General features: G+C 71.5%; 53 protein-coding genes (1 of these 53 cut by a window edge). 21 read left to right on the top strand and 32 right to left on the bottom strand.

Going from position 1 to position 56206, the window contains the following annotated elements:
- Positions 1-1155, bottom strand: partial view of a rifamycin-inactivating phosphotransferase gene (gene rph / locus ACGFW5_RS27440; RefSeq protein ID WP_393836962.1) — the 5' end (the start) only. It extends 1443 nt beyond the left edge of the window; the window shows 1155 of its 2598 coding nt (coding positions 1-1155); the start codon lies at positions 1153-1155; its stop codon lies beyond the left edge, outside the window.
- Positions 1156-1648: 493 nt separating this feature from the next.
- On the opposite strand from rph, the gene ACGFW5_RS27435 reads away from it, so the two are divergent.
- Positions 1649-2803, top strand: coding sequence for a hypothetical protein (locus ACGFW5_RS27435; RefSeq protein WP_393836961.1), 1155 nt, complete (start codon positions 1649-1651; stop codon positions 2801-2803).
- A 192-nt stretch (positions 2804-2995) separates the two neighbouring features.
- Here ACGFW5_RS27435 and ACGFW5_RS27430 read toward each other — a convergent pair whose 3' ends face one another.
- Positions 2996-3907: a LysR substrate-binding domain-containing protein gene (locus ACGFW5_RS27430; RefSeq protein ID WP_393836960.1), complete on the bottom strand. Its 912-nt coding sequence runs from the start codon at positions 3905-3907 to the stop codon at positions 2996-2998.
- 149 nt (positions 3908-4056) lie between these two features.
- Here ACGFW5_RS27430 and ACGFW5_RS27425 point away from each other — a divergent pair, with 149 nt between their 5' ends.
- On the top strand, positions 4057-4821 hold the full coding sequence (locus tag ACGFW5_RS27425; protein WP_393836959.1) for an alpha/beta fold hydrolase: 765 nt from the start codon (positions 4057-4059) through the stop codon (positions 4819-4821).
- Between the two features lie 62 nt (positions 4822-4883).
- On the top strand, positions 4884-5768 hold the full coding sequence (locus ACGFW5_RS27420) for an NmrA/HSCARG family protein (RefSeq protein ID WP_393836958.1): 885 nt from the start codon (positions 4884-4886) through the stop codon (positions 5766-5768).
- Between the two features lie 113 nt (positions 5769-5881).
- On the opposite strand, the gene ACGFW5_RS27415 is transcribed toward ACGFW5_RS27420, so the two are convergent.
- Positions 5882-7342: a SulP family inorganic anion transporter gene (locus ACGFW5_RS27415; protein WP_393836998.1), complete on the bottom strand. Its 1461-nt coding sequence runs from the start codon at positions 7340-7342 to the stop codon at positions 5882-5884.
- Between the two features lie 494 nt (positions 7343-7836).
- On the opposite strand from ACGFW5_RS27415, the gene ACGFW5_RS27410 reads away from it, so the two are divergent.
- Positions 7837-8226, top strand: coding sequence for a MerR family transcriptional regulator (locus ACGFW5_RS27410; protein WP_393836997.1), 390 nt, complete (start codon positions 7837-7839; stop codon positions 8224-8226).
- Between the two features lie 119 nt (positions 8227-8345).
- On the opposite strand, the gene ACGFW5_RS27405 is transcribed toward ACGFW5_RS27410, so the two are convergent.
- The gene (locus ACGFW5_RS27405) at positions 8346-8978 is read right to left on the bottom strand and encodes an SRPBCC family protein (protein WP_393836996.1); all 633 of its coding nucleotides are present in this window, start codon (positions 8976-8978) and stop codon (positions 8346-8348) included.
- Between the two features lie 425 nt (positions 8979-9403).
- Between ACGFW5_RS27405 and ACGFW5_RS27400 the strand changes: the two genes are divergently transcribed.
- A complete protein-coding gene (locus ACGFW5_RS27400; RefSeq protein ID WP_393836995.1) occupies positions 9404-10435 on the top strand; it encodes a diaminopropionate ammonia-lyase in 1032 nt (343 codons plus the stop codon).
- 264 nt (positions 10436-10699) lie between these two features.
- Here ACGFW5_RS27400 and ACGFW5_RS27395 read toward each other — a convergent pair whose 3' ends face one another.
- Positions 10700-11797, bottom strand: coding sequence for an FAD-dependent monooxygenase (locus ACGFW5_RS27395; protein WP_393836957.1), 1098 nt, complete (start codon positions 11795-11797; stop codon positions 10700-10702).
- 253 nt (positions 11798-12050) lie between these two features.
- Here ACGFW5_RS27395 and ACGFW5_RS27390 point away from each other — a divergent pair, with 253 nt between their 5' ends.
- From ACGFW5_RS27390 to ACGFW5_RS27375, 4 genes are all read left to right on the top strand, one after another.
- Positions 12051-12593, top strand: a complete 543-nt coding sequence (locus tag ACGFW5_RS27390; RefSeq protein ID WP_393836956.1) for an FABP family protein — start codon at positions 12051-12053, stop codon at positions 12591-12593.
- Between the two features lie 437 nt (positions 12594-13030).
- The gene (locus ACGFW5_RS27385) at positions 13031-13696 is read left to right on the top strand and encodes a DNA primase (RefSeq protein WP_393836955.1); all 666 of its coding nucleotides are present in this window, start codon (positions 13031-13033) and stop codon (positions 13694-13696) included.
- Entirely contained in the window at positions 13689-14915 is a 1227-nt protein-coding gene (locus ACGFW5_RS27380; protein WP_393836954.1) for an SRPBCC family protein, read from the top strand. Before ACGFW5_RS27385 ends, ACGFW5_RS27380 begins: the two co-directional genes overlap by 8 nt.
- Positions 14916-15011: 96 nt before the next feature.
- Positions 15012-15956, top strand: a complete 945-nt coding sequence (locus tag ACGFW5_RS27375) for a cation diffusion facilitator family transporter (protein ID WP_393836953.1) — start codon at positions 15012-15014, stop codon at positions 15954-15956.
- 77 nt (positions 15957-16033) lie between these two features.
- Here the strand turns inward: ACGFW5_RS27375 and ACGFW5_RS27370 are convergent, their stop codons facing one another.
- Positions 16034-16384: a PRC-barrel domain-containing protein gene (locus tag ACGFW5_RS27370; protein WP_393836994.1), complete on the bottom strand. Its 351-nt coding sequence runs from the start codon at positions 16382-16384 to the stop codon at positions 16034-16036.
- Between the two features lie 233 nt (positions 16385-16617).
- Here ACGFW5_RS27370 and ACGFW5_RS27365 point away from each other — a divergent pair, with 233 nt between their 5' ends.
- Positions 16618-17118, top strand: coding sequence for a flavin reductase family protein (locus ACGFW5_RS27365; protein WP_393836952.1), 501 nt, complete (start codon positions 16618-16620; stop codon positions 17116-17118).
- 166 nt (positions 17119-17284) lie between these two features.
- On the opposite strand, the gene ACGFW5_RS27360 is transcribed toward ACGFW5_RS27365, so the two are convergent.
- From ACGFW5_RS27360 to ACGFW5_RS27340, 5 genes are all read right to left on the bottom strand, one after another.
- A complete protein-coding gene (locus tag ACGFW5_RS27360) occupies positions 17285-17875 on the bottom strand; it encodes a hydrolase (protein WP_393836951.1) in 591 nt (196 codons plus the stop codon).
- A 183-nt stretch (positions 17876-18058) separates the two neighbouring features.
- Positions 18059-18511: a MarR family winged helix-turn-helix transcriptional regulator gene (locus tag ACGFW5_RS27355; protein WP_393836950.1), complete on the bottom strand. Its 453-nt coding sequence runs from the start codon at positions 18509-18511 to the stop codon at positions 18059-18061.
- 112 nt (positions 18512-18623) lie between these two features.
- Positions 18624-19118: a hypothetical protein gene (locus ACGFW5_RS27350; protein WP_393836949.1), complete on the bottom strand. Its 495-nt coding sequence runs from the start codon at positions 19116-19118 to the stop codon at positions 18624-18626.
- Between the two features lie 86 nt (positions 19119-19204).
- On the bottom strand, positions 19205-19717 hold the full coding sequence (locus ACGFW5_RS27345) for a hypothetical protein (protein WP_393836948.1): 513 nt from the start codon (positions 19715-19717) through the stop codon (positions 19205-19207).
- 209 nt (positions 19718-19926) lie between these two features.
- Entirely contained in the window at positions 19927-20343 is a 417-nt protein-coding gene (locus ACGFW5_RS27340) for a DUF5997 family protein (protein WP_393836947.1), read from the bottom strand.
- 58 nt (positions 20344-20401) lie between these two features.
- Here ACGFW5_RS27340 and ACGFW5_RS27335 point away from each other — a divergent pair, with 58 nt between their 5' ends.
- Entirely contained in the window at positions 20402-21202 is an 801-nt protein-coding gene (locus ACGFW5_RS27335) for a LysR substrate-binding domain-containing protein (protein ID WP_393836946.1), read from the top strand.
- 64 nt (positions 21203-21266) lie between these two features.
- On the opposite strand, the gene ACGFW5_RS27330 is transcribed toward ACGFW5_RS27335, so the two are convergent.
- Positions 21267-21860: a helix-turn-helix domain-containing protein gene (locus ACGFW5_RS27330; protein ID WP_393836945.1), complete on the bottom strand. Its 594-nt coding sequence runs from the start codon at positions 21858-21860 to the stop codon at positions 21267-21269.
- Positions 21861-21942: 82 nt separating this feature from the next.
- Between ACGFW5_RS27330 and ACGFW5_RS27325 the strand changes: the two genes are divergently transcribed.
- Both ACGFW5_RS27325 and ACGFW5_RS27320 read left to right on the top strand, forming a co-directional pair.
- Positions 21943-23007 (top strand): NAD(P)/FAD-dependent oxidoreductase, encoded by a 1065-nt coding sequence (locus ACGFW5_RS27325; RefSeq protein ID WP_393836944.1) that lies wholly within the window; start codon positions 21943-21945, stop codon positions 23005-23007.
- Positions 23008-23188: 181 nt separating this feature from the next.
- The gene (locus ACGFW5_RS27320; protein ID WP_393836943.1) at positions 23189-24835 is read left to right on the top strand and encodes a GMC oxidoreductase; all 1647 of its coding nucleotides are present in this window, start codon (positions 23189-23191) and stop codon (positions 24833-24835) included.
- A gap of 43 nt (positions 24836-24878) precedes the next feature.
- Here ACGFW5_RS27320 and ACGFW5_RS27315 read toward each other — a convergent pair whose 3' ends face one another.
- The 5 genes from ACGFW5_RS27315 to ACGFW5_RS27295 form a co-directional block, all read right to left on the bottom strand.
- A complete protein-coding gene (locus ACGFW5_RS27315; RefSeq protein ID WP_393836942.1) occupies positions 24879-25358 on the bottom strand; it encodes a carboxymuconolactone decarboxylase family protein in 480 nt (159 codons plus the stop codon).
- Positions 25355-26437, bottom strand: a complete 1083-nt coding sequence (locus ACGFW5_RS27310; protein WP_393836941.1) for a dihydrodipicolinate reductase — start codon at positions 26435-26437, stop codon at positions 25355-25357. Before ACGFW5_RS27310 ends, ACGFW5_RS27315 begins: the two co-directional genes overlap by 4 nt.
- A gap of 75 nt (positions 26438-26512) precedes the next feature.
- Positions 26513-27439 (bottom strand): carbohydrate-binding protein, encoded by a 927-nt coding sequence (locus ACGFW5_RS27305; RefSeq protein ID WP_393836940.1) that lies wholly within the window; start codon positions 27437-27439, stop codon positions 26513-26515.
- 229 nt (positions 27440-27668) lie between these two features.
- Entirely contained in the window at positions 27669-28604 is a 936-nt protein-coding gene (locus ACGFW5_RS27300; RefSeq protein ID WP_393836939.1) for a class F sortase, read from the bottom strand.
- Positions 28591-29226, bottom strand: a complete 636-nt coding sequence (locus tag ACGFW5_RS27295; protein ID WP_393836938.1) for a hypothetical protein — start codon at positions 29224-29226, stop codon at positions 28591-28593. Before ACGFW5_RS27295 ends, ACGFW5_RS27300 begins: the two co-directional genes overlap by 14 nt.
- A 386-nt stretch (positions 29227-29612) precedes the next feature.
- On the opposite strand from ACGFW5_RS27295, the gene ACGFW5_RS27290 reads away from it, so the two are divergent.
- From ACGFW5_RS27290 to ACGFW5_RS27280, 3 genes are all read left to right on the top strand, one after another.
- Positions 29613-29993: a peptidase inhibitor family I36 protein gene (locus ACGFW5_RS27290; RefSeq protein ID WP_393836937.1), complete on the top strand. Its 381-nt coding sequence runs from the start codon at positions 29613-29615 to the stop codon at positions 29991-29993.
- A 202-nt stretch (positions 29994-30195) separates the two neighbouring features.
- Positions 30196-30966 (top strand): IclR family transcriptional regulator, encoded by a 771-nt coding sequence (locus ACGFW5_RS27285; protein ID WP_393836936.1) that lies wholly within the window; start codon positions 30196-30198, stop codon positions 30964-30966.
- The gene (locus ACGFW5_RS27280; RefSeq protein WP_393836935.1) at positions 30963-31805 is read left to right on the top strand and encodes an SMP-30/gluconolactonase/LRE family protein; all 843 of its coding nucleotides are present in this window, start codon (positions 30963-30965) and stop codon (positions 31803-31805) included. Before ACGFW5_RS27285 ends, ACGFW5_RS27280 begins: the two co-directional genes overlap by 4 nt.
- A 175-nt stretch (positions 31806-31980) precedes the next feature.
- On the opposite strand, the gene mmsB is transcribed toward ACGFW5_RS27280, so the two are convergent.
- The 6 genes from mmsB to ACGFW5_RS27250 all read right to left on the bottom strand — a co-directional run bounded on the left by mmsB (position 31981) and on the right by ACGFW5_RS27250 (position 39299).
- Positions 31981-33216: a multiple monosaccharide ABC transporter permease gene (gene mmsB / locus ACGFW5_RS27275; RefSeq protein ID WP_393836934.1), complete on the bottom strand. Its 1236-nt coding sequence runs from the start codon at positions 33214-33216 to the stop codon at positions 31981-31983.
- A gap of 5 nt (positions 33217-33221) precedes the next feature.
- On the bottom strand, positions 33222-34742 hold the full coding sequence (mmsA, locus tag ACGFW5_RS27270) for a multiple monosaccharide ABC transporter ATP-binding protein (RefSeq protein WP_393836993.1): 1521 nt from the start codon (positions 34740-34742) through the stop codon (positions 33222-33224).
- Positions 34743-34789: 47 nt separating this feature from the next.
- Entirely contained in the window at positions 34790-35905 is a 1116-nt protein-coding gene (chvE, locus tag ACGFW5_RS27265; RefSeq protein WP_393836933.1) for a multiple monosaccharide ABC transporter substrate-binding protein, read from the bottom strand.
- A 5-nt stretch (positions 35906-35910) separates the two neighbouring features.
- Complete coding sequence (locus ACGFW5_RS27260) at positions 35911-36900, bottom strand: hypothetical protein (RefSeq protein WP_393836932.1); 990 nt, start codon at positions 36898-36900, stop codon at positions 35911-35913.
- A 228-nt stretch (positions 36901-37128) separates the two neighbouring features.
- On the bottom strand, positions 37129-38142 hold the full coding sequence (locus ACGFW5_RS27255; RefSeq protein ID WP_393836931.1) for a zinc-binding dehydrogenase: 1014 nt from the start codon (positions 38140-38142) through the stop codon (positions 37129-37131).
- Positions 38139-39299, bottom strand: a complete 1161-nt coding sequence (locus ACGFW5_RS27250) for a mandelate racemase/muconate lactonizing enzyme family protein (protein WP_393836930.1) — start codon at positions 39297-39299, stop codon at positions 38139-38141. Before ACGFW5_RS27250 ends, ACGFW5_RS27255 begins: the two co-directional genes overlap by 4 nt.
- 355 nt (positions 39300-39654) lie before the next feature.
- Here ACGFW5_RS27250 and ACGFW5_RS27245 point away from each other — a divergent pair, with 355 nt between their 5' ends.
- Positions 39655-42837 (top strand): amidohydrolase family protein, encoded by a 3183-nt coding sequence (locus ACGFW5_RS27245; protein ID WP_393836929.1) that lies wholly within the window; start codon positions 39655-39657, stop codon positions 42835-42837.
- Between the two features lie 133 nt (positions 42838-42970).
- On the opposite strand, the gene ACGFW5_RS27240 is transcribed toward ACGFW5_RS27245, so the two are convergent.
- Positions 42971-43261, bottom strand: coding sequence for a hypothetical protein (locus tag ACGFW5_RS27240; protein ID WP_393836928.1), 291 nt, complete (start codon positions 43259-43261; stop codon positions 42971-42973).
- Positions 43262-43422: 161 nt separating this feature from the next.
- On the opposite strand from ACGFW5_RS27240, the gene ACGFW5_RS27235 reads away from it, so the two are divergent.
- Genes ACGFW5_RS27235 through ACGFW5_RS27225 form a run of 3 tightly spaced genes read left to right on the top strand, consistent with a single transcriptional unit; the run spans position 43423 to position 45709 of the window.
- The gene (locus tag ACGFW5_RS27235) at positions 43423-44103 is read left to right on the top strand and encodes an ABC transporter permease (RefSeq protein WP_393836927.1); all 681 of its coding nucleotides are present in this window, start codon (positions 43423-43425) and stop codon (positions 44101-44103) included.
- Positions 44100-44774 (top strand): ABC transporter permease, encoded by a 675-nt coding sequence (locus tag ACGFW5_RS27230; RefSeq protein ID WP_393836926.1) that lies wholly within the window; start codon positions 44100-44102, stop codon positions 44772-44774. Before ACGFW5_RS27235 ends, ACGFW5_RS27230 begins: the two co-directional genes overlap by 4 nt.
- A complete protein-coding gene (locus ACGFW5_RS27225; RefSeq protein ID WP_393836925.1) occupies positions 44771-45709 on the top strand; it encodes an ABC transporter substrate-binding protein in 939 nt (312 codons plus the stop codon). The genes ACGFW5_RS27230 and ACGFW5_RS27225 overlap by 4 nt, the downstream gene beginning before the upstream one ends.
- A gap of 146 nt (positions 45710-45855) precedes the next feature.
- Here the strand turns inward: ACGFW5_RS27225 and ACGFW5_RS27220 are convergent, their stop codons facing one another.
- From ACGFW5_RS27220 to ACGFW5_RS27190, 7 genes are all read right to left on the bottom strand, one after another.
- Complete coding sequence (locus ACGFW5_RS27220; RefSeq protein ID WP_393836924.1) at positions 45856-47016, bottom strand: betaine/proline/choline family ABC transporter ATP-binding protein; 1161 nt, start codon at positions 47014-47016, stop codon at positions 45856-45858.
- Positions 47017-47086: 70 nt separating this feature from the next.
- The gene (locus ACGFW5_RS27215) at positions 47087-48583 is read right to left on the bottom strand and encodes a sensor histidine kinase (protein ID WP_393836923.1); all 1497 of its coding nucleotides are present in this window, start codon (positions 48581-48583) and stop codon (positions 47087-47089) included.
- Positions 48584-48595: 12 nt separating this feature from the next.
- Positions 48596-49330, bottom strand: a complete 735-nt coding sequence (locus tag ACGFW5_RS27210) for a response regulator transcription factor (protein WP_393836922.1) — start codon at positions 49328-49330, stop codon at positions 48596-48598.
- Between the two features lie 39 nt (positions 49331-49369).
- Positions 49370-50002 (bottom strand): hypothetical protein, encoded by a 633-nt coding sequence (locus tag ACGFW5_RS27205; protein WP_393836921.1) that lies wholly within the window; start codon positions 50000-50002, stop codon positions 49370-49372.
- Between the two features lie 29 nt (positions 50003-50031).
- The gene (locus ACGFW5_RS27200) at positions 50032-51240 is read right to left on the bottom strand and encodes an ABC transporter permease (RefSeq protein ID WP_393836920.1); all 1209 of its coding nucleotides are present in this window, start codon (positions 51238-51240) and stop codon (positions 50032-50034) included.
- Positions 51237-52088: an ABC transporter ATP-binding protein gene (locus ACGFW5_RS27195; protein ID WP_393836919.1), complete on the bottom strand. Its 852-nt coding sequence runs from the start codon at positions 52086-52088 to the stop codon at positions 51237-51239. Before ACGFW5_RS27195 ends, ACGFW5_RS27200 begins: the two co-directional genes overlap by 4 nt.
- Positions 52085-53461 carry an efflux RND transporter periplasmic adaptor subunit gene (locus ACGFW5_RS27190; RefSeq protein WP_393836918.1) on the bottom strand — a complete coding sequence of 459 codons (1377 nt, stop codon included), beginning with the start codon at positions 53459-53461 and terminating at the stop codon, positions 52085-52087. The genes ACGFW5_RS27195 and ACGFW5_RS27190 overlap by 4 nt, the downstream gene beginning before the upstream one ends.
- 279 nt (positions 53462-53740) lie before the next feature.
- On the opposite strand from ACGFW5_RS27190, the gene ACGFW5_RS27185 reads away from it, so the two are divergent.
- Positions 53741-54370 (top strand): hypothetical protein, encoded by a 630-nt coding sequence (locus ACGFW5_RS27185; protein WP_393836917.1) that lies wholly within the window; start codon positions 53741-53743, stop codon positions 54368-54370.
- Between the two features lie 128 nt (positions 54371-54498).
- Here the strand turns inward: ACGFW5_RS27185 and ACGFW5_RS27180 are convergent, their stop codons facing one another.
- Complete coding sequence (locus ACGFW5_RS27180) at positions 54499-55926, bottom strand: alkaline phosphatase family protein (RefSeq protein WP_393836916.1); 1428 nt, start codon at positions 55924-55926, stop codon at positions 54499-54501.
- Positions 55927-56206 lie beyond the last annotated feature (280 nt).

The raw sequence follows: 56206 nt of genomic DNA, 5'->3' as shown, positions 1-56206 counted from the left end.
GTCCAGGAAGCCGGCCCGGCTCGCGGGGGACGCCAGACGCCGGGTGGCGTCGACGAACAGCCGGCCGCCGGCCTCCTGCATCGGCGCCATGGCGGTGAGCTGCCAGACCGAGAGCCCCAGGGGCTTCATGGGATCGGTCATCATCTGCTGATGGCCGACGGACAGATAGACGTGATTGTCCTGGTCGCCGCTCTCGGGGACCGGGAACAGCGTCGTGATGGGCCGGCTCTGGACGATCTGGAAGCCGTCGTCGGCCAGACACCACTCGATGTCCTGCGGGCGCCCGAAGTGCGCCTCGATCCGCCGCCCGAGCTCCACGATCCCCACGGCCTGCGCATCCGTCAGCGCAGGCTGCTCCTGGCGCCGCGGATCGACCGCGACCTCCTGCGTACCGCCGGTCGGCCGGGCGTGCACGGCACGCTCCTTGGCCGCGATCGTCCTGGCGACGACTTCGCCGTCCCGCACGGTGAAGACGTCCGGGTTCACCAGGCCGGAGACCAGGGCCTCGCCGAGTCCGAACCCGGCGTCCACCGTGGCGTCCTTCCGGTTGCCCGTGACGGGGTCGGCCGTGAACAGGATGCCCGCCGCGTGCGGGAAGACCATCCGCTGTACGACCACGGCCATGCGGACCGTCCGGTGGTCGATGCCGTTGCGGTGGCGGTAGGTCACCGCCCGCTCGGTGAACAGCGAGGCCCAGCAACGGCTGATGTGCTGGAGGACCGCCGCCGGCCCCACGACGTTCAGGTACGTGTCCTGCTGTCCCGCGAACGAAGCCGTCGGCAGGTCCTCCGCCGTCGCGCTGGACCGGACGGCGTAGGCGGCGTCCTCGCCGAAGCACGTGAGCGCGCCGGTGATCGCCGCCGCGACACCGTCCGGGACGGCAAGCCCTTCGATGGTGCGACGGATCCGCGCACTGAGCGCGCGGATCGCCTCGTTGTCGTCCGGGTCCGCGCGCGACAACCGGTCGAGCTGATCGCCGAGCGACGGCTCCTGCGCCATGACCTGCCCGAAGGCGTCCGTCGTCACGCAGAACCCGGCCGGCACGCGAATCCCCTCGATCCGCGACAGCCCGCCCAGGTGCGCGCCCTTGCCGCCGACGAGCGAGACCTGCGTCTCGTCGACTTCTCGTAGATCCAGGACGTACGGGTCAGTCATCGCGATCCCTCCGAGGCTGCCGTGATCCATCGTGCCGGGGCAGGCCGATCGAATCACCGGAGCCTCCACCTCTGTCTGTGTCGAACCTCTGGCGAAGCTCTCTCGGCGGATGATTCTGCGCCGTCACCGGGGCCTTGCGGCAAGCCCCCCTGTGCGCTATACGTTGAGAGTGGCAAGGAGAGAGCTCTCTCCTTGCCTTTGCTTTTGCCGCCTGCGGCCCGGTGCTGATGGACCTGGCAGGGAACGCCCAGGGACAGGCAGGGAACGTCCAGGCACAGGCAGAAACGTGCCAGGCACGGGCATGGCACCGGCATGCGACCCCGGGGCCGGGCGGTTCGCGTGGGGGAACGGGCACGACGGTCATTTCGGACCTGTCGGCGACCTGGCGCTCGATGCGGGCCGGGCGTGACGTCGCCGTGCGAGGGGTACTGCGTTACAACGCCCGGCCGACCCACCATACTGGTCGGGCCCCGATCACCCACAGAACGAATCCATGGCCAAAAACAGCAGCTCCTCGACCACCGTCCCCGACACCGCGTGGCTGGGGCGCGGGCGCCACCTCGGGCCCGAGCCCGAGCTCGACGTCCGGCGCAACCTGATCGCCCTCCAGGCGGCCGGTGTGCTCGACGACTTCCTGGACCTCGACCCCGTCGAGGCGGCCCGCTCCACCGTCCTGCACCCGCGCGACGAGTCAGCCGACCCCGGCCCGTCGGCCCGCCGTGTCTTCGAGGCCCGCTGGCGCGTGGCCGACGGCGTCATGGTGCGGGCGCAGCTCACCACGTACGACCCCGAGTCCCGCCGCAAGGAGGGGGAGGGCGTCACCTGGGTCCTGGCCGCCGAGGCGGAGCGCGCGTGGGACATGCACTGGCCCTCGCCCGCCACCGTGTTCTGGCCCGACAGCGACCGTGTCGCCTGGGACCACGACACGGTGGCGGGCCTGCGCCTGCGGACGACGAACCACCTGCCGAAGGACGACGACGAACTGCGCCACCGGCTGCGGGACTGCGCCCGGCAGAGCTGGTTCATCCATGTCGTGGTGCACGAGGCGATGACTCCGGACGCCAAGGGGCAGCAGCCGATCTCGGCCTTCCTGCCGCCGAGCCTGCGCCACCGGGTGGTCGAGCACCGGGGCACGCCCGAGCAGGCGCAGACCGCCGACTTCGCGATGAAGCGGGAACTCGGCGTGCGGATGCCGCGCGGCGGCGCCGTCGTGCTGCCATCGGCGACCCAGGGGCCCGAGTACGACGCGGAGCGTTTCACGGTGCGCACGGTCTTCCTCGACGGTTCGCAGCCGACCGAACTCCTCGACAGGATCAAGGAGTTCGCCGTCCTGCCCCGCGCGCTGCCGGACGACGCCGAGCGGGCCCTGACGCGCCTGCGCCAGGGCTGGCACCTGCTCACGCCGGACGAGGAACTGGTGCACGCGCAGGGCATGGTCATGAAGTACGCCGAAGCGCTCGACGCCATGACCAACTCCCGTGACCTGTACCGGGAAGCCGCCGAGGCGGCACAGGCCGCACTGGCCGAGTCGGGTGGGGGAGACGGCGGCGTACTCCGGGCACCCGTGCCGCGGCCCCTGAAGGCGGACGGGTCGCCGCTGACCGCCCTCACGAAGGCGTTCGGACGCTTCCGCGATCCCAACAAGTAGCAAAGCGGGGCCGGTTGCTTCTTACGGCTAGGGGGTGTCTGGTGGATCAGGGTCGGTCAGGGTGCGGCGCCTGGTGCGGTGCATCGCAAGGCGCCGGAACGTCGTGATAGCGGAGCTATCGGGGCGTTTCGGCAACGCCGCGAGGTGCCGTGCCAGGCGCCGCACCCCCGGCCATGATCCACCAGACACCCCCTAGCTCGGGTCGGCCGGCCTCTCCTCGGACGCGGCCACCCGACGGCAGGCGTCCAGGAGCGCGGCCAGGCGGCGCGACGGCGGATCGGGGCGGACCGCGAGGCACGTCAGGACCGAAGGAGCGGGTGCGGCGAACCGGCGGAAGGCGATGCGGGACCCCGGCTCGACGGCTGCCTGCGCCGCGTAGAACACCGTCCAGTTCGGCCGCCCCGATCCGATGGCGGCCAGCGCGTCCTGGTCGCAGGTGAAGGCCGGCCCGAGCATCGGCTCGAAGCCTGCGGACCGGCAGGCCTCGACGACCGTGTCGTACAGGTGGGGATTGTCCTGCCGTGCCGTGATCCGCAGCGGCAGGCCGGCCAGGTCGGCGAGGTCGATCTCGTCCCCGCCGGCCAGGGCGTGGCAGGCGGGCAGCGCCGCGACGAGGTCGTCGCTCCACAGCGGCAGGAGTTCCAGATCGGGGCTGTGGTCGGCGCCGCGGATGAACGCGGCGTCCCACGCGCCCTCCCGTACGCGCCGCAGGCGCTGTGCGGCCGGCGCGCCGTGCAACTCCACGCTGAGATCGGGGGCTTGCTCGCCGAGAACGGTGAGCAGCTCGTCCAGACGCGAGCCGAGGCCGATGTTGGTGCCCACCCGCAGAGTCGTCTCGTCCTCGCCGCGCAGGGTGCTCATCGCGTCGAGCGCCGCCCGCTCGGCGCGTATCAAGGCGCGGGCGCGGGGCAGGAAGGCGCGCCCGGCCGGCGTCAGCGTCACCGTGCGCGTGGTGCGGTCGAACAGGTCCAGGCCGAACTCCCGCTCCAGGCGCCGGATCTGCTGGCTCACGGCGGGCTGTCCGATGTGCAGGCGCGCCGCCGCACGGCCGAAGTGCAGTTCCTCGGCCACGGCCACGACGTAGTGCGCTTGGCGCAACTCCACTGTGCGCCACCCCCATTCATCACGATGACTGATCGGACGATAGCGGATCACCCCTTGGTCCCGCTCGGCAACTGCGCTGGAATGAGGGACATCGGAGCAGGTCAGGGCAGGGTCCGGGGAGCGGGCCCGTCGCGGGAAGGGGTACGGCGATGGCGTTCGCCATGGTGCGCGGCAACCGGCTCGCGTACGAGGATCACGGGGCCGGCCGGCCGCTGGTGTTCCTGCACGGGTGGGGGACCAGTGGGCGGGTGTGGGATGCGCAGGCCGTCGACCTGGTGGCCGACCACCGGGTGATCACACTCGACTTGCGTGGCTGCGGACGCTCCGACCGGCCCGCGACGGGCTACACGATCGCCGAAGTCACCCGCGACGTACTGGAGTTCCTTGATGGGGTGGGCGTCGAACGGCCCGTGCTGATCGGATCGTCGATCGCCGGGTCCTTCCTCGTCGAGGCGGCGCTCGCCGCGCCCGACCGGCTCGGCGGCATCGTGCCGGTCGACGCGGGGGTGCACCACTTCGTCGGCAGGCACAAGGAGATCGACCAGCTCCTGGCCGCCCTGCGGGCCGACCGGGCGGGCACTCTCGCGGACTTCGTCCCGCGCTGGTACCGGCCGGACGCGGCCACCGCCCTCATCGACCGGACCGTCCGGCAGATCCTCGACGCCGGCTGCCTCATCGACGGGCTGCTCGTCGACCAGGCCGGCTACGACCCCCGCCCCCGGCTGGGCGGGATCACCGTCCCGACCCACTTCCTGCACGGCGAGCTGGACACAGAGGTGCCGCTGAGCATCCCGCAGGAATGCGTGGAGCTCATTCCCGGAGCCCGGATGACAGTCGTCGAAGGCGCCGGCCACATGGCGCAACAGGACCGGGCGGACCTCTTCACCCGTGCCCTGCGCGACGCCCTGCGGTGACTTCTTCCACGCGCCGTGGGCCCAGCACCACCCCCCATACGCACGACGAAGGAGAACGAGTGATGTCGGACAACCGTGTCATCGTGGTCACCGGCGCGACCGGCCGCCAAGGAGGTGCCACCGCCCGCGCCCTGCTGTCCCGCGGACGGACGGTGCACGCGCTGGTGCGCGACCCCGGCAAGCCCGCGGCGCTGGCACTGAAGGAGGCCGGAGCGGTCCTGGTCCAGGGCGACCTGGACGAGTACGCCTCGATCGAGCGCGCACTGCGCCGTGCGTACGGTGTGTTCAGCGTGCAGACCTTCACCGGGCCCGGCGGTCTGGCCGGCGAGGTGCGCCAGGGCAGGGCCGTCGCCGATGCGGCCGCCCGCGCCGGCGTGGCGCACTTCGTGTACAGCTCCGTCGACGGCGCCGACCGGCCCGGAGAGGTCGAGCACTTCGCGAGCAAGGGCGAGATCGAGCGGCACATCGCATCCCTCGGCCTGCCGGCGACGATCCTGCGGCCTACGTTCTTCGTCACCAACTTCGAGCACCTGGGCCCGCAGTGGCAGAACGGCGAGCTGGTCTTCACGTTCGCCCTGGCCGCGGGGACAAGCCTCCAGATGATCACTCCTGAGGACATCGGGGCCATCGCCGCCGAGGTGTTCGACTCGCCGGACGACTACCTGGGACGCGCCGTCGAGATCGCCGGGGACGAACTGACCGGGCCGCGGATGGCCGAGGTGTTCGCCCGTGCGGCCGGTCGCCCCGTGCGGTTCGTCCCCCAGCCGATCGAGCAGATCCGTGCCGTCAGCGAGGAGACGGCGGCCATGTTCGACTGGTTCGCCACCGTGGGCTTCCGGGCGGACCTGCCTGCTTTGCGCGCCCGGCACCCCTATCTGACGACGCTCAAGGCGTGGGTGCGCGAGCACTGGTCCGTGCCGGTGGAACCGGGGGAGCCCGTCTCCTGAGAGCTCCCGGAACCGGTGGGAGCGACGCCGTGGGCGCGCCGCTCCCGACCGCACCAACTGCGCCGCCGGAAGCGGCAGTTGCTTGTCGTCGGCGCCCGCGGAGCGATCGGCGGTCAGTGGCTCCCGGTGAGTTCGCCGCTGAGCTTTTCGTGGATGTGGGCGCTCGGCTGGTTGAGGCCGACGATCTCAACGGACTTGCCGCGCTGGGCGTACTTGGTCTCGATGGCGTCGAGCGCGGCCACGGACGAGGCGTCCCAGACGTGGGTGTCGGAGAGGTCGATGACGACCTTCTCGGGGTCGGTGGCGTAGTTGAACCGGGTGACGAGATCGTTGGAGGAGGCGAAGAAGAGTTCGCCGGTCACGCGGTAGACGACCTGGGTGCCGTCCGGGTCGACGACGGCGGTGACGTCCGCGAGGTGGGCGACCCGCCGGGCGAAGATCACCATCGCGGTGACCGTGCCGACGACGACACCGATGGCCAGGTTGTGCGTGGCGACGACGACGGCGACGGTGAGCACCATCACTGTGATCTCCCCGACCGGCATCCGCCGGAGCGTCCTGGGCGCGATGGAGTGCCAGTCGAACGTCGCGAACGACACCATCACCATCACCGCGACGAGAGCGGCCATCGGGATGTCGGAGACGACCGGGCCGAAGACGATGCACAGCACCATCAGGAACGTGCCCGCGAGGAACGTCGACAGACGCGTACGGGCGCCGGACACCCGTACGTTGATCATGGTCTGGCCGATCATGGCGCAGCCGCCCATGCCACCGAAGAATCCGGTGACGATGTTGGCGATGCCCTGGCCGATGGACTCGCGGGTCTTGTTGGAACGCGTGTCGGTGATGTCGTCGACCAGCTTCGCCGTCATCAGCGACTCCATGAGACCCACCAGCGCCATGGCGAGCGCGTACGGGGCGATGGTGGTGAGGGTGTCGAGCGTGAACGGCACGTCGGGCAGGCCCGGAGTGGGCAGCGAGGAGGGCAGTTTGCCCTTGTCGCCGACGGTGGGCACCGCGATCGCGGCCGCGACCGTGATGACGGTCAGGATCACGATGGAGACCAGCGGAGCCGGGATCGTCCTGGTGACCTTGGGGAACAGCACCATGAGGACGAGCCCGCCGATGATCAGCGGGTAGACGGCCCAGGGCACGTCGTGCATCTCCGGCACCTGCGCCATGAAGATGAGAATCGCCAGGGCGTTGACGAACCCGACCATCACCGAGCGAGGTACGAAGCGCATCAGCCTGGCCACCCCGAGCGCGCCGAGCACGATCTGGAGGACACCGGCCAGGATCACTGCGGCGACCAGATGACCGAAGCCGTGCTCGCGGTTGAGTGGACCCATCACCAGGGCCACGGCGCCGGTGGCGGCGGAGATCATGGCGCGGCGGCCGCCGACGACGGAAATAGTGACGGCCATGGTGAAGGAGGCGCACAGGCCGATCGCCGGGTCGACCCCGACAATGATCGAGAACGAGATCGCCTCGGGGATCAGCGCGAGCCCCACCACCAGACCGGCCAGCACCTCGGTGCGCCACACCCGGGGATCGTTGAGCCAGTCGGGCATGAGGCCGCGCAGCCGGGCGGCCGGGGACAGTGCGGACGTCGTCAACACAGATACCTGTCGTGCTCGGGCACGCCGCGCATCACGGCGGCGGGCTGGAAGGCGCGGGCGGCCGGTCGGCCACGCGTGGGCCCGCGGGCGGCGGGCGGCGGGCGAGAAGTCTTCAGGGCTTCTTGAACGGCGACGTGAGCACGCCACGATGGCGGGCCGCTCAGCGGCGAAAAGTCACGGCGGGCAGGCGGCGGCGCAGGGCACCACGGGGATGCGCACGCTCTCTCCTACGGGCTTCGGTCTTCGCCGGGAGCGGCATCGGCCCCGGTTCGGTGGTCAGGGCAGAAGCGCTGTGGTCCGGCCCCGAGGAACGGGACGCGGCACAGGGCCGACCCTGGCCTCGCTTACTCTACCCTAACGTTAGAGTAGAGATCGGCTCGCCCGCCGCCTGCTGCGGCCCCGGGCGACAACGGCAGAAAGGGCGCGGTGTGAGCGGCCAAGAGCACATGCAGATCGGCGAGGTCGCGTCCCGTACCGAGCTGTCGCTCCGCACCATCCGGCACTACGAGGAGACCGGCCTGGTCGCCCCCTCCGCCCGCTCCCAGGGCGGTTTCCGCCTGTATACCGAGGCCGATGTCGCCCGCCTCATGGTCATCCGCAGGATGAAGCCGCTCGGGTTCTCCCTGGACGAGATGCGCGCCCTGCTGGAGGCGACGGACCGGCTCGACGCGGACGACGACCTGAGCGCGGCCCGCCGCGATGAACTCCTCGACCGGGTACGGGGTTTCGAGCAGGCGGCCCAGCGCCGCGTCGGGGACCTGCGCACCCAGCTGGCGCGCGCGGAGGAATTCGCCACCACTCTCACGGAGCGCCTTACGCGCGTACCGGCGCCGTAACGACGCCGGTACGTTCCGGTCGGTGCGGGTCGGTGCGGGTCGGTGCGGGTCGGTGCGGGGCGACGGGGAGTCCGTCGGGAGGTAGTCGGAGGGTCCGTCGGCTCCGTGGCCTGCCGTCGTCAGCTGCGCCCGCCGGTGGCGCGGGACTCCGCGGCATGCTTCAGGTCACCGAGCCATGCGTCGAGGCCCGCGCGCAGCATCCCCGTTGCGGCCGGGACGTTCGCGTCGACCTGGGGGCCGGTGTGGGTCTCCTCGGTGCGTACGAGGACACCGTCCTTGACCTTGGTGAAGTTCCACACGTGGACGCCGTCGATGTGCAGCCCCTCGCCGATCGCGGGTCCGGTCCAGCGGATGCAGGAGCCGTGCCTGATCTGGCGGACGGTGGACGTGATGTCCAGGCTGGTGGCGGGAGTTGAGGGGTTGGGGGGCACGGGGGTCGTCCACAGGAACGACGATCCCGGTCGGAAGGGGCCCCGGTCGAGGCGTTCCGCGGTCTTGACGGCGCCCTGCCACGACGGCCAACGCCCCACGTCGGTCTGCAGTTTCCAGATGGTGCTCAGCGGCGCGTGGATCACGGCCTCGGTGCGATAGCGGACGTGGGCCCCGGGGTCGACGCCCTGCCCGCGACACGTGAGCGATGCGGCCGGGCGGGCGGTGGCCCCGGCGGGTGCCACGGCGGCGCCGAGGAGTCCACACGCGAGCGGGAGGGCGATGAGGGCGGTCCGGACACTGGTGCGGCGGGTGCTGGACATGTAGTTCTCCCGGTCGGAAGTCAGGGGGTAAAGGTCGGACGGCCGGAGCGCGGTAGCGGTGTCGGTGGCGGTGGCGGTGTTGGTTCGCGTACGCATGTCGCTCGTCGCTCCCCGCCCCGGCAATGGATGGCTACGGTCTTTCGTGTGCGTACGTTAGAAGTTATAACGTTAGTTAGAAGCCATCGTCAAGGGGGTGTGGTGACGGCGAGCCCGGTGCGCCGGAAGCCGCGAACGAGCGCACGGAGGGGCGCAGAGAGATGGGTGGACCGGGTGGGCCGCGAGGGGTGCACTGGACCGAACGCAGGTGGCGGCCGCACCCTGTTCGGGTGCCTCAGACTGCTGCTGCTTCCCTCCGCGCCCTGTCCCTGCCGTGGTTTGCCCAGCCCGGCGCCCGTAGCTGGCGGTGCGAGTCCGCCCCGGCCGTGGTGCGGGACTTCCACGCCGCGCTGCCCGACTACGCGGCCACCCCGCTGACGGAACTCCCATCACTGGCCAGCGAGTTGGGGGTGGGCAGGGTTTTCGTCAAGGACGAGTCGTGCCGTTTGGGGCTGCCCGCGTTCAAGGCGTTGGGGGCGTCCTGGGCCGTGCGGCGTCTCCTCGACGAACGGGCCGCCGACGGCGAAGGGGCGGGGGGCGTCACGCTGGTGACAGCGACCGATGGCAATCACGGCCGCGCCGTGGCCCGGGTGGCCCGGCTGCTCGGGCAGCGGGCGCATGTCTTCGTACCGCGCGGTGTGCACCCGCGGGCGGTGTCCGCCATCGTCGCCGAGGGGGCGAGGATCACCGAGGTGGAAGGCCCGTACGACGACGCCGTGCACGACGCCGCCGAGGCGGCCGGCGGGCCGGACGCGGTCCTGGTTCAGGACACGGCGTGGCCCGGCTATGAGCGGATCCCCGGATGGATCGTCGAGGGCTACTCCACGCTCTGCGCCGAGATCGACGAGCAGTTGACTGCACAGGGCGTTGCCGCCGGGCCCGATCTGGTTGCCGTGCCGGTGGGTGTGGGGTCGCTGGCGCAGGCCGTGGTGACGCATTACCGCAGTCGTCCGTCAGGGCACGCCCCTGCGTTGCTGTCGGTCGAGCCGCAGGCCGCGGCCTGCGTCCTGGAAAGTCTTACGCGGGGGGAGCTGGTGAGCGTCGCCACGGGTGACACCACGATGGCCGGCCTGAACTGCGGCACCCCGTCCAGCATCGCCTGGCCCCACCTGTTGGGCGGGCTGGACGCCGCGGTCGCCGTCCCCGACTCCGCCGCCGCGCGCGCTGCGGCCCGCCTCGCGGCGCTCGGCGTGTCCTCGGGCCCCTGCGGGGCCGCGGCCCTCGCCGGCCTCGAAGCGGCACTCGCCGGTGAGGACGCCGACGGCCGCCGCGCGGCGCTCGGGCTGGACCCGGGGTCCACCGTGGTGCTCCTGAGTACCGAAGGTACGGACGCCAACCCCCGCTCCACGGAGGGGCGTTGACGCTCTGCGTCCGCCGCCCGCCGCCCGCCGTCCGCCGCTCCGCCGTCCGCCGCTCCGCCGCCCGCCGCTCCGCCGCCCGCCGCCCGCGCGTTCTGCACGCTGCGACGAATGGCACACCACCCAAAAACGCGGCGCAGACCGAGCCTCTACCAAGCCGTCCGCGAACCGCAGACACTCCTTGCCTCGTGGGCCGGCGCCTGCCCCACCTGGCACCGCGACATACCCACACCGATACGAACCTGTCCAGGCCCTACTGGGCCGCGCTCAGGTGGTGGGCATGGTGGTGGTCATCCAGTGGGTGAAGGCGGCGTAGCGTTCGGCGGATTCGGCGGCCCCGTTGGCGTGCTCGACCGCGGCGGAGTGCTCGCGCACCTGCTTGAACCGGGAGCGGCGGGCGCTCTCGTAGCGGGCGAGGGCGGCGGCTGTGTCGGACCCGCTCGCCAGTTCCGCACGCAGCACTCCGGCGTCCTCGATGCCCAGGGTGCCACCCGCCGCGATGTGCGGGGACAGGCCGTGCGCGGCGTCCCCGATCAGCGCGACCCGGTCGGTGGTCCAGCGTGGCAGCTCGGGGACGAACATGATCTGATTCTCCAGGATGGACTCCTCCGGCGTCGCGGCGATCATCTCCAGAAGCTCGTCGTGCCAACCGGACTCAGCCACGTTGCGGGCCCTGCGCAGGGCCCGGTCCCTCTTGCCGCCGACCAGTTCACCGGCGTCGAACTGGCCGACCCACCACATGGTCTGGCCCTGCGCGACCCGCGTGTAGCCGCCTCGGGTCCGCGCGGAGCCGAGCGTGACGAACGTGCCCTCCGGCCGTTCGTCCCCGGAGGGCACCACGGCCCGCCAGGCGTAGTTGCCGGCATGCGCGACCGCCGCGCTGCCGGGCACCAGGGCGGCGCGCACGTCGGAGTACACACCGTCCGCTCCGATCAGCAGATCCGCCCGCAGTGGCGCACCGTCGGCGATGTGCACTTCCACCTGTGTGTCGTGTTCGGTGAAGCCGGTGACATGTGTTCCCAGGCGGACCTGGTCCATGCCGAAGGTGTCGGCGAGGAGGTTGTTGAGGTCCGGCCTCGGCACCATCAGGAACTGGTGGGCGGCCGGATCGTAGCCGGCCGCGCGTATCGGGTGCCCGGCGGCGTCAAAGAACCGGGCGTCGACGGTCTTGCCCATGCGCCGGACGTCGTCACCGACGCCGAGGGTGTCCAACTCCCGCAGCGCGTTGGGCCACAGGCCGATGCCGGCCCCGGCGGCCCGCACCTGCGGCGCGTGTTCCAGCACGATGACCTCATGCCCGATCTGCCGCAGCGACGCCGCGGCGGTGAGCCCGACCAGACCCGCTCCCACGATCACAGTGCGCATCGATCCTCCGCTTGCTGTCCGGTGTGGTGGCGAGGCCGGCCGACGACGGAAGGCGGCGAACCCGGCGCCGGACCGTCGGACTTGGCGAGCCGCGCTCTCTTCATGCCGCCACCGTAACACTAACGGTTAGCTTTTTATCACCGATCTGTTTCCCTATCGGTTAGGGCTTTGCTCAGCGCGGTTCGAGCCTGAGGAGCGGCCCTACTGGCTAGGCTTCGGTCCGGCAACAGACCCGAGCTCAGGAGCACATACCGTGTTCGATGCCGCACCGGAACTTCCCTACCCCGACGCCCACCGACGGGACCAGGCCCCTGCCCCGCACGCGCTGCTCGCGCCCGTGGCCGGCTTCATCGGCAGCTGGTACGGCCGAGGCGAGGGCGGGTATCCGACGCTCGACGGGGACTTCGCATACGCGCAGGAAGTCACGTTCACCCATGACGGCCGCCCCTTCCTGCACTACGAGGCCCGTGCCTGGCTGCTCGACGACGACGGTGCGCCGCTGCGCCCCTCGGCGCGCGAGAGCGGCTGGTGGCGGCTCCAGCCCGACGGCCGTGTGGAGGCCCTGATCACCCAGCCCACCGGCATCGCGGAGATCGCCGTCGGCGCCGCGCACGGGAAGGCGGTGGACCTCTCCACCCACGAGGTGGCCCGCACCCCCACCGCGAAGGAGGTCGACGCCACCCGGCGGCGCTACGAGCTGACCGACGACGACACGCTGACCTTCGCCCACGACCTGGCCGCGGTCGGCCGGCCCTTGCAGCACCATCTCTCGGCCGTCCTGCGCCGCCGGAACTGAGGCCTCCGCGCCGGAGCCGACACGTCGGCAGCGGGCCGCGGTCGGGCGACGGTCCCCGCGCCCAGGGTGATCGCCCGGCCCCGTTCCCGCCTCTTCCGCCACGTGCCGGTCATGACGTCCCGCCTCCGGCGCCGGCCCGACTCCCCGCCGCCGACGCGGAGTTCAGTGCGTCGCCACAGCATCGTCGGGACCGCGGCGACGGCACGAGCGGCGGGGGCCGATCCGGGACGCCGCGGCTGTGAACCCACCTCTGACCTGCGCGGAACGGGCGCGATGGGATGGCCCCGACGCGATCCGGCCCCCTGGGGGCGACCCACTGTCTCCCGTCCTCGTCTCTCGCTCCAGGGTTTGGCTCTGGCCTCGTTGGCTACCCGGTGTGATGAGTCCTTCCCCGGACTACCCCTCGCGAGACCGACGAGAAGAGGACAGGTTCTGACATGAACAATCGGATGGGATTGGGGCTCGCGGTGGGCGCGGGCTATCTGCTGGGGCGTACGAAGAAGGCGAAACTGGCCTTTGGCATAGGCACCCTGGTCATGGGTAAACGCCTGCAACTGAGCCCGCGGGCGATCGCGGACTTCGCGGCGGCGCAGCTGGCCGGAAATCCGCAGTTCAAGGAGATCGGCGATCAACTGAGGGAGGACATGCGCGGCGTCGGCAAGGCCGCGACCGGCGCGCTCCTCAACCGTCAGCTCGAAGGCCTGGCCGACCGGCTGCACGACCGCACGCTCGATGTGCACGACCGGATGTCGGGCGTGGTCCAGGGCGCGGCGGGCTCGTCGGACGACGAGGGCGACGAGGACGAGGACGAGCAGCCGGACGAGGAGGACGAGGCGCCCGCCAAGTCGGCTTCACGGTCCTCCCGGTCCTCGTCGCGGTCTGCTTCCCGGTCTTCGAGGCCGTCGAGGCCGTCGAGGTCGTCGAGCGGGGACGACAAGCCGTCCAAGAGCCGTTCGACCGGCGGCACGGCCGCCAAGTCCGCTTCGTCCAAGGCGTCGTCGGCCAAGAAGACGGCCAAGTCCGTGCAGCGCATGCCGAAGCGGGCGCCCGCGAAGAAGACGGCGAGCCGCCGCGCCGGCAAGGGCGGTGACGACCGTGGCTGAGACAAAAAACCCGCTGACCAACAACCCCGCCGCCGACCGGCTCAAGTCGGAGGTGCAGTCCTATCTGCTCGCCCAGGGCGAGCGGCTGCTCGTGGGCATGGGACACAAGCTGGGCGAGACCACCGTCAAGCTGACCGACATCGCCGAGGGCCGTAGCCCGGGCTTCGCCAAGCTCGCCCTCGAAGGCGGCCGCAAGGTGGCCGAAGGCAAGGGGCCCGTCCGCGCCGCCGTGGAAATGGGCGCCTCCCACCTCAAGGACAACGCCAAGGACATGCTCAAGGGACTCGGTGGCAGCCGGAAGAAGGGCGGTGCCGGGCGCAAGCCGACCGTCATCATGGAGTCCGTCGACGTGGGCGTGCCGGTACGCGACGCATACGACCAGTGGACCCAGTTCCAGTCCTTCGCCAGCTTCGCCAAGGGCGTCAAGAGCGCGACCGTCGCCGACGACACGACATCGGACTGGAAGGTCAAGGTCTTCTGGTCCAGCCGCAGTTGGAAGGCGCACACCACCGAACAGGTGCCGGACGCGCGCATCGCCTGGACCTCCGAGGGCGCCAAGGGCACCGCCAAGGGCGTCGTCACCTTCCACCCGCTGGGCAAGAACCTCACCCGGGTCCTGCTGGTGATGGAGTACTACCCGAAGGGCCTCTTCGAGAAGACCGGCAACATCTGGCGCGCCCAGGGCCGCCGCGCCCGGCTCGACCTCAAGAACTTCGCGCGCCACATCGCCCTGCTCGGCGAGGCCGAGGGCGGCTGGCGCGGCGAGATCCGGGACGGCGAGGTCGTGGTCAGCCACGAGGACGCGGTCGCCGAGGAGGAAGAGGAGCGGGAGCCGGAGGCCTCCGAGTCGCGGGAGGACCGGGACGAGGACGAGTCAGGGCACGAGGAGCCTGGGGTCGACCCCGCTGAGGATGAGGAAGAGGCGGGGGCCGAGCCCGAGGGCGAGGAGGAGGCCGAGGGCGAACCCGTCCAGGAGTACGACGAGGACGACCCCGAAGGCGCCTACGAGGACGAGTACGAGGAAGAGGAAGAGGGGGCGGAAGAGGGGGCGGAGCCCGTCGAGGGGGAGTACGAGGACGAGCGGCCCGTCGAGGAGGCGGACGAGGACGAGGGGCCTGTCGAGGAGGCGGACGAGGAAGAGCTGGAGGACCCTGAGGAAGCGGCCTCCGCACGCAAGCGCCGCTCCTACGCCGGCTCCCGGAGCAGCGCCCGCCGGTGACCCGCCGCGCGTGGTCTTCCTGGGGGCGGCGTGTGCCGCCCCCAGGAGCAGTTGACTGACGAGGTGTCAAATACCGGGCCACGGAGGCATGGAGAAGTGACCGAAGACAAGAAGGACCGCAAGACCCGGTTGACCGTCCTGGTGGCGCTCGGAGCCAATCTCCTCATCGCGGCAGCCAAGGCGGCCGCCGGTGTACTGGCCGGATCGCCCGCGCTGCTCTCGGAGGCGGCGCATTCCGTGGCCGACAGCATGAACGAGGTCTTCCTGCTCGCCGCGCTCCGGCGCAGCCGGCGCCCCGCAGATCAGCGCCATCCATTCGGCTACGGCAAGGAACGCTACTTCTGGTCCTTGCTCGCGGCCGTCGGCATCTTCGTCATGGGTGGCTGCTTCTCGTTCCTGCAAGGCGTCCAGGCGCTGCGTTCGCAGGAGCAGGAATCCACCGGCGGCTACGTCATCGGCCTGTCCGTACTGGGCGTGGCACTCGTGGCCGAAGGCGGCTCACTGCTGCGCGCCCTCTACCAGGTGCGCCGCCAGCCGGGCGGCATCGGCGGCGACCCGGCGCTGCGCACGGTCATCGCCGAGGACGGCACGGCGGTGCTCGGTGTGCTGCTCGCCGGGGCGGGCATGGCCCTGCACATGGTCACCGGCCGGGTGGTCTGGGAGGCGTCCGCCTCGATGGCCATCGGGCTGCTCCTGGTGTACGTGGCGTACCGGCTCGGCAAGGAGGCCCGAGACCAGCTCATCGGCGAGGCGGTGGACCCCGAGCTGCGGCGCCGCATCCGGGCCCTGCTGGACGAACAGCCCGAGATCGACAACGTGGCCGACCTGCTGACGATGAGGCTCGGCCTCGACTCGACGCTGGTCGCCGCCCGGATCGACCTGCGGCCCGGGCTCGACAGCGAGGAGGTCGAGCTGGTCTCCGAGCGCATCAAGGCGGCCGTGGCGAAGGCGTGGCCGGAGGCGCACCATGTGTTCCTCGACATCACGGACGCCCCGCCGGACGCACAGCGGTCACCGGCCACCCGGGACGCCTCCGCCTGACGGGCATCCAAGGAGCCTGCCCACACGCAACGATGCCCGGCCGCTCGGGACGGCCGGGCATCGCGTGTGCGGGGACGTCACATGTGCGGACGTCCGTAGTAGCCGCCCAGCTGGTCGTGATAGGCGGGGTCCCCGAGGTGCTTGTCCTTGTCGAACTCGGGGGAGTCCTTGATCTGCTCCTTGGTGCAGGCCACGTAGATCTTCTGCTCGACGGCGTCGATGCGCGTCAGGACGCCGGCCGGCAGCAGGACGTGCTTACCGAAGATCCACGGGCCGGTGTCGACGACGATGTACGAGGAGCTGACCTCCTCCGAGTACTTGTCGACCTTGCCGATGCTTCCGTCGGTCGCCTCGACCTTGAACCCGGTCAGGTCGGTGCCCGGCTGGTAGGCGGCGGCGTCCGGGTAGGCCCAGATGTTCTCCATGATGGAGCAATCCCTTCGGGTGGACGGTGGTGGCGGGGTGCGGACGGCGGTCGCCGTTGGTGCACGGTGCCTGTCGCCCCGCCAAGCTCCCGGGTGCCCCCGGCCCAGGCTCCTACACTCGGAGCGGTCGGCCCGTCGCTTCTTTCAGCCGTTCGGGCGATCCGGTGCGTGCCGGGTGGCGCCCCTGTGGCGGGCCGGTCAAGGTGTGCGGACCACAAGGTGAGGGGTTGCAGCAGATGAGTGCCGTGGATGAGTTCTTTGACCGCCTCGACTACCCGATGTATGTCGTGACGGCCGTCGCGGGCCGGGAGCGCGCCGGGTGCCTGGTGGGGTTCGCTTCGCAGTGCTCGATGGTGCCGCTGCGGCTCATGGTGTGGCTGTCCACGGCCAACAGGACGTACCGCGTGGCCCGTTCGGCCGATGTCCTCGCGGTCCATCAGCTCAGCCGCGCACAGTACGAGCTGGCGGAGCACTTCGGTGGTCTGACGGGCGACGAGGTCGACAAGTTCGCGGACATCGCCTGGCGCGAGGGCCCTGCCGGTACGGTCCTGCTTGACGACGCCCCGGCCTGGCTCGTGGGCCAGGTGGAAGGACAGGTGGAGGGAGGCGACCACGTCGGCTTCCTGCTCAGCCCCCTGGAAGCCTCCGTCCCGCGGCCGCCGTCGCGAGAGGGAGAGCTGTTCCGGTTGAGCGACAGCGAGGGCATCGACGCCGGTCATCCGGTGCAGGACGCCTGAGGCGGCGTACGCCCCCACTGGTGTGGCCCCACAGGGGCGCCGTGGGGCCCCGGGGAATGTCTCAGAACAACGGCACCGTAAGGCCCCGGGAACGTCTCAGAACAGCGGCGCCGTGGGGCCCGGGGGACGTCTCAGAACAGCGGCGCCGTGGGGCCCGGGGGACGTCTCAGGCCGTACGGGTCTTCGTCAGCAGTTCGGCGATCTCCGCCGTGGTGCCGGTCTCTCCCAGGCGGGGGAAGATCCGCTCGATGCTGTTCTGGTGCGCGTCGGCCCGGAGATCGGTCATGGCATCGGTGGCCAGCGTGACGTGGTAGCCGTGTTCGTGGGCGGCGCGCGCGGTCGATTCCACACCGATGCTGGTGGCCACCCCGGTCAGCACGATCTGGGTGACGCCTCGGCGACGGAGCTGCACGTCGAGGTCCGTGCCGTGGAAGGCGCCCCAGTTGCGCTTGGTGACGGTGATGTCCCCGGGGTGCCCGGCCAGTTCGTCGACGATGACGTCCCAGCCCTCGGGCCTCGGACCACCCCGTCCGTGGCCGGCCTCCGTGCGGCCCGGAGCGGCGTCCGCGCCGTCGGCGGCGATCGAGACGCGGACCAGGACGACGGGAAGCCCGTGCGAACGGAAGGCGTCGGCGAGTTCAGCCGTGCGGGACACGACGTCGGCCGTGGAGTACGGTGCGGTGGGCGACGCGACGATGCCCCGCTGGAGGTCGATGACGACCAGAGCGGTGCGAGGGTCGAGGGTGGTGAGAGCCATGGTGGTGCCTTTCCTGCCTACTGGCCTTGCTGGGGGGTCTTGTTGGGGGCGTCGCTCAGGGGAGGCTCGCGCAGGGGGTTCGCGGCCTGCCCAAGAGGTTCGGGTCTCGGCGGCGGGACGTCCGGGGGCCCGGCACCGAGGGGCGGGCCCGGGCCGAGCGGGCGGGACCGGGCGGTGTCGTGGTCACGGCTGGGCGAGCCGTTCCAGCAGGGCCATCGCCTCGGCGATCGTGCCGCGCTCACCCTCCGTGTAGCGCTCCTGGAACGCCTGCGTCAGCCACTCCGCCCGTGCCTGACGATTGCCCTCGGCGCGTTCGCGGCCCGCCTCGGTGAGGGTGACCAGCTGACGGCGGCCGTCCTCGGGGTCGGGGCTGCGCTGGATCAGGCCCTGCCGGTCGAGCGCCGCCAGGGTGGCGGCCATCGACTGCGGACGTACGCCCTCGGTCGCCGCGAGGGCACTGGCCGACGCCGCGCCGCCCTTGTCGATGAGGGTCAGCGCGGAGACCTGCGAGGGAGTGAGGTCCTGGGTGTCCGCGACCTCCCGGAGCCGGCGCCGCAGCCGGCTGAACACCACCCGCAGATCGCGCGCGGCGCGCGCGGCCGAAGCGGAGATGTCATCAGGAGCGGTGTCTGCCATGCCGCCACCGTAAGATCTTCAGTTGAAACTGTCCAGTCTGGCCTGAACAGATACGGCCCGAGGAGAGCGCCGGGCGCGGCCCGCTCGGACAAAGGCGCCGGGCGCGGCCCGCTCAGACAGGGGCGCTCGCTCTGAGGGACCCCGGTGGCCACAGCACGTCGACCCGCACCCCGGCCGCCCGCGCCTCGGCCACCGTGTCGGCGGTCCCGCCCCCGCGCCCCGTCGGCGCCCCGCCGTCCCACACGGCCACCAGCCGGTCGGCTCCCTGGAGCAACCGCCGGTTCGCCGCCTCGTAGGCGGCCCGGCCCGCGTGCTCGTACGGCATGACGGCCACGTCCTCGGCCGCCGCGCGCAGCGCGTCGAACACGCTCCGGTCCGCCGCGCCCACCTCGGCGTCCCGGTAGTCGCGGGACGGAATCACCGCACACAGCGTGCCGCCGAGGGCCAGGACTTCCTGGGCGAAGACGGTGTCGGCCCCGGGTGCCAGACACGAGCGGCCCACCAGGCCGGGCGAGAACTCCGCCAGCAGCTCGCGCAGTTGCGCACGAACGGGCCCGATGGTGCCGGGATCCAGATCCATGTGCCCGGTGACGGCGATCGTGACCACGCGACAACTCCCTTCCGTGCGCGGCCGGTTGTGCGGCGCCGCCGCCCGTGGATGCGAACGCTGGTCAGGGTCGAGGAATGCGTGTCTCACACCGCGAGGGCGACACACCCCAACACGTAGGTGACCGCGAAGATGGCGGGGATCCAGCGCTCGACGTGGGTCAGCGGCAGATAGACCTGCCAGTCCCGGCCGCCTCGGAGCGCCTGCCACTCGGCGGCCCTGAAGGCGCGGGCCGGAAGGCGCTCCTCCAGCGCGGCGATCACCTCGAACTTCCCGGTGTTGAGCTGCTGGTAGGAGCGCAGGGTGAACCACCACGCCGTGCACAGGGACAGCAGGACGAGCAGTCCCGCGAGCAACAGCACGACCGAGAGCCTGGCGCGGTGTGACTGGGTGAGCCAGACGCCGAGGAAGGTCAGCAGTCCGCTGTGGAGGGTCACGAAGAAGGTGTTGGCCAGGTTGCGACGCGCACTGACCCGGTCGGCCATCTCCACGCACAGTTTGTACTGTTCGAAGACGGCCGCATGGTAAGTCGCCCGCTCCGCACCGTAGTCGGATGCGGTGACGCCCGCGTTCCACAGGGTTTCGCTGATCTCCGCCATGACGGCATCATGCCCCAGCCGCACCGCCCAGGACCCCGACTTGCCTTGCCCGGTGGGGAGTTGGGGCATGAGGGCGCAGGGCCGGGGGGCCGGCGGCAGGCGTGGGCGAGGAGCGTCATGGACGAAGAGGGCCGCCGACCGGCTGCGGAGCAGATGATCGGCGGCCCTCTTGTGGACTGCGGGCGGCGGCGCGTCGGCGCCGACCGGTGTCAGGAGCGCGAGCCGCGGGGCTCCTCCGCCTGCTGCGCGGTCTTCTCCCGCTGCTTCTCCTTGATGCGGACCGTTTCCTTGCGGACCTCGGCCTGGGTGGCGCGCTCCTTCTGAAGCCACTCCGGGTTGTCCTGCTTCAGGGCGTCGATCTGCTCCGTGGTGAGGGCTTCGGTGACTCCGCCGCGCGCGAGACCCGCGATGGAGACGCCGAGCTTCGCCGCGACCACGGGGCGGGGGTGCGGGCCGGTGCTCCGCAGGTCCTGGAGCCACTGGGGCGGGTCGGTCTGGAGCGCGTTCAGCTCGGCGCGCGAGACCACGCCCTCCTGGAACTCGGCGGGGGTGGCCTCAAGGTACACACCCAGCTTCTTCGCCGCGGTGGCGGGCTTCATCGTCTGGGTGGTCTGGTGCGACGTCATGGTGTCAAGAGTAGCGAGCGTGTGCGATCCCGCCGACCACGACCGGTAACCTGGCGGAGTGACAGGCTCCGAAGAATCCCCAGCGTTCCGGCTCGCCTACGTTCCGGGTGTGACGCCGAGCAAGTGGGTGCGGATCTGGAACGAGCGGCTGCCCGACGTCCCCCTGACCCTCACGACGGTGTCCGCCGCCGAGGCGCCCGGCCTGCTGCGCGCCCGCGGTGCCGACGCGGGATTCGTACGGCTGCCGATCGACCGTACGGATCTCAGCGCGATCCCCCTCTACACCGAGACGACGGTCGTCGTGATCCCCAAGGACCACCTCGTGGCCGCGGTCGAGGAGGTCTCCGCCGAGGAACTGGCCGACGAGATCGTGCTGCACCCGCTCGACGACACCCTGGACTGGGAGCGGCCGCCCGGCCGGCCCGCCCTTGAGCGCCCCGCCACGACGGAGGACGCCGTCGAGCTGGTGGCGGCCGGAGTGGGACTGCTCGTCGTGCCGCAGTCCCTCGCGCGCCTGTACCACCGCAAGGACCTCACCTACCGGACGCTCACCGGCGTTCCCGAGTCGCGCGTCGCGCTGTCGTGGGCGGAGGAGGAGATCGCCCCCGATCTGGTGGAGGAGTTCATCGGGATCGTCCGCGGCCGCACCGTGAACAGCTCCCGCGGCCGTACGCCCACTCCGCCCCAGCCCAAGACGAAGCGTGCCGACAAGAGCGGCGCCCCCCGCAAGGCCGCAGCCGGCAAGTCGTCCGGCAAGGCGTCCGGCAAGGCGGCCGGGAAGCCCGGCGGCAAGAACGCGCGCGGTGGCGCGGGCGCACCGAAGAGCGGTGCCAAGCGCGGCAAGCCCCGCCGCCCCTGACCTCCAGCCTCCTGACCCCCTGGCCCTCCCGTCGAGCCCGATACGCATCCAGCCCGATACGGATCTAGCCCGCGGCGGGCTGGGCCCGTACGTGCATGCGCTCGCCCTGAGCCCCGTACAGGGAGAGGAATTCGACGGGCCGGTCTCCCGCGTTGGCCACGCCGTGCGGGGTGCGCGTGTCGAATTCGGCGGCCTCCCCGGCGGTGAGGATGAGGTCGTTGTCGGCCAGCGCCAGCCACAGCCGCCCCGACAGGACGTACAGCCACTCGTATCCCTCGTGCACGTTCAGCTCGGGCCGTGCGCCCTCGGGGGTCTGCCGGGGCGGCAGGATCTGCTTGTACGCGTGCAGCCCGCCGAGATAGCGGGTGAGCGGCACGAAGGTCTGGCCGTGCCGGGTGAAGGGCTGCGGGTGGATGCGCGGATCGCCGGTGGCCGGGGCCCCGACGAGCTCGTCGAGCTGCACCCGGTACTCCCTGGCCAGTGGCAGCAGCAGCTCAAGCGTCGGCTTGCGCTGTCCTGACTCCAGGCGGGACAGGGTGCTCAGGGAGATCCCCGTCGCCTCGCCGACCTGGGCGAGGGTCGTGCCGCGGGCGCGCCGCAGCGCCCGCAGCCGAGGGCCGACACCGGTCAGTACGTCACTCAGATCCTCGTGTGCCATGGGATCCATTTGCTGTAACGGCAAGTTGTTTTGTCAACCGGAGAAAGACGGGCGCACCATCGCGGCACTGGAGGTGTCGCACATGAACGAGCGAACGGAACACGCGATGAACAGCATCCCCGAAGGCGGCCGGCAGGAGATCTACGACGCGGTGGTGATCGGCGGCGGCGCCGCGGGACTGAGCGGGGCGCTCACCCTCGGCCGGGCCCGCCGCTCCGTCCTGGTGGTCGACGCGGGCCATCCCCGCAACGCGCCGGCCGACGGCGTCCACGCCTACCTCGGCCGCGAGGGCACCCCGCCCGGCGAGCTCCTGGCCGCAGGCCGGGCCGAAGTCCGCGGCTACGGCGGGGAGTTCATCACCGCCGCCGCGACCGGCGCCGAGCGTGACGGCGGCGTCTTCCGCGTCTTTCTGTCAGACGGGTCCGACCTCCGCGCCCGGCGGCTTCTGGTCACCACCGGCGTGGTCGACGAACTCCCTGACGTACCCGGGCTCGCGGACCTGTGGGGGAGCGACGTGCTGCACTGCCCGTACTGCCACGGCTGGGAAGTGCGGGACCGGGCGATCGGCATCCTGGGCACCGGACCGCTGGCCGTGCACCAGGCCCTGCTGTGGCGGCAGTGGAGCGCGGACGTCACGCTCTTCGTGCACACCATGGACGAGCCGGACGAGGACCAGTACGAGGAGCTTGCCGCGCGCGGTGTCTCCGTCGTGATCGGCGAGGTCGCCTCGCTGGAGACCCGCGACGGGCGCCTGCTGGGCGTACGCCTCGCGAGCGGCACGCTGATCCGACGTCACGTACTGGCCGTGGCAACGAAGATGACGGCCGGAGCCGAACTGCTCGCCTCGCTCGGGCTCGAACCCACGGATCTGGAGATGGCCGGCGCCGTGATCGGCAGCCGTATCGCCGCCGATCCGACCGGCGCGACCGATGTGCCCGGCGTTTGGGTGGCGGGCAACGTCACCAGCCCGACCGATCAGGTCGTGGCGGCCGCGGCCGCGGGAGTGCGGGCCGGGGCCGCGATCAACGCCGACCTGATCGCGGAGGAGACCCGCCGCGCGGTCGCGGAGCGCCGAGCGCCGTTCTCCGCACATCTGGAGCGTGAGGTGTGCGAGGTGGTCCTGGGCGACCGGCGACACGGGCTGTGACGGCGAGCGCCTTGGGCATGCCGCGGCCGATCCCGCCCGGCCGCGGGCCCCGCCGATCAGCAGGGGCCGCCCGCGTTCAAGAGCGCGTAACAAGCCAGAAGTTACCTCTAGGTATGTAGTGACTTCTCGCGGAGCCGCAAGTAGAACCTGTTCTCACTCCATCGAGAGTGAGGAATGTCACATGAACGACACTACCATGCACCATGCGCATTCCCAGGGTGTGTCGCGGCGAAGATTCATCGCTGGAACAGGTTCTATTCTCGGTGCGGCCGCCCTCATCGGTCACGGCCCCTCGGCCCAGGCGCGACCCCTCGCTCCGGCCACCCCCATCGGCGACGGAGCCCATGTGCCGGCCCTCGTGATCGGCACCGGCTACGGCGGCTCCGTCACCGCGCTGCGGCTGGCGCAGGCCGGCGTCGACGTGCAGATGATCGAGATGGGCATGGCCTGGGACACACCGGGCCCGGACGGCAAGGTCTTCTGCAACACGACCGCGCCCGACTACCGCTCGTACTGGCTGCGCACCAAGACCAAGCAGCCGCTGAGCAACTTCTTCGGCATCCCGATCGACCGGGCCGTCCCCCGCTACACCGGGATCCTGGACGCCGAGGACTTCAGCGGCATCACCGTCTACCAGGGCCGCGGCGTCGGCGGCGGCTCACTCGTCAACGGCGGCATGGCGGTCACGCCCAAGCGGGAGAACTTCGCCGCCATCCTCCCCTCGGTCAACCCCGACGAGATGTACACCACCTACTATCCGCGCGCCAACGCGGGACTGGGGTCGGGGCTCATCGACCCGGCCTGGTTCGACACCGTGGACTGCTACCAGTTCGCCCGCGTCGGCCGCAAGCAGGCCCAGCGCTCCGGCTTCCCCTTCGAGTTCGTACCCGACGTGTACGACTGGGACTACATGAAGCAGGAAGCGGCCGGAACCGTCCCCAAGTCGGCCGTCGCGGGCGAGATCCTGTACGGCAACAACTACGGCAAGAAGTCCCTTCAGAAGACCTATCTGGCCCAGGCGAAGGCGACCGGAAGGGTCGCCATCTCCCCGCTGCACCGGGTCACTTCGGTCTCGCCGGGCTCCGGCGGCGGCTACACGGTCGTCATCGAGCAGCTCGACACCGACGGCGACGTCACCGGCACCAAGACCGTCACGGCGGACAGGGTGTTCTTCGCGGCCGGCAGCGTGGGCACCAGCAAGCTCCTGGTGAAACTGAAGGCCACCGGCGCCCTGCCGCGCCTCAACGGCGAGGTCGGCCGTGGCTGGGGCGACAACGGCAACGTCATGTGCGGACGCGCCAACTACCTGTGGGATCCCACCGGCAAGGTCCAGGCGGCCATCCCGTGCGGCGGCATCGACAACTGGAACGCCGGAGGCGCCTTCGCCGAGGTCGCGCCCCTGCCCACCGGCATCGAGACGTACGCCTCGTTCTACCTGTCGATCACCAAGAACCCCAACCGCGGCACGTTCTCCTGGAACCCCGCGGCCGGCCGGGTCGACCTGGACTGGCAGACCGCCTGGAAGCAGGCCTCCATCGACATGGCCAAGACCATCTTCGACAAGATCAACGCGACGGAGGGCACGATCTACCGCACCGATCTGTTCGGCGTCTACAAGATCTGGAACGACACGCTCACCTACCATCCGCTGGGCGGCGTGGTCCTGAACAAGGCGACCGACAACTACGGCCGCCTCCAGGGGTATCCGGGCCTCTACGTCATGGACGGCTCGCTCATCCCGGGCAACACCAGCGTCAATCCGTTCGTCACCATCACGGCGCTCGCCGAACGGAACATCGAGAAGATCATCGCCGTCGATCTCGCATGACGGCAGAACGCGGGGCCGCCCGGGGCGCCGGGCGGCCCCGTCGTCAGTGCGTGGGCAGTACGCACACCGAGTCCAGGCCGAGCACGTGGTTGAGCCGGCCGAACGCCAGCCATGAGCCGATGCTCATGCTCAGCTCCACGATCTCGACCTGGCTGTAGTGCGCGGTCATCCGCGCCCAGAACGCGTCGTCGAGCCCGTGGTGGTCCACGGCGTACCGCTCGGCGTACTCGGCAGCGAGCCGGGTGCGCTCGTCGAAGGCATCGGTGGTGCGCCACTCGGTGACCGCGTCGGCGAAGGACTCCTCGACCTTCTCGCCGTCCCGGTCGGTCCTCCAGTCCAGACAGAACCGGCAGCCGTTGATCTGCGCGATCCGCAGCCGCGCCGCCTCGAACTCCCGCAGCCCCAAAGTGGTGTGGGCGTACACGGACAGCGAGAAGTTCGCCGCGGCCATGCCGATGCCGGGGACCAGGTCACCCCACACGTATCCGATCGGCTCCTGGCCGTCGGGAATGTCGATCCTCATCGTTGCTTCCTTCCCAGTCTTCCGGCTGCCGGGCGCAGCGGGACGTCGAGCGCGTCGTAGAGCCCGGGCTCCGCGGCCACCAGCCAGTCGATGGCGTTCACCAGGCGGCCGACCGCGGTGGCGTTGCCGCCCGCCGACCGGTTCTCGCCCTCGTCGCTCGCCTCGACGGTGACCTCGATGCGCGGCCGCCCCTCGATGACGACGCGGTGCGCCCCGTCGCCGCCGTCGGGCGGCGCCGGCCAGTCGGGGGCGCACGAGGGGTGGATGCGGGTCACATGCTCGATGACGATGCGCGGCTCGCCCTCGACGATGCCCTGCACCTCGAAGCGCACGGCGCCCTGGGTGCCTGCCTCGAAGGTGCCCATCGTGCGCGTGCTCACCGTCGCGTCGAGCGGGCGCCGCTCCGTGGTCTCGCGGATGTCGTCGAGCTCGGCGCCCAACGCCCGTGCCATGAGCCGGAGTTGGCCGCCCCACACCATGGTCGGGACGGCCGGCGCGAGCATCGGTGGCTCGTAGTGCATCGGCCGGCCCATGCCGACCAGATGACGGACCGACTCCTCCTGTTCGTAGGTGGAGTAGTCGAATATCTCCTGGCAGCGGATCGCGTCCACGACCGTGCCGAGTCCGCTGATCAGCAGGGGCAGTACGTCGTTGGCCCAGCCCGGGTCGACGCCCGAGACGAACAGGGACCCGCCGCCCTCCGCGATGGCGGCGAGCACCGGGTCCCTGCATTCCGGCGGGGCACTGATGTGGTCGTAGAGCGGATACAGCGCGGGGGTGACCACCACGGCGCCCGCGCGCAGCGCACGGACGACGTCGGCCAGGGCGTCGTCGGGCCGGATGTCTCCGGACGCCGCGTACACCACGGCCTGGGGGCCTGCGGCCAGTACCGCCTCGATGTCATCGGTCGCCGGGACACCCAACGCCCGCTCCAGGCCGCCGAGTTCACCGGCATCGCGGCCCACTTTCGCCGGGTCGTGCACGAGCACGGCGGAGAGTCGCAGCGCCGGATGGGCCTGCACGGCACGTATCGCCGCACGGCCGACATTGCCGGTACCCCAGACAATCGTGGAAATCATGCGCGGAGGGTAGCGAGCGGGCCGTGAGCTTCCTAGAGCCGTGCCCGGAAAAGATGCCGCCCCGGGCGCCGCCCTCTACTGACGTACCGTCCAGTGGTCGTCGGCGCCCGCCCGGATGAAGCTCAGTGACGGGCACAGGAAGTCCTGACCTGAGGGATTCTGCTCGGTCCAGGGCGAGTCGGACGGGCTCGCGGGCTTCCAGGTGCCGTTGTGGCGCAGCTGTATGGCGCTGCTGTCGAAGACGGTGTCGCGGGCCTCGGTGCAGTAGTAGCCCGTCCCGGTCGCCGGGTCGACGCTCGCGTATATCTCGAACATGTCCCAGCCGTGGTCGAGCCCGCTCTGGTCCCGGCCGGATTGGCGGTACAGCAACTCCCATTGCGCGGAACGGTAGTTGTACAGGTAGGAGGACCAGCTGTTGTTGGCGGCGCTGTCACGCACCAACTGGACGCTGTAGGCGAGTTCGGTGCCGGCGGGCCGGGTGTACTTCGCCTTGAAGTCCGCGTCGACGGCGACCGTCTTGGCGGGCCCGCCCGCACCGCACCAGTCCCATGCCCATATCTCGTTGCCGCTGTTCCAGTAGGCGGTGACCACCTCCATGCAGGAGTTCTGTGCCTTGGTCGTCGGCGCGTAGGTGAAGTTGTCGTCGGTGCTCACCCGGTAGCCGGGGTCGACGGTGTGGGTGGCGGTGATGCCGTCGTGGGTGCCCGGCTCGGGGAAGATGCCCCACCAGTTGTGCGTCGGGTCGGCGGCGGCGGTGCGGAATGGGGCGCTCCGGCCCTTCTTGAGCGCCTGCACGGCGCGGTCCCTCGCGACGTTGCGGTCCGGTGTGCGCACTCCGGCGACCGTGCCGCGGTGGGGGGCGTCGGGGGAGGGGGTGAGGGAGTCGGGGTGGGTTGGGTGGGCTGGGTGGGCGGCGGTGGCGGGCTGGGTGCTCTGTAGCGAGGCCAGCCCGGCGACGGCCGCCAACAGGGCTGCGGCCAGGGCGGATCTGCGTCGGTTCATGTGGCTCCTCCAGGACCGTGCGTCATGGATGTGACGAGGGTGGGGGGTGGAGCGCGGCTCGTGGTGCCGCCTGGGTGGGGCGGGTGGGAGCCGTATGAGCGACTAGTAATGTCCATGTCATTGACAGGGGTGTCAATGGCCACGGGAGAGCGCCGGAGCCCCAAGGGGCGCTTTCCGGCCGTCCGCCGCGACGGACGGGCCGGGCGCCCGAAGGGGGCCGACCGCCGAGTTACGCCCGTCGGCCCCCAGGGGCGGCCGGGGCGGCCGGGGTGGCGGCCGGGGCCACCGGCGGACGCACCTCGGTGGCCGGGGGGCTGCCCTGCGGGGCCGGGGTGGGGGCTTTGGTGGCCGGGGTGCGGCTCTGCGGCGTCGGGGTGGGGGCCTTGGTGACCGGGGTGCGGCTCTGCGGGGCCGGGGTGGGCGCCTTGGCGGCCGGGGTGCGGCTCTGCGGGACCGGGGTGGGGGCCTGGCCGGCCGGCGTGCGGACCTGGGTGAGGTGCGCGAAGACGACGAGGTTGCTCTCGTACCCCGACTTGTGGCTGAACCGGCCGCCGCAGGTGATCAGCCGGAGCTCCGGGCGCTTCGCCGGCCCGTACACCTCCTGATCGGGGAAATGCGCCTTGTCGTACGTCTTGACCCGGTCGACGGTGTAGACCGCGACCTTGCCGTCGGCGCGGCGCGCCTCGATCAGGCGGCCGGGGCGCAGCGCCCGCAGGTCGGCGAAGACGGCGGCCCCGGTCTTGGTGTCGCGGTGCCCGACGGCGACGGCGGTTCCCGTCTCACCGGGAGACGGGCCGTCCCGGTACCAGCCCACCATCTTCGGGTTGTTCACGGGCGGGGTGGCGAGGTGATGCTGGGTGTCAAGGCCCAGGGGCACGACCGGCGCCGTGATGCCCAGGTGCGGAACCGTCAGCGAGACCGCCGGGGACGGTGGCAACGCCTGGGGCGGTGCCGGACGCGGGGACGCCGCACCCCGGCTGTCGCCCGCCGGGGCGACGGCCACCTCGGCGTCCCTCGGCCCGGCGGCGGACGGCGGGGCGGCCCCGTCGTCCTGGGCCCACCAGACGCCGCCCACCACCAGGGACAGGGTCAGTGCCGCTGTCCTCGTCAGGCGGTAGGCGCGCGTCCGGTGCCGGGCGATGGGAGCGCGTCTACGCTTCGCCATGGGGGCGGCGGCGGAGCCGGCGGACGTAGAGCACCCCGGCCACCGCGACAAGTCCGACGCCCGCCACGGCCCCGGCCTGCGGGATGCTCGGGGACTCGGCGAGACCGCCGCCGCCCGCCGCCACCCCGCCGTGCGGCCTGATGTGCGGGGGACCGTTGTGCGGGCCGATCGCGGCGCGCTGCGCGGACACCGGGCACTCGACGGTGAAGATCTTCTGCTTGCCCGGGCCCGTGCCTCCGACGACGTTCCAGCTGAGCTTGTACTGCCCGTTGGGCAGCGTGAGCGGAGGGGTGTGGCCGGCGCCGGACACGAGCTGGATGGTGTTGGAGAGCGAGGGGCCGCCCGCCCGGATCGGCTCCGTGTTGACGTTCCAGGCGGTGCCCGGCGCGGCGTCGAAGGCGAAGGCGTCGAGGTAGAAGTTGCAGACCTTCGGCTCGTCGCGCGGGTCGGTGAAGGGCGTACCCACCGCGTGGACCTTGATGTCGCCGTTGTCGCCGGGTGCGGCGAAGGCGGCGGGTGCGGCAGCGAGGGTGGTGAGGGCGGTCCCCGCGAGCGTGAGAGCCGCGACGGCGGCGATCCGTGTGCGCGGACTGGCGGAGGTGTGACGTGTTGGGGCAGGCATGAACGTTCCTCTGGTCGAGATGATTGTCATACAAAACGGACCTCTGCCTGACTCTGTTTCACATCTCCGCGCCGCCGCGCCCGAGCCGCGCCGCGACACCCGGCGAACATCACCCGTCCGTCCCAACGGAGCGCTGCCGGGGCGTATCGAGTGGGCCCCGGCGCACTACCGGAGTGCGCGCCCGTGTGCCCCGAACAGGCCCGATCGGCGAGAAATGCCCTGCTGGCGGGCCTGGCGCGAAGAAATACTGGACGGTGATTCCGCGGGTCGGCCCAGCAGTGCACCCACCCGATGGTGGCTTCCCCGCGTCCACTCGGCGCTTCGACACCGGCCCGCCGGACAGGGCAGGACCGGGCCGCCGCCGACGAGAAAGAGGAGCTGTTCCCATGCGACGTATCCACTCATTCGCCGTCACCTCCGTGGCCCTTGCCGCCGCGCTGGGTGTCGTCCCCACCGCGACCGCGGCGCCCGCGGCCCCCGCCCGAGCGACGGCCTACAACTGCACGGGCGGCTACTTCTGCATCTACAGCGGCTGGAACGGCACGGGAACCCGTTGCCAGTGGTCGCAGTCCAAACTGGCCAACACCGCGGACAACTGCTCCTTCATCCAGAAGGGTCGCAAGGTGCTCTCGGTGTGGAACAAGACCGGGCACCGCGTCCAGTACTACACCCAGACCAACTATCACGCGCGCGTCGGATCCACGCAGTCCGGCAAGGGCGGCAACCTCCAGGGCAGTTACCAGATCCGTTCCTTCAAGCCCCAGTAGACCCACCCGCTGCCGTGCGACACGCTTGACGGGCAGGGGCGGCCGGGGGCACGCGCGGGGTGAAGCCATCGCGCCGCAGCCGCCCCTCCGCCTCGGCCCGGCAGTGGCGACCCATTGCCCGCCGAACACCCCGATGGTTAGCCTGTGTTCGTCATCCCGGCCGGTGGCCGGAGTTTCGAACAATGAGGGTGGGTGGCCGAGCATGGGCCGACTGGTTCCCGCAGTGGCCAGGGCGCTGGACGTCCTCGAACTCTTCCTGGAGAGCGAGGGCAGCCTCTCCGCGCCCGACGTCATCCGTCGACTCGGGCTTCCCCGCACCACCGTTCACGAACTGCTCACCACCCTGGCCGCCCGGTCCTATCTGGCGCCCGTGCAGGAGCAGCCCGGACGTTACCGCCTCGGCGTCCGCACCCACCAGCTCGGCAGTCGGTACGCCGAGCAACTGGATCTCGCTGCCGAAGGACAGCAGGTGGCCCGCGCGATCGCCGAGACGTGCGACGAGACCGTACACGTCGCGATCCTGGAGGACGCCGATGTCATCTACATCGCCAAAGTCGACTCCACCCACGCCGTCCGCATGGTCTCGGCGGCGGGCCGTCGACTGCCCGCGCACTGCACCTCCGTCGGCAAGATGCTGCTCGCCATGCTGCCCGAGGACGAGCTCGACGCCCGCCTCGGCGAGCGTGAACTTCTCGCCATGACGCCGGACAGCATCACCGGCCCCGCCGCCCTGCGGTCCGCCCTCGCCGAGATCCGTGAGCGCGGGACCGCCGTCGAGCACCGCGAGTCCAACCCGGACGTGAGCTGCGTGGCCGCGCCGGTCAGGGACGGGGCTGGGCGGGTGGTCGCCGCGCTCTCGATCTCGGTGCCCATGATCAGGTGGAGCGAGGAGCGCGAGGCCGAGCTGTCGGCACTGGCCGAGAAGGGCGCGGGGGACCTCTCCGCGAGGCTCGGCCACCGGGGGAGCCGGTGAGGTATGAGATCGCGGTGCGGGAGTGGGCAGAGCTCGGTGAAGGTCCGACGTGGGACCCGGCCACCGGCCGGCTGATCTGGGTGGACATCCTGTCCTCGCGGATCCACACCTTCGAGCCGGGCACCGGAAGGCGTACCGTCCTGGCCACCGAGCAGCACGTCGGCGCGGCGAAACCGCGCGCCGGGGGCGGCCTGGTGGTGAACCTCCGGGACGGCGTCGGGCTGTACGGTCCACGCGGCGCATTCCGCTGGCTGGCACGCGATGCCGTACCGGGACGGCGCGGCAATGACGCGGCGGTGGCCCCCGACGGCGCGCTCTGGGTAGGCACCATGCGCTACGACGAGGCGCCCGGAGGGGGCTCCCTGAGCCGGGTCGCCGCGGACGGCACGGTGCGAGAGGTGCTGGGCGAGGTGAGCGTCAGCAACGGCACGGGCTGGAGCCCGGACGGGCGGCTCATGTACTACGTCGACACCCCGACCCGGACCGTCGACGTCTTCGACTTCGACGGCCAACTGCCGCACAACAGACGCGTGTTCGCCTCCATCGAGGCAGACGCCGGGTATCCCGACGGACTCACCGTGGACGCCGATGGCGGGGTCTGGATCGCGCTGTGGGACGGAGGGATGGTGCGGCGCTACGCCGCGGACGGCAGCCTCGACCTGGTGCTGGAACTGCCCGTGCGGCGCCCCACGGCCTGCGCCTTCGGCGGCCCCGGCCTCACCGACCTCTACATCACCTCCGCCCGCGCCGGTCTGGCCGCACCGCACCCCCTTTCCGGTTCGGTGCTCGTCGTCGAAGGAGCCGGACGCGGCCTGCCGGGGCGCGCGTTCGCCGGCTGACCGGCCCCGTATGTGCCGGCGCCCCACGGGAGGCCGTGGGGCACCGGCACGCGAAGCACTCAGCGGGTCGAGAACGAGTGCACCGCGGAGGTGCGCCAGGGCGCACCGGACGCAGCGCGGCCCGCCGGCCGAGGGCGCCGTGGTCGGCCGCCGGTGGACCGTCGCCAACGGGGACTCACGAGCCGACCTTGCGCTTGTTGTAGACGTCGAAGCCGACCGCGGCAAGCAGGACGAGCCCCTTGATGACCTGCTGGTAGTCCGTGCCGATGCCGACCAGGGACATGCCGTTGTTGAGTACGCCGAGCACCAGGCCGCCGATGACGGCGCCGAACACCGTGCCGACGCCCCCGCTCATCGAGGCGCCGCCGATGAACGAGGCGGCGATGGCCTCCAGTTCGAAGTTCACGCCCGCGTTGGGAGTGCCCGCGTTCAGCCGGGCCGCGAAGACCACACCGGCCAGCGCGGCGAGCACACCCATGGTGACGAAGACCCGGAAGGTGACCCGCTTGTCCTTCACGCCGGACAGCTTCGCCGCCGCCTGGTTGCCTCCGAGCGCGTACACATGGCGCCCCACGACCGCGTTGCGCATCACGAAGCCGAGGCCGATCAGCAGCGCCGCGAGCAGGAGCAGCACCACCGGGACGCCCCGGTAACTGGCCAGCGTCATGGTGAAGGCGAGGACCGCGGCGGCCATCGCCACACACTTGGCGACGAACAGGGAGCGGGGCAGCACATCGAGGTCGTACGCCCGCTGGCGCCGCCGGGACCGCACCTCCTGGACCACGACGACGGCGATGAGGGCGAGCCCCAACAGGACGGTCGGATTGTGGTAGTTGGTGTCGGGCCCGAGCGCGGGGAGGTACCCCGTGGAGATCTCCTGAAAGCCCTCGGGGAACGGCCCGAGCGAGCGTGAGCCGAGCAGGATCTGGGTGCCGCCGCGGAACAGCAGCATGCCCGCCAGGGTGACGATGAACGACGGTATCCCGACGTAGGCGATCCAGAACCCCTGCCAGGCGCCCGCGGCCGCACCGATGACGAGCGCCACCACCAGGGCGAGCACCCAGGGCACATGGTGCTCGACCATCATCACGGCACACGCGGCCGAGACGAACGCGGCCAGCGAGCCGACCGACAGATCGATGTGACCGGCGATGATGACGATCATCATGCCGATCGCGAGGACCAGGATGTAACTGTTCTGGAGCACCAGATTGGTGACGTTGTTCGGCTTGAGCAGCACCCCGCCGGTCCAGATCTGGAACAGCACGACGATCAGGCCGAGCGCGACGAGCATCCCGTACTGGCGCATGTTGAGGCGCGCCGCGCCGAGCAGCAGCGCGGCCGACGCCGGGCGCGGGGAACCGGGCGCCGGCGGGGCGCTCCTCGGGGTGTCGGTGGTGACCGGACCCATGGTGACTACCTCTTGTTCGTGGTCATGTGGCGCATCAGCACTTCCTGGGTCGCCTCGGCCCGCTGGACCTCACCGGTGAGCCGGCCGGCCGCCATCGTGTAGATGCGGTCGCACATGCCGAGCAGTTCGGGGAGTTCCGAGGAGATGAAGACGACCGCCTTGCCTTGAGCCGCGAGCTGGTCGATGACGGTGTAGATCTCGTACTTGGCACCCACGTCGATGCCGCGGGTCGGCTCGTCGAGGATCAGCACATCGGGACCCGCGAAGATCCACTTGCTGAGCACGACCTTCTGCTGGTTTCCGCCGGACAGCCGTCCCACCTGCTCGAAGACGGTGGGCGCCTTGATGTTCATGGACCGGCGGTAGGACTCCGCGACCCTGCGCTCCTCGTGTTCGTCGACCACACCCCGCCGCGACACCCGGTCCAGTGCGGCCGTGCTGATGTTGCGGGCGATGGTGTCGATGAGGTTGAGGCCGTACCGCTTGCGGTCCTCGGTGACGTACGCGATGCCGTGGGCCACCGCCTCGGGGACGGTCCGCGTGCGGATCTCACGGCCGTCCTTGCGTACCGTGCCGCTGATGTTCCGCCCGTAGGAGCGGCCGAACAGGCTCATCGCGAGCTCGGTGCGTCCGGCGCCCATCAGGCCCGCGATTCCGACGATCTCCCCGCGCCGCACGTGCCAGCAGACGTCGTCGACGACCTTGCGCTGCTGGTCGATGGGGTGGTGCACGGTCCAGTGGCGCACGTCGAGCGCGGGGTGCGCGCCCGGCTCGCCCTCGTACGGCGTCCGGTCGGGAAAACGATGGTCGAGGTCGCGGCCGACCATGGCCCGGATGATCCGGTCCTCGGTCGTCGCGGGGTCTCGCACATCAAGGGTCTCGATGGTGCGGCCGTCGCGGATGACGGTGACCGAGTCGGCCACCGCCGCGATCTCGTTGAGCTTGTGCGAGATCACGATCGACGTGATGCCCTGGCCCTTCAACTCCTTGATCAGGTCCAGCAGATGGGCGCTGTCCTCGTCGTTGAGCGCCGCCGTCGGCTCGTCCAGGATGAGCAGCTTCACCTCCTTGGAGAGCGCCTTCGCGATCTCCACCAGCTGCTGCTTGCCGACGCCGATGTCCGCGACCCGGGTCTGCGGATGCTCGCACAGGCCCACCCGCTTGAGCAGCCGCGCCGCGTGCTTCAGCGTCTCGTGCCAGCTGATGACACCGCGGGTGGCGTGCTCGTTGCCGAGGAAGATGTTCTCGGCGATCGACAGATAGGGCACCAGGGCGAGCTCCTGGTGGATGATGACGATCCCGCGCGCCTCACTGGCCCGGATGTCCTTGAAGGCGCAGTGCTCGCCCCGGAAGAGGATGTCACCCTCGTAACTGCCGTGCGGATGAACCCCGCTGAGGACCTTCATCAGGGTGGACTTGCCCGCTCCGTTCTCCCCGCACACGGCGTGGACTTCGCCCGCCGCGACCGTGAGGGACACGTCCGAAAGCGCCCGCACGCCCGGGAACGTCTTGACGATGGAGCGCATCTCCAGGACCGGCGAGCCCGGCTGCGGCGCCTCGTGCGGCCGGTCGCTCACTTCAGGTCACTCGCCTTGATGTAGCCCGAATCCACCAGCTCCGCGCGGTAGTTGGACTTGTCGACGCTGACCGGGTCGAGCAGGAACGCCGGCACGACCTTCTTCTCGTTGTCGTACGTCTTGGTGTCGTTGACCTCGACCGTCTTGTGGTTGAGGACGGCGTCGGCCATCTGCACGGCCTGCTTGGCCAGTGCCCGGGTGTCCTTGTAGACGGTCTGTGTCTGGTCGCCCGCGATGATCGACTTGACCGACGCGACCTCGGCGTCCTGGCCCGTCACGACGGGGTAGGGCTTGGCGGCCGTCCCGTAGCCGCCGGAACGCAGCGCGGACAGGACGCCGATCGAGATCCCGTCGTACGGCGAGAGCACGGCATCGACACGCGCCGTGGAGTACGCCTTGGTGAGCAGGTCGTCCATGCGCTTCTGGGCGGTCGCACCGTCCCAGCGCAGCGTGGTCACTTGATTGAGCCGTGTCTGGCCGCTCTGTACGACGAGCTGTTTCCTGTCCAGATAGGGCTGGAGCGTCTTGAGGGCGCCCTGGAAGAAGTAGCGCGTGTTGTTGTCGTCGGGTGAGCCGGCGAACAGCTCGATGGTGAACGGCCCCTTCGCGCTGCCGTCCTTGAGCCCCAGCTTGTCGATGATGTACGAGGCCTGGAGCACTCCGACCTTCTCGTTGTCGAACGAGGCGTAGTAGTCGACGTTCGGTGTGCCGAGGATGAGCCGGTCGTAGGAGATCACCTTGATGTGCTGCTCGGCGGCCTGCTTCAGTACGTCGCTCAGGGCACGGCCGTCGATGGCGGCGATCACCAGGACGTCCACGCCCTTGGTGATCATGTTCTCGATCTGGGCGACCTGCTGGTCGACGTTGTCCTCGCCGTACTGGAGCTCGGTCTTGTAGCCGAGTGCCTGGAACTGCTTGACCATGTTGTTGCCGTCGTTGATCCAGCGCTCGGACGACTTGGTCGGCATGGCGATGCCGATGGTGGAGCCCTTGCCGCCCTTCTTGGTGTCCTTGCCGCCGCCGTCGCTGCTCTGCCCGCACGCGGCGAGCGCGAGGGCGAGGGAGCCGGCTACGAGGGCGAGGGCTGTTCTGCGGAAACGGGTGCGGCGCATGGTGATCAGTCCTTCGGGTTCACGGAGAAGCGGTTGAGGGAGCCGGGGAGGCGGGAGCCGAGCGGGGACATGCCGCCGTCGGCACCGTGCCGGGCCAGCAGGTCCAGCAGGAGCCGGCCGCGCCGCACCCGTTCTCGGGCGGTGTCCAGGGAGACGTCCCGCAGGTGCGCGCCGTAGGGGTAGATGCCGGGCGCCTTGGAGAGACCGAACTTGAGGTACAGCGGCGCGGCGCGGCGGATCAGCTCGGCCGCCTCGTACATCCGTACGTAGCCGCCCAGGTCGTCCGGCGCTTCGATGTAGAGGTCGAGCGGTGCGCCGGACACCCGCCTGATCTCGGTGAAGTGAGCGGCCGTCAGGTCGGACGGCACGTTGACGGAGTCGGCGCCCAGGCGCTCGTAGACGGTGACGGATGCGGGGTTGACCGGGCCGATCAGCGCCGAGACCTTCAGCGTCGTGCCGGCCGGCAGCAGACCGTTCTCGCGCAGCCGGTGCAGACTCCACAGCACGCCCTCGTCGGCGACGAGCAGGCATCCCACCCCCAACTCGGTGGCCCGCAGGGCGTCTTCGAGGCATCCGGCCAGCGCGTCGTGGCCCCTGGCGCGCGGCCCGGCACCGCCCGAGCGGGTGCGGGTGGAGCCGCCGGTGTCCCAGGTGCCGCGCGGCCCGGTGAACAGACAGAGCTCGATGTCGCGTGCCGCACAGGCCTCGGCCATCTCGGTGATCTCGGCGTCGGAGAGCATCCAGACGCCACTGCCCTGGCTGACGCGGTGCACCGGTACGTCGAGCCGCGAGGACTCCTTGAGGACGACGGCGAGTGCTTCGGGGCCCTCGACGGAGGGGATCTCGGTACGCCAGGTGCCTCCGTCGGGGAAGGAGTGCGGGGAGGAGTCGGCGGGGCTGACGACGGGCGCGGCCAGGCCGAGCGCCGTCAGGGCCAACTCGCCGGGGCGACGGGGCCCCGAGGGGTGGCGGACGGGGGCTGAGGTGTCGTTCACAGGCGGGATTCCTTGCGTGAGCGGACGTTCCTGATGTTCGGATGTTCGGTATGTCGAACGTGGTTCGGGACATGGGGCGCGGGGCGGCGAGGCAGCAGCGAAAGAGGGGAGGTGCCCAGGGGGCTGGAGAGGGGAGGTCGCCCAGGGGATGCCTGGAGGGGTCGGGCGCGCCCCCGGCCCCGGCCCCCCGGACAGCCCCCGGCCCCGGTCCACCGGACACCCCCCTGGCTAGGGGCGGAGCAGGACCTTCCCGGTCCCGGGATCTCCGCCGCCGACCAGGGCGAGCGCGTCGGCGTACCGCTCCAGTGGGTACTCGTGCGTGATCAGCGCCGCCGGGTCGATCCGCCGGGCGATGTACGCCCGCACGGCGAACGACCAGGCCGCGGGCGGGGCGCCGAAGACGCTGCGTACGGTGAGCTGGCTCAAGGAGAGGTGGACGGGGTCGATGCCGGTGGCGCCCGGAGCGAACATGCCGGTCAGGACGACCCGGCCACCGCGCCGGGCGAGCAGGGTCGCATCGGCGGCCGTGGTCGGCGCGCCGGCCGTCTCGACCACGAGGTCGAAGCGGCCGCGCAGGGTGGGGGACCGCTCGGGCGTGCGGGCCCCGGTCGCCCCCATGGGGCCTGCCAGTTCGGCCCGTCGCAGGCGGGGGTCGATCACCGTGAGCTCCCTGGGGGAGTAGCCCGACAGGAACTGGACGGCGAGCAGCCCCAGGGTGCCCGCGCCCACCACCGCGATCCGTTCGCCCGGTTCGGGTGCGCCGGCCCGCACGGCGGCGGCGGTCACGGCGGCCGGTTCAAGGAGAGCGGCGGCGCGCAGGTCCGCGCCGTCCGGCAGCGGGTGCAGCAGCCGCGCCGGGACCACCACATGGTCGGCGAAGCCGCCGGGGTGGGTGAACCCGGTCTCGGCGTAGGGGCCCGCGCACAGCGAGGTCTCGCCGCAGCGGCACCGCTCGCACGTGCCGCAGCTGCGAAAACCCTCGGCGACCGTGCCGCGTCCGACCAGGGCGCGGTCGACGTCCGGGCCCACCGCTTCGACCGTGCCGGACCATTCGTGCCCGGGGGTGAGCGGGTAGCGGACGTGGCCCGGGTCGCGATGGCCGTCGTACACCTCACGGTCGCTCATACAGATCCCGGCCGCGGCGACCCGTACGACCACCTCGCCCGGACCCGGTTCGGGGCGCTCGCCGGTGACCAGGCGGTGGCTGCCCGGCGCGTCGACGACGATCGCGCGGCTCTTCATCCCCGAGCCCCGGACGGGTCGCGCTTCTCCCAGCCCTCGGCCCACAGGTCGAACCGCGCCTGCTGCTGCGGGAACTCGGCCGCCGCGTCCACGTCGAGCTCGACGCCGAGACCCGGCGCGTCCGGCAGCTCGAAGTAGCCGTCGACGACCTGCGGGGCGCCCTTGACGACCTGCTTGATGTCCGCGTCCGCGAAGTCGTTGAAATGTTCGAGGATCTTGAAGTTCGGTGTGCACCCGGCCACTTGGAGGGAGGCGGCGGTGAGCACCGAACCGCCCACGTTGTGCGGCGCGACCAGGGTGTAGTGGGTTTCGGCGGTCGCGGCGAGCTTCCTGGTCTCCAGGATTCCGCCGATGTGACCGACGTCCGGCTGAATGATGTCGGCGGTCCCCGACTCGAAGAGTTCGCGGAACTCGATCCGGTCGTGGATGCGCTCACCGGTGGCGATCGGGATGTCGACCTTGCCGGCGACCTTCGCCAGCGCCTTGAGGTTCTCCGGCGGGACCGGCTCCTCCAGCCAGGCCGGATCGAACGGCGCGAGTTCGTGGGCCAGGCGCACCGCCGTGGCCGGCGAGAAGCGGCCGTGCATCTCCAGCATGAGCTCGGTGTCCGGGCCGATCGCGTCCCGCACCGCTTCGATCAACGAGACGGCGTACAACGACTGTTGGCGGTCGAGTTCGAAGTGGCCGGTGCCGAAGGGGTCGATCTTCAGCGCCCGGTACCCGCGCTCGACGACCGCCCGCGCCGCCCTGTGGTACGCCTCGGGGGTGCGCTCGGTGGTGTACCAGCCGTTGGCGTACGCCTTGACCCGGTCGGTCACCCTGCCGCCGAGCAGCTGCCAGACAGGGACGCCGAGCGCCTTCCCCTTGATGTCCCAGCAGGCCATCTCCACGACGGCGATGCCCGACATCACGATCTCGCCGGCCCGCCCGTAGTCGCCGTACTTCATCCGCCGCACAAGGTCCTCGATCGCGAACGGATCCGATCCCGCGATGTGGTTGAGCTCCGCCTCGCGGAGATAGCCGAGCAGCGCGTCGGTGCGGCCGAGCATCCTGGTCTCGCCGACGCCGGTCAGGCCTTCGTCGGTGTGGACCTGGACGTAACTGAGGTTTCGCCAGGGGGTCCCGACCACATGGGTGCTGATTCCCGTGATTCGCAAGGCAGTTGCTCCCGGGGCTGCTGTTCATGACGTTCGATATTTCGTCATGCGTTCGAAATGTTGGCGTGACGGTAATGAGGCGCGGTCGGGGGTGTCAATGGGTCGGGCGGGAACGACTTCCAGACGGCTCCCGGGTGTTGACGCCGAGACGGGAAAAGGGCCATGCTCCACGGCGTCGGCGTCGCATGACGCAGCCTTGGCCCAGCACAGGCGGGCGCGTCGCGGCAGGGGCGTACGAATCCCCCATGACGGCGGCCCGGAACGCCGATCTCCCGGTACTTCGGCGAAGCCCCACCCATCTGGCGGGAATGGCGGTGTTGCCCCTGCTGCGCATGGTGCGCGAGCGTGCTGTGTCATGGACCGTGACACCACCGCCTCCCCCCTCGCCCTCTCCCGCCGTCAACTCCTGGCCGCCGCAGGCGCTGCCGGAGCCGTCACCGCCGTCGGCGTCGTGCCCGCGTTCGCGGGTCCGCGCACCGGGCTCTCGCTGACCTTCACCGCCGCCACCAACGGTGCGGCCAGCCTCTCGCCCGCCGGTGACCGGCTGATCGCCGAAGTCCAGGACGTCCTGTGGTCGCTGCCGCGCGCGGGCGGCGAGGCCGAACCGCTCACCCCGGCCGGCCTCGAACCGACCCGGCCCGTGCACGCCCCGGACGGCGGCCTCGTCGCCTTCAGCGCCTACCAGGGGGGCGGTTATCACATCTGGACGATGCGCCCCGACGGCACACAGGTGCGGCAGCGCACCGAGGGACCCTGGGACGACCGGGGGCCCGCCTGGTCGCCCGACGGCACCCGCATCGTCTTCGCATCCGAACGCGGCGGGGACCCGGTGGCCGGCAGCCCGTACCGGATCCACGTACTCGACCTGCGCACCGGCCGGTTGACCCGGCTCACCGGGCTCCCGGGGCAGAACGGCCCGCTCCAGGACGCGGCGTGGGAGGACTTCGACCCCACCTGGTCACCCGACGGCAGGCGGATCCTGTTCGTCCGTGCCCAGGCCGTCACCACGCCGTTCGGCCCGGGAGTGGACGCCAAAACCATCGCCGCCGTCCCCGCCCGGGCAGGCGGCGAGGTCACCGTCGCGCACACCGAGACCGAGAACGCGCAGGTCATGACCCCCGCCCTCGCGCCCGACGGCCGTCGCATCGCCTACCTGCGCACCACCGCGGCGCCGAACGCCTCCTGCACCCTGGTCGTCGACGGCAGCCCCGTTCCCCTCGCCGGCGACATCGCCCCGATGCCGCCACGCTGGACGGCCGACGGTGAACTGCTCCTCACCCTGGACGGGGAGTTCACCCTCGTACGCCCGGACGATCCGGCACAGCGGGAGACCATTGCGTTCAAGGGCGCGCTGCCCGTCGACCGGCCGCGCTACCAGGTCAAGACGTACGACCTCGGTGAGGAACGAGTGCGTCCCGTCCGGGGAATCCACCTGCCCGCGCTCTCGCCCGACGGGCGGCGCATCGCATTCGCCGCGCTCAACTCGCTCTGGATCGCCGACACTTCGGGAACACGGCCACCGGAGCGACTGCGCCAGGCGGCAGCGACCCGCTATCTCCTCGGCCCGGCCTGGGCGCGCGACGGCCGCTCGCTGGTGTACGCCGACGACCGCGACGGGCTGCTCGGCGTCTACCGGCGCGACCTCGCCACCGGCGAGGAGAGCGCCCTCGCCACGGGCGGACGGGTGCATCCGGCGCTGTCACCCGACGGGAAGCGCCTCGCCGCCATCGACATGACCGGCCGGCTCGTCGTACGCGACCTCGCGAGCGGCACCGAGCACGCCCTGGTGACCCCGCTCGGCGGCGGCGGCCTTCCCGGGCGGCCGAGCTGGTCGCCGGACGGCCGATACCTCGCCCTGTGCGACCGGAACCGGCTCAACCTGCGCTTCCGCGAGGGCTACAACGTCATCCGGGTCGTCGACACCGAGACCGGCGCCGACCACCTCCACGCGGTGGCCCCGCACGTCTCGATCGCCGACCGTTACGACTCGGGGCCCGTCTGGTCGCCCGACGGGCGGTGGATGGCCGTCGTGGTGGAATCCGCCCTGTGCCTGCTGCCCGTCGCACCCGACGGCACCCCGCAGGGACCACCCCGCGCCCTCACCACCGAACCCGCCGACCACCCCTCCTGGTCCGGCGACTCCACGACGCTGCTGTACCTGTCCGGCGCCCGGCTGCGGCTCATCGGCGTCGACGGCGGACCCACGCGCACGGTACGGGTGGCGCTCGACCAGCGCAGGCCCGCCCCGGCCGACACCGTGGTGCACGCCGGACGGCTCTGGGACGGCACGGGAGAGTCGGTGCGCGACGACGTCGACATCGTGGTGCGCGCGGGACGCATCGCCTCGGTCGAACCGCACCGCAGGCGTGGCGCCGTACGGACCGTCGACGCGTCGCAGCGGACGGTCGTGCCCGGCCTGTGGGACACCCACACCCACCCGTGGCAGAGCACCTACGGCGGTCGCCAGACCGTCGGACAGCTCACCTACGGCATCACCACCGCCGTGTCGCTCGGCGGCTTCGCCTACGAACAGGCCCGCATCCGCGAGGCCGTAGCCACCGGACAGCTCGCCGGGCCACGCCTGCTGACCACCGGCGAACTCCTCGACGGCTCCCGCGTCGCCTACAGCATGGGCCGCGCCCACCGCACCGAGGCAGGCCTCAAGCGCTCACTGGAACGCGGCGCGGCACTGGACTGGGACTTCGTGAAAACCTATGTGCGCGCGCCCAGTTGGATCATGGCGGAGGCCGCCCGCTTCGCGCACGACCGGCTCGGCGTACGCTCGGGCAGCCACCTGATCTCGCCCGGCGTCCAGGTCGGACAGGACCTGACGACCCATCTGCTGGCCACGCAGCGCGCCGAGTTCGGGCACGCCACCTCCGCGACGGGCCGCGCCTACGAGGACGTCGTCGAGATCTACACGGCACGGGGCATGAACTTCGCCCTCATCATGACGCCGTTCACCTCCGCACCACTGATCGGGGCGGACCCCGGCCTCGCCGACGACCCGCGGGTCACCACCGTGATGCCGCCGTGGGACACGGCCGCCGTGCGGACGTCGGCGGCCACCCCGCCCACCGACGCCCAACTGGCCACGCTGCGCACGGAGACCGACGTCTACCGTCGCGTCCTCGACGGCGGCGGCCTGGTCGCGCTCGGCACGGACCAGCCGCTCGTCCCCGTCGGGCTCGCCCTGCATCTGAGCCTGCGCGCCCTGCACCGGGGCGGTCTCTCGCCCGCCGCGGCCCTGCGCACCGCGACCGTCCACCCCGCCCGGCTGTTCGGGCTCGACAAGGACCTCGGCACGGTCGAGCGCGGCAAACTCGCCGACCTCACCCTGGTCGACGGCGACCCGCTCGACGACTTCGACTCCATGGTGCGCACCACCGGGGTGCTCAGGGGCGGCGTGCCGTACACCACCGATGATCTGGTCGCCGCGTTCCAGCCGCACGAGAGGCACACGGCGGCCACGGCCGAGGACTGGCTTGAGGTGGGTCGTCTCATGCGGCGCGACGGCTGCTGCGACGCCGGGATCTGAGCAGCCGGGCTGAGGCGCCAGGATCCAGGATGGCGGGATCCGGGATGGCGGGATCCGGGACGGCGGGATCCGGGACGGCAGGGGCCGGGCGGCGAGGGCGGTCCGGCCCCGGACGACTGGCGGTGCCCGGCGGTCAGCCCAGGGCGCCGAGCCCCTTGGCCAGGTCGTCGCCGTTCATGACCGGCGCCAGATCGATTTTGGCGCCGAACTCCTGCATGAACGGCTCGGCGATCCTGGGGATCTCGGAGGAATCGGCCATGTCGAAGACGATGAGCGCCGTACGGCGGCCGTCCTCGGCGGTGAAGTAGGCGGCCTCGGGGCGGAGGCTCTCCATGATGGACTGCATCGACTTGGCCATCGTGCCGCCCCGGATCGACTCGTTGGTCTTCTCCGTGTCGAGCTGTGCCTTCAGCAGTACGCGCACACCACTCACCTCTTCCCGGCCGGGCGGGTGCGCTCGACGTACCGGTGGATCCCGGCCGCGTTCCCCTCCAGCGTCCCCCTTTTGCCCCGGTGTCACAACAACTGCCCCGAACAGCCCAGCACGACGCGCGGCAGGCTCCGGCACCCGGCTCCAATGAAGGGGTGACCGCGCCTCCAGACGACTGCCTCGCGCGCAATGAGTGGATCTGCGGCGCCTACCTGTCGAGCCGCCGCCAGATCCTCTGGGGCGCCGTGGTCCAGCACCTCCAGCTCACGGCCGTGTCGGTCCTGATCGGCCTCGTCGTCGCCGTGCCCCTCGCCGTCGCGGCCCGCCGCTGGCGATGGGCCGCAGGACCGGTCCTCGGGGTGACCACGATCCTCTACACCATCCCCTCCCTCGCCATGTTCTCGCTGCTGCTCCCCGTGTACGGGCTGTCCGCCTCCATCGTCATCGCGGGCCTGGTCCTGTACTCCCTGACCCTGCTCGTACGGAACATCCTGGCCGGGCTGCGCGCCGTGCCCGAGGACACCCGGCAGGCGGCCCGGGGCATGGGATACGGACCGGTACGGCTGCTCCTGGCCGTGGAGCTCCCGCTCGCCGTACCGGCCGCCATGGCCGGCCTGCGCATCGCCACCGTCTCGGCGGTGTCCCTGGTGACGGTGGGCGCCATCGTCGGCTACGGCGGACTGGGCAACCTGATCTACTCCGGGATGAACACCTACTTCAAGGCGCAGGTGCTCACCGCGTCCGTGCTGTGCGTGATCATCGCCGTCGCCGCCGACCTGGCGCTGCTCGGTGTCCAGCGGCTGCTGACCCCCTGGACGAGGGCGGTGCCGCAGTGAACACGCTGTCCCAGGCCTGGTCGTGGCTCACCTCCGCCGCCCACTGGTCGGGCGAGAACGGGATCTGGCACCGGCTCGGCGAACACCTCTGGCTCACCGCGCTGTGCCTGGTCCTCAGCTGCCTCATCGCGCTGCCGGTGGCCCTCGTGCTCGGCCATCTCGGCAGGGGCGGCACGCTCGCGGTCAACATCTCCAACGTGGGCCGTGCCGTGCCCACGTTCGCCGTCCTCGTGCTGCTCCTGCTGACTCCGCTCGGCAGGCACGGCGAATGGCCGACCATCATCGCGCTGATCCTCTTCGCCGTGCCGCCCCTGCTGACCAACGCCTACGTCGGCATGCGCGAGGTCGACCGCGACGTGGTGCGCGCGGCCCGGGGCATGGGCATGACCGGGCGCCAACTCCTGCTCCGCGTCGAGCTCCCGCTCGCCCTGCCGCTGATCCTCACCGGGGTGCGCATCGCGGCCGTCCAGCTCGTCGCGACCGCCACCCTCGCGGCCCTCGCCGGCGGCGGCGGACTCGGCCGGATCATCACCGCGGGGTTCAACCTGGCCTCGACGCCCCAAGTCGTCGCGGGCGCCGTGCTCGTCGCGGTCTTCGCGCTCGTCGTCGAAGGCCTCTTCGAGACGTTCCAGCGCCTCGCGCCGCAGTGGGCCAGGGGCGGTTTCGGATGAGGCCACGCCTGGTGCCGGCCGTTCTCGCCCTGACGGCGGCCACCGCGTGCTCCACCGGGCCGAGCCTGGAGAAGCAGGGCTCGGTCACCGCGCCGCCCGGCGACAGCAGGCACCTGACGATCGGCACCGCCGGATTCACCGAGAGCGACCTGCTGGCCCAGATGTACGCCGCGCTCCTCGACAAGGCGGGCTACCACACGAAGATCCTCTCGGTCACCAACCGGGAGATCTACGAACCCGCCCTGGAGAGCGGCCAGATCGACATCGTGCCCGAGTACGCCGCGACCTTCGCCGACTGGCTGAACGCCAAGGCGCACGGCGCCGACGCCCGCCCCGTCGGCTCACCCGATCTGAACCACACCATGACGGCCCTGCGCGCCCTGGCCACCCCCCGCGGCCTGACCGTGCTCGACCCCGGCAGAGCGGTGGACCAGAACGCCTTCGCGGTCGCGGAATCCTACGCCCGCCGGCATCGGCTCAAGACGCTGAGCGATCTCGGCGCGGCCAGGCTCCCGGTACGGCTCGCCGCCGGGGACGAGTGTGTGCAACGCCCGTACTGCGAACCGGGGTTGAAAAAGACGTACGGCATCGACGTCACGGCCGTCGACCCCAAGGGCGTCGGCACCACCCAGGCCAAGCAGGCCGTGCAGAGCGGTCAGGACCAGATGGTCCTGACCACCACGACGGACGCCACGCTCGGCGACTTCGGACTGGTGCTGCTCGCCGACGACAAGCACCTCCAGAACGCCGACTACATCGTGCCGGTGGTGAACCGCTCCCGCGCGGGCAGTACGGGAGTGACGGCCGCCCTGAGCAGGCTCAACACCGTGCTCACCACCGCCGACCTGGCGTCCTTGAACGAACAGGTCGACAGCTGGCGCAGGCTGCCGGAAGACGTCGCCAGGAACTACCTCAAGTCCAGACACCTGATCTGACGGCCTGCGCCAAATCCGCCTGCGCCAACTCCGCCACCCCTTGCGGAAGCCGGGCACTCTCGCCCCGGGGTCCCGTCGCCGGCGGCCGGATGGCTCTTCCCGGGTCCTGAAGCGCGTTGACGGGCCGCGGCGAGTCTGCCCGTCCCTCACGCATCGGCGACCGAGTCGAAGTCGACGTCCCCCCGTCCCACCCCCTGCGCGTCCGCGTCCACCGACCTGCGCAGCGCCTCGTGCAGCTTCGCGGGGGTCAGGACGCCCACGAAGCGCGCCCCGTCCACCACGGCGACCCAGCCGGCGTCGTACTGCAACATCTCGCTGAACGCCTGCTTGAGCGGCGCACCGACCGGGACCCACGCCTCCATGCGCCGGGCCAGGTCGGCGACCGAGCCCGCGCCGGCCAGCGAAAGTTCCTCCGCGGCGACCCAGCCGTGCAGCTCGCCCCCCTCGTTGAGCACCACGGCCCAGCGGGCGTCCTCGCCGCGCAGCCGGGCCGCCGCCGCGCCCGCGGGCTCGTCGAGGCGTACGAGCGGCGGCTGTTCCAGGTCGTCGGGCTCCACCGTGGTCACCGACAGGCGCTTCAACCCCCGGTCCGCGCCCACGAACTGGGCCACGTACGAGGTGGCGGGCGAGCCCAGGACCGACGCCGGGGTGTCGAACTGCTCGATCCGTCCGGATCCGTACACCGCCATGCGGTCGCCCATCCGCACGGCTTCCTCGATGTCGTGGGTGACCAGGAGGACCGTCTTGCGCACCGTCGCCTGAAGGCCGAGGAATTCGTTCTGAAGCCGCTCGCGGACGACGGGGTCGACCGCGCCGAACGGCTCGTCCATCAGCAGGACCGGAGGGTCCGCGGCCAAGGCCCTCGCCACCCCCACCCGCTGGCGCTGGCCGCCCGACAGCTGCGCCGGGTAGCGCGGCCCGTACGTCGCCGGGTCGAGCCCGACGAGGTCGAGCAGTTCCGCCGCCCGGGCCCTGGCCTTCGCCTGCTTCCAGCCGACGAGCGCCGGGACGGTCGCCGTGTTGTCGAGGATGGTGCGGTGCGGGAAGAGCCCGACCTGCTGGATGACGTACCCGATGCGGCGGCGCAGCCTGACCGGGTCGAGCGTGGCGATGTCCTCGCCGTCGACGAGGATGCGGCCCGATGTGGGTTCGATGAGCCGGTTCACCATCATCATCGTGGTCGTCTTGCCGCAGCCGGACGGGCCGACCAGGGTGACCAGTTCGCCCTCGGCGACCTCGAAGGACAGGCCGTCGACGGCACGGGTGCCGTCCGGATACACCTTGCTGACCTGCTCGAACCGGATCATGAACCCACGCTAGGAGCCCCCGGCCCCGCCCGCACTCGGGCCGGTCCGTGGGGGTGGGGCGCGGGCCCGCTCAGAGAGCGCCGGGCAGCAGCACCCGGAAGAGCGCGCCCTCGCCCGGCGCGGTCTCCAGCTCCACCCGCCCCTGGTGGGCCTGCACCAGGGCCGACGCGATGGCGAGACCGAGCCCCGCGCCGCCGCCCGCCTGACGGCTGCGCGAGGCGTCCACGCGGTAGAAGCGCTCGAAGACCCGGTCGGCCTGCTCGGGCGCCAGGCCCGGGCCCGAGTCGGCGACCTCGATGACGCCGTGGCCGTCGCGAGCGCCGACTCCGATACGGACGGGGGAGCCCGACGGGGTGTGCGCGACGGCGTTGCCGACGAGGTTGGCGACCACCTGCCGCAGCCGCGCCTCGTCGCCGACCACCGGTGCGGGCCCGGGAGCCCCGTGCCCGCCGGGCCCGGTCAACGTGACCTCACGCGACGGGTCGAGGGCTCTGGTGTCGTGCAGGGCGTCCACCGCCAGGGTGCGCAGATCCATCGGCGCGAGCTGGAGCGGGCGCTGCTCGTCCATGCGGACCAGGGTGAGCAGATCCTCCACCAGACCGCCCAGACGTACCGCCTCGCTCTCGATGCGGGCCATGGTGCGCTTCACGTCGGCCTCGTCGGGGAGCGCACCCATCCGGTACAGCTCGGCGAAGCCGCGGATGCCGGCGAGCGGCGTACGCAGTTCGTGACTGGCGTCCGCGACGAAGCGGCGCATCTGCTCCTCCGATTCGGCGCGCGCCGCGAAGGCCGATTCCAGCTGCGCCAGCATCCCGTTGAGCGCGCTGGTCAGCCGGCCCGCCTCGGTACGCGGTGAGGCGTCCGGCATCCGGTGCGAGAGCGGTCGGCCCGCGGCGATCTCCACCGCCGTCGCTTCGATGCGGCGCAGCGGTCGCAGCCCCGCCCGCACCGCGAACCAGCCCGCCACCCCGAGCAGCAGCGCCACGACGATGCCGATCAGCTGAAAGGCCGTGGCCAGGTGATCGACCGTCGAGGAGACCTCCTCAAGGGGCGCCGCCACGACCACCCCTGCGGGCAGCGCGGGGTCGCCGCTGTCCACCGGCACGATCAGCATCCGCCAGCTGCCGCCGCCGTGATCACTGGGCACCTCGAAGGGCTTGCCCAGGCGGTCCCGCAGCGCCTTCGCGTCCATCGTCGGCCACAACGGCCGCGGATCGCCCGCGGCGACGGGCTGGCGGAACTGCTCGGTGACCGTCCCGTCGTCCGCGGCGAACGCGATCACATACTGGCTGGGGAGCCAGGCCCGACCGCCCCCCGTACGGCCGGGCCTGGGATTGGGGGTGCCCTCGACGCCGACCCGGTGTGCCACCGAGTCACCGAACCGGTTCAGCTGCTGGTCCACCCGCTGGACCAACTGGGCACGTACCGAACTGAGGACGACGGTGTCGCTCACGGTGAGGCCGAGGGCCACCAGCGCCATGGCGAGCAGCACGAGCCGCGAGCGCAGCGAAAGCGCGGAGAACCGGCGCGGCAGCCGGCCGAGCCGCGCCCGGATGTACCTCAGCATCGCGGGCGCACCTCAGGACTGCGGGCGGCGCAGCACATAGCCGATGCCGCGCACGGTGTGAATGAGCTTGGGCGCGCCGTCGGCCCCGGAGTCCACCTTGCGGCGGACGTAGGAGATGTAGGACTCGACGATGCTGAGGTCGCCGCCGAAGTCGTACGCCCACACATGGTCGAGGATCTGCGGCTTGGACACGACACGGTCGGCGTTGACCATCAGATAGGCGAGCAGCTTGAACTCGGTGGGGGACAGCGAGACCGGCCGGCCCGCCCGCAGGACCTGGTGGCCCACCGGGTCGAGTTCGAGATCGCCCGCCACGAGCCTGCCCTCACCGCTCGGACCGCCGGTGCGCCGCAGGATCGCGCGGATCCGGGCGATCAGCTCCTCCAGGCTGAAGGGCTTGGTGACGTAGTCGTCGCCGCCCGCCGTCAGCCCGTTGATCTTGTCGTCGACGCCGTCCTTGGCGGTGAGGAAGAGCACCGGAAGATGGTCCGGGCCCGGCCCGCCCCCCGACTCCTCGCGCAGCCTGCGCACGACCGCGAAACCGGTCATGTCGGGCAGCATCACATCGAGCACCACCAGATCGGGGCGCTCCTTGGCGACGGCGGCCAGCGCGTCGGCGCCGGTCGCGGCGGAGACCACCTTGAAGCCGACGAAGCGCAGCGACGCCGAAAGCAGCTCCCTGATGTTGGGCTCGTCGTCGACGACCAGCAGGCTCGCCTCGGGCGCGGCTGCGTCCGTCGGGGCCATCGGTTTCCTCCTCGTGGCGGCGTGAAGCGGTGGGCACGGTCAGCCCCGGCCTGCGCCGAAACCGCTCGCACCGCCCTGGGTGACGGTGGTCGCCGCGACGTCCCCTGTGGCGTTCTGGCTGCCGCGCACGGTGACCGTCTGGCCCGGCTGGAGATCGGACACCTTGCCGCTCTTGGACTCGGTGACCTGGGTGCTGCCGGCCGTGGTGACCTTGACGACGTTGCCCTGGGTGTCGGTGACGTAGATGGTGCTGCCGTCGACGAGCTTCACCGTACCGATGGTCAGACCGCCCGCCGCGGCCGCCCCCGTACCGCCTCCCTGGCGCTGGCCGCCCTGGCCACTCTGGCCGCTCTGTCCGCTGCCGAAGCCCGGCCGCTGGCCGGCCTGGCTCGCGCCGCGGCCGGCCGCGGCGGGCGTGCGCTGGGTGGCCGAGGAGCCCTGATGCTGGCCCTTCTCCACCAGGGCGCCCGCGGCGAACGCGATGCCCGCCACCAGGCCACCGGACAGCAGCAGCGTCAGCCAGGGCAGCCGGGGCCGCGGCGGGGCGCTGAGCTCGGCGGAAATGTCCCGGGCGTCCGGCGGTTCGGCGAGGATGTCCTCCGGGCCGCCGGTCTCCGTGGGGCCGCCCACCGCGGGCCCCGCGCCCTCCACAATCTCGGCGTTGCCGAACATGTCAGCTTCTCCCTGTCCGTACATGGGGTTCATTCGTGCCGCAGCGCTTCGATGGGCCGCAGGCTCGCGGCGCGATGGGCGGGATAGCCGCCGAAGAACAGCCCGATGGCCACGGCGATGGCGAAGGCGCCGACGACCGATGCGGGGATGATCACCGGCTTGATGCCGACGATGGTGAAGTGCGAGCCGATCAGGCCCGCCGCGACGCCGAGCCCGCCGCCGATCAGCGAGAGCAGGGTCGACTCGGCGAGGAATTGCCCGAGGATCACCCCGCGCGGGGCTCCGATGGCCTTGCGGATGCCGATCTCGCGGGTCCGCTCGGTCACCGTCACCAGCATGATGTTGGTGATGCCGATCCCGCCGACCAGCAGGGAGATCGCCGCCACCGCACCGAGCAGCACCGTGAACGTCTTGTTGGTGTCCGCCTGCGTGGTGAGCAGGGAGGCCTGGCTGCTGACCCGGAAGTCGAGCGCCGTCGGGTCCTTGAGCCCGTGCCGGCCCATCAGGACGGTGGTGATCTCGCTCTGCGCCGCCGTGGTCGCGTCGGCCGACGTGGCCTCGACGAGGATCTGGCCGAGCGAGCCGAAGCCGGTGAAGGCGTTCTGCACGGTCGGCAGCGGCGCCACCACCAGGTCGTCCGGGTCCTGGAATCCGGTGCCGCCCTTGGTGGCGAGGACACCGACCACCGTGAACGGTGTGCCGCCGAGCGTCATCTTCTTGCCGACCGGGTCGGCCGTACCGAACACGTCGGTCGCCGTCGTCGAGCCGATCACGGCGACCTTGCGCGAGCCGAGCACGTCGTCGGAGCTGAAGTAGTCGCCCTTGGTCACCTTGCTGTTGGACGCCTTGAAGTACGCCGGGTAGGTGCCCACGACCTGGCTCACCGTGTGCGACGTGCCGTCGTACAGGGCGGTCTGGGAGGTCGTGGTCTCCGGGGCGACCGACTCGATGTGCGGGGCGGCCGCGGGGTCGGCGAGCGCCCTCGCGTCGTCGACGGTGAGCGGTTTGGTGGCGGTGGACGAGCGAGCGCCGAAGCCGCCGCCCGATGACACCGTGAGCGCGTTGGTGCCCAGCTTCTCGATCGAGTCCTTCACGGACTGCGACGATCCGTTGCCCACCGCGAGCAGCACGATGACCGCGGCCACGCCGATCAGCACCCCGAGCATGGTCAGCGCGGAGCGCACCTTGTTCGCCGCGAGCCCGCCGAAGGCGAACCGCAGCGTCTCGAAGGGGTTCACCGGGCGCCTCCGACAAGGGAGTCGTGGTCGCGCAGGGCGGGCGGCGGGCCGTCGGCGGAAGCCTGCCGCACGTCCTCGACGATCCGTCCGTCGACGAGCCGGACGACCCGCTTGGCGTGCCGGGCCACCTCGTCCTCGTGGGTGATCAGGACGACGGTGCGCCCCGCGGCGTTCAGCCGGTCGACCACGGCGAGCACGTCCTCGGTGCTGCGGCTGTCGAGGTTGCCGGTGGGCTCGTCCGCGAGCAGCATCGCGGGCGAGGTGACCAGGGCGCGGGCAACGGCCACGCGCTGCTGCTGGCCGCCGGAGAGTTCGTTGGGACGGTGGTCCATCCGGTCGGCGAGTCCGACCAGGCTCAGGGCGGCCTGCGCGCGCCTGCGCCGCTCGGCGGGCTTCACACCCGCGTACGCGAGCGGCAGCTCCACCTGCGCGAGTGCGGGTGTGCGCGGCACCAGGTTGAACGACTGGAATACGAAGCCGATCTTGCGGTTACGGACCAGGGAGAGCTGGCGCTCGTCGAGCCCGCCGACGTGGATGCCGTCGAGCAGATACTGCCCGGACGTCGGCACGTCCAGGCACCCCAGGATGTTCATCAGGGTCGACTTGCCCGACCCCGAGCTTCCCATCACCGCCACGAAGTCGCCCTGCTGGACGACCAGTTCGAGGCCGTGGGGCCGACCGCTCACCGGGTCCTGCGGCCCGCGGAGCGCGTGGACGGCCGCGTCGCCGTGCCCGTACGTCTTGATCAGCGCGCGCACCTCGATGACCGGCGCGGGGCCCCAGGGGCCCTCCTCCGGCGCGGCTTCGGACGGCGCCGCGGTCCCGCGCGGCCACAGGGGCGGCGTCATCCGCGGCCACCCCCGCCGCCACCGCTCGCGCGGAAGCCGCCACCCGATGCGGCGCCGCCGCCGCGGCCGCGCGAGGCGCCGCCGCCGAGCCCGCCGGGGAAGGAACCGCTGGGGAACCCGCCGTTGCCGGTCGCGGAGGCCGCGGACAGCTGCACCTTCTCGCCCTCGCTCAGACCGCTGAGGATCTGGTCCGAGCTGTCGCCCTCAAGGCCCACCGTGACGGGGGTCCGCTCGGTGGTGCCGTCGGCCTTGACCACGGTCACGGTGCGGTTGGCACCGGTGCCGGTCACCGCGGCGGTCGGCACCGACAGGGCGCCGGAGGCCTCACCCGTCACGACCTGGATGCTCGCGCTGAGCCCGGTGCGCAGATCGGTGGTGGGGCTGGTGATGGTGAGGGTGGCCGCGTACTGCACGGCGCTGCCCGAGCTGCCGTTGCCGCCGCCGCCCCCGCCGGACCCCGAGCCGCTGCTGACGGGCAGCGAACTGACCGACAGGACCTTGGCGTTGAGGGTGGTGCCCGACTCCGCGTTGAGCGTCACCGTGGCCGCCTGGCCGGGCTTCAGCTTGAGCGCGTCGGCTTCGGAGAAGTTGGCGGTCACCTGCATCCCGGAGGGATTGGTGAGTACCACGAAGCCCGTCAGGGCCGACGAGGACGAGGAACTGGCGCTGCCCGATGCCGAGTTGGATGCGCTGCCCGAACCTGCGCCGTTCCCGCTCGTGCCGTTGCCGCCGGTACCCGAGACGGTGTCGCCCTTCTTCGCGGACACGGAGGCCACGGTCCCGGCGACCGGCGCCGTCAGCGTGGTCCCGTCCACCGCCCGCGACGCCGCGTCCACCGCGTTCTGGGCCTGGGTGAGCTGGGCCTCGGCCTGGGCGAGCTGGGCGGGGTCGACCGTCGGGGACGCGGTGGGCACGGGCGCGGCATTGGCGGCGCCCCGCGCCGACGAACCGCTGCCGGAGCCGGTGGCGGCGCTCGCACTCGACTGGCCCTCCCGCACCTTGGTGAGGTTGGCCTGGGCCGCCGTCAGGGACGCCTCGTCCTGGGCAAGGGTCTCCCTGGCCGCGGTCGCGTCCACCTTGCCGAGCACCTGGCCGCGGCTCACCTTGTCACCGGGTTTGACGTCGACCTCGGTGAGCTTGCCGCCGGTGGTGAAATTCACCCCGGCGTCGCTCGGTGAGGCGAGCGACCCCGAGCCGGACACGGTGGCCAGGACCGTGCCCTTGGTGACCGTCACGCTCTTCGCATCGCTCCGCGCGGGAGTGCTGTCGTGGCCGGTCACCGCCGCGTAGGCGCCACCGGCGCCCGCCAGAACGGCCACACCGAGCACCGAGTTGATCAGGACGGCTTTGCGCCGTCGTGGGAGCACCTTCATGACGCCGGATCCTGGCCGCCCGCACTTTGGAACCCCTGGGAGCTTTCTGGGAGTTCCCTGGGAGCGCGAGAGCGCGCGAATCTTCGCATGGCGGGAGGAAGGGCGCGTAAGGGGCCGTCGTCCGTGTCCCGCGCGTCCTGCCGGGGCCCGGGCACCCAGGGAACTCCCAGGCCTTCCACCGGAGGCACCCACCCCGGTGCGGTTCAGTCATGGGTCGCCGACGGTGCACACGCGCCGACGAGGCCGTCGTCCGCCCAACGCATCGAGGAGACACCGCACATGACCTGGATCAAGCGCCGGGCCGCCACCGCGAGCGCCGCGCTCGCCGTGCGGGCCGCCGTCTCCACCGCCACGCTCGCGGCGTGCGGCCTGCTCCTGGTGGCCTGCTCGTCATCGGCGGCGTCCCCCAGCGCCCAGGCGAAGCCCTCGGCCTCCGCGTCCGCCCAGGGCAAGGGCATGGATGCCTACCGGCAGTGCCTGGCCCAGCACGGCGTCACGATGGCTCCGCGGCCCAGCGGAAGCGGCCGGCCCGGTGGACGGCCGGGCGGCCGGCCGAGCGGACTCCCGAGCGGTGGCGCCCGGCGCCCGGGAGGCGGCGGTGGTTTCGGTGGCTCCGCCGGTGGCGCGTCCGCCGATCCGGCCCAGCGCCAGGCCGCGCAGGCCTGTGCGAGCCTGCGGCCCCAGTTCAACGGGCGGGGCGGTGGGGACAGCACCGCGATGAAGGCGTTCACCAGCTGCCTCAAGGACCACGGCGTCGTGCTTCCCTCCGCGTCCCCCGGCGCGGGCGGCATGCGCGGCTTCAACACCACGGACCCCAAGTCCGCGCAGGCGTTCGGGGTCTGCAAGGCGCTGCTCCCCCAGCAGTCCCACTCGGGAGCACCGGCCCCCGCCGCGAGCCCCACGGCCTGAGGCGGGTGACGCTCCACTCGGGAGCACCGGCTCCCGCCGCGAGCCCCACGGCCTGAGACGGCGGGCGCCCTCCCGCGTGCGCCGGTCGTGCCCACGCGGGGAGGGCGCTGCGCTGCGCTGCCCCCGGCCTACGTGTGGGGCCGCCCGCCCCGCTCCTGCTGCGGGACGGTCTGCGTGGCGCCGGGCAGTGTCGGCTTCGGCAGCGTCGCCACCTCGCGCTTGGCCTCCGCCAGTTGCTCGGCGGTGTCGGCGGGCAGGCGCGGCGGCCCGGGCAGGGCGCTGCCGAACCGGAACGCCGAGGTCAGATCGCCGAAGGTGCGGCGGCGCCACTCACTGATGTTGGGCTCCTTGACCCCGGTCAACTGCTCAAGGAAGCGCAGCGCGGAGGTGTGGTCGAACGCCTCGCTCGCCACCCAGCCGCCCACGGTCCACGGCGAGATGATGATCGCAGGCACCCGGAAGCCGCCGCCGATCGGCAGCCCGCCGACGAACTCGTCCGCCGTGCCCGCCTTCGGCGTCGGCGGCGGCACGTGGTCGAACAGGCCGTCGTTCTCGTCGTAGTTGAGAATGAAGGCGGTCTTCGCCCACACCTTGGGGTGGGAGGCGATGGCCTCGATCTTGCGCGCCACGAAGTCGGCGCCGGCGGCCGGCAGATAGTCGGGGTGCTCGGACTGATAGCCCGTCGGCACGATCCAGGAGACGGTCGGGAGCCGGTCGCCCCGGGCGTCGTCCTCGAAGGTGCCCTCGGGCTGGGGGCGCACTCCGCGCTCGTACAGCGCGGAGCCGGGCTTGGCGTCCCGGAAGCTCTGGAACTGCTCCAGCAGGTTGCAGCCGTAGTCGTCGTCCTGCTGATAGACCTTCCAGCTCACCCCGGCTGCCTGGAGCCGTTCCGCGTACGTCGTCCACCGGTAGGGGCTCGGGGCGGTGTTGTTGAGCACCGGGCCGCCCTTGGTGCCGGCCGCGTCGATGCTGCCCGTCATCCAGTACAGCCGGTTGGGCCAGGTGGGGCCGAGTACGGAGCTGAAGTAGTTGTCGCAGATGGTGAAGGTCTCCGCGAGCGCGAACTGGAACGGGATGTCCTCGCGCGTGTAATAGCCCATCACGTAGGGCCCGTTGACGCCGTCCGCCGAGCGGTGCGCGGGCAGCCACTGGTCCATCTTCCCGTTGTTCCAGGCCTGGTGCTGCACGGCCCAGGCGTGGCTCGTGGAGGGGATGGCCTGCGCGCTGGTGCTGCGCGTGTCCAGGTGGAACGGCAGCAGGTAGCCCTTGGGGTTCACGGTGTCGGGCTGGTAGAACACCGAGCGTCCACCGGGGAGCTTGAGGGCGTTCGGGTCGCTGAATCCCCGTACGCCCGAAAGCGTGCCGAAGTAGTGGTCGAACGACCGGTTCTCCTGCATCAGCATGACGACGTGTTCGACGTCGCGCAGCGAGCCCCGGCGCGGCGCCCCGGCCGCCACCGCCTTCTGCACGCTCGGTGGCAGGAGGGAGAGTGCCGCGGCCCCGCCGAGTGCTCCGGCTGCCGATCCCAGGAGTCTGCGTCGTGTCAACTCGGTCATGAACGCCCCTTCCAGAGCTGTCGGTTGCGACCAGTGACGTGGACCTGCCGGTCAGTCTCGCCCCCGGCGGTGAGGGGCGGCGGGGGGAAACGGTGAACACGCGCCCAACGATGAGCAAGGACTCGGCCGAAAGGCCCCGGCCCCCTCGGCATCACCTCCCGAAGGGGTGCGCCGCACGGGGAAGTCCCCTAGACGAGTCATTCCGAATGCTGACGGTGCGTCCGGGAACGCGGACAGGGCGTCCAAGATCGTTGTGTGACGAACAACCTGGACGCCCTGC

Origin of the sequence: Streptomyces sp. NPDC048416 (genome assembly GCF_043200435.1) — a bacterium.
Classification (GTDB): Bacteria; Actinomycetota; Actinomycetes; order Streptomycetales; family Streptomycetaceae; genus Streptomyces.
Note: the sequence above shows the minus strand (reverse complement) of the source record. Positions and strands in the feature narration are given on the sequence as shown.

What these genes read in the sequence shown, in the direction of transcription:
- ACGFW5_RS27435 (WP_393836961.1), top strand. Translation starts at nt 1,649, where the DNA reads ATGGCCAAAAACAGCAGCTCCTCGACCACCGTCCCCGACACCGCGTGG.
- ACGFW5_RS27425 (WP_393836959.1), top strand. Translation starts at nt 4,057, where the DNA reads ATGGCGTTCGCCATGGTGCGCGGCAACCGGCTCGCGTACGAGGATCAC.
- ACGFW5_RS27420 (WP_393836958.1), top strand. Translation starts at nt 4,884, where the DNA reads ATGTCGGACAACCGTGTCATCGTGGTCACCGGCGCGACCGGCCGCCAA.
- ACGFW5_RS27415 (WP_393836998.1), bottom strand. Translation starts at nt 7,342, where the DNA reads ATGCCCGACTGGCTCAACGATCCCCGGGTGTGGCGCACCGAGGTGCTG.
- ACGFW5_RS27410 (WP_393836997.1), top strand. Translation starts at nt 7,837, where the DNA reads ATGCAGATCGGCGAGGTCGCGTCCCGTACCGAGCTGTCGCTCCGCACC.
- ACGFW5_RS27405 (WP_393836996.1), bottom strand. Translation starts at nt 8,978, where the DNA reads ATGTCCAGCACCCGCCGCACCAGTGTCCGGACCGCCCTCATCGCCCTC.
- ACGFW5_RS27395 (WP_393836957.1), bottom strand. Translation starts at nt 11,797, where the DNA reads ATGCGCACTGTGATCGTGGGAGCGGGTCTGGTCGGGCTCACCGCCGCG.
- ACGFW5_RS27385 (WP_393836955.1), top strand. Translation starts at nt 13,031, where the DNA reads ATGAACAATCGGATGGGATTGGGGCTCGCGGTGGGCGCGGGCTATCTG.
- ACGFW5_RS27365 (WP_393836952.1), top strand. Translation starts at nt 16,618, where the DNA reads ATGAGTGCCGTGGATGAGTTCTTTGACCGCCTCGACTACCCGATGTAT.
- ACGFW5_RS27360 (WP_393836951.1), bottom strand. Translation starts at nt 17,875, where the DNA reads ATGGCTCTCACCACCCTCGACCCTCGCACCGCTCTGGTCGTCATCGAC.
- ACGFW5_RS27355 (WP_393836950.1), bottom strand. Translation starts at nt 18,511, where the DNA reads ATGGCAGACACCGCTCCTGATGACATCTCCGCTTCGGCCGCGCGCGCC.
- ACGFW5_RS27345 (WP_393836948.1), bottom strand. Translation starts at nt 19,717, where the DNA reads ATGGCGGAGATCAGCGAAACCCTGTGGAACGCGGGCGTCACCGCATCC.
- ACGFW5_RS27340 (WP_393836947.1), bottom strand. Translation starts at nt 20,343, where the DNA reads ATGACGTCGCACCAGACCACCCAGACGATGAAGCCCGCCACCGCGGCG.
- ACGFW5_RS27330 (WP_393836945.1), bottom strand. Translation starts at nt 21,860, where the DNA reads ATGGCACACGAGGATCTGAGTGACGTACTGACCGGTGTCGGCCCTCGG.
- ACGFW5_RS27325 (WP_393836944.1), top strand. Translation starts at nt 21,943, where the DNA reads ATGAACGAGCGAACGGAACACGCGATGAACAGCATCCCCGAAGGCGGC.
- ACGFW5_RS27320 (WP_393836943.1), top strand. Translation starts at nt 23,189, where the DNA reads ATGAACGACACTACCATGCACCATGCGCATTCCCAGGGTGTGTCGCGG.
- ACGFW5_RS27315 (WP_393836942.1), bottom strand. Translation starts at nt 25,358, where the DNA reads ATGAGGATCGACATTCCCGACGGCCAGGAGCCGATCGGATACGTGTGG.
- ACGFW5_RS27310 (WP_393836941.1), bottom strand. Translation starts at nt 26,437, where the DNA reads ATGATTTCCACGATTGTCTGGGGTACCGGCAATGTCGGCCGTGCGGCG.
- ACGFW5_RS27305 (WP_393836940.1), bottom strand. Translation starts at nt 27,439, where the DNA reads ATGAACCGACGCAGATCCGCCCTGGCCGCAGCCCTGTTGGCGGCCGTC.
- ACGFW5_RS27300 (WP_393836939.1), bottom strand. Translation starts at nt 28,604, where the DNA reads ATGGCGAAGCGTAGACGCGCTCCCATCGCCCGGCACCGGACGCGCGCC.
- ACGFW5_RS27295 (WP_393836938.1), bottom strand. Translation starts at nt 29,226, where the DNA reads ATGCCTGCCCCAACACGTCACACCTCCGCCAGTCCGCGCACACGGATC.
- ACGFW5_RS27290 (WP_393836937.1), top strand. Translation starts at nt 29,613, where the DNA reads ATGCGACGTATCCACTCATTCGCCGTCACCTCCGTGGCCCTTGCCGCC.
- ACGFW5_RS27285 (WP_393836936.1), top strand. Translation starts at nt 30,196, where the DNA reads ATGGGCCGACTGGTTCCCGCAGTGGCCAGGGCGCTGGACGTCCTCGAA.
- mmsB (WP_393836934.1), bottom strand. Translation starts at nt 33,216, where the DNA reads ATGGGTCCGGTCACCACCGACACCCCGAGGAGCGCCCCGCCGGCGCCC.
- mmsA (WP_393836993.1), bottom strand. Translation starts at nt 34,742, where the DNA reads ATGCGCTCCATCGTCAAGACGTTCCCGGGCGTGCGGGCGCTTTCGGAC.
- chvE (WP_393836933.1), bottom strand. Translation starts at nt 35,905, where the DNA reads ATGCGCCGCACCCGTTTCCGCAGAACAGCCCTCGCCCTCGTAGCCGGC.
- ACGFW5_RS27255 (WP_393836931.1), bottom strand. Translation starts at nt 38,142, where the DNA reads ATGAAGAGCCGCGCGATCGTCGTCGACGCGCCGGGCAGCCACCGCCTG.
- ACGFW5_RS27245 (WP_393836929.1), top strand. Translation starts at nt 39,655, where the DNA reads ATGGACCGTGACACCACCGCCTCCCCCCTCGCCCTCTCCCGCCGTCAA.
- ACGFW5_RS27225 (WP_393836925.1), top strand. Translation starts at nt 44,771, where the DNA reads ATGAGGCCACGCCTGGTGCCGGCCGTTCTCGCCCTGACGGCGGCCACC.
- ACGFW5_RS27220 (WP_393836924.1), bottom strand. Translation starts at nt 47,016, where the DNA reads ATGATCCGGTTCGAGCAGGTCAGCAAGGTGTATCCGGACGGCACCCGT.
- ACGFW5_RS27215 (WP_393836923.1), bottom strand. Translation starts at nt 48,583, where the DNA reads ATGCTGAGGTACATCCGGGCGCGGCTCGGCCGGCTGCCGCGCCGGTTC.
- ACGFW5_RS27210 (WP_393836922.1), bottom strand. Translation starts at nt 49,330, where the DNA reads ATGGCCCCGACGGACGCAGCCGCGCCCGAGGCGAGCCTGCTGGTCGTC.
- ACGFW5_RS27205 (WP_393836921.1), bottom strand. Translation starts at nt 50,002, where the DNA reads ATGTTCGGCAACGCCGAGATTGTGGAGGGCGCGGGGCCCGCGGTGGGC.
- ACGFW5_RS27195 (WP_393836919.1), bottom strand. Translation starts at nt 52,088, where the DNA reads ATGACGCCGCCCCTGTGGCCGCGCGGGACCGCGGCGCCGTCCGAAGCC.
- ACGFW5_RS27190 (WP_393836918.1), bottom strand. Translation starts at nt 53,461, where the DNA reads ATGAAGGTGCTCCCACGACGGCGCAAAGCCGTCCTGATCAACTCGGTG.
- ACGFW5_RS27185 (WP_393836917.1), top strand. Translation starts at nt 53,741, where the DNA reads ATGACCTGGATCAAGCGCCGGGCCGCCACCGCGAGCGCCGCGCTCGCC.
- ACGFW5_RS27180 (WP_393836916.1), bottom strand. Translation starts at nt 55,926, where the DNA reads ATGACCGAGTTGACACGACGCAGACTCCTGGGATCGGCAGCCGGAGCA.